The 57,671-nt window shown below is 59.1% G+C and carries 48 protein-coding genes (2 of these 48 only partly in view); 5 read left to right on the top strand and 43 right to left on the bottom strand.

Translation table 11 applies throughout. The features are described 5' to 3' along the window. The 43 genes from rlmN to N3C12_09010 all read right to left on the bottom strand — a co-directional run. Positions 1 to 723, bottom strand: partial view of a 23S rRNA (adenine(2503)-C(2))-methyltransferase RlmN gene (gene rlmN, locus N3C12_09220; protein ID MCX8072617.1) — the 5' portion only. The gene continues 333 nt to the left of window position 1, outside the view; 723 of the gene's 1,056 nt are visible here — the first part of the coding sequence; its start codon is at positions 721 to 723; its stop codon lies off the left edge, out of view. 25 nt (positions 724 to 748) lie between these two features. After that, complete coding sequence (gene ndk / locus N3C12_09215) at positions 749 to 1,165, bottom strand: nucleoside-diphosphate kinase (protein MCX8072616.1); 417 nt, start codon at positions 1,163 to 1,165, stop codon at positions 749 to 751. A 32-nt stretch (positions 1,166 to 1,197) separates the two neighbouring features. Then, on the bottom strand, positions 1,198 to 2,097 hold the full coding sequence (gene sucD, locus N3C12_09210) for a succinate--CoA ligase subunit alpha (protein ID MCX8072615.1): 900 nt from the start codon (positions 2,095 to 2,097) through the stop codon (positions 1,198 to 1,200). A gap of 142 nt (positions 2,098 to 2,239) precedes the next feature. Then, positions 2,240 to 2,593 (bottom strand): DUF190 domain-containing protein, encoded by a 354-nt coding sequence (locus N3C12_09205; GenBank protein ID MCX8072614.1) that lies wholly within the window; start codon positions 2,591 to 2,593, stop codon positions 2,240 to 2,242. A 13-nt stretch (positions 2,594 to 2,606) separates the two neighbouring features. Beyond that, positions 2,607 to 2,981 (bottom strand): fluoride efflux transporter CrcB, encoded by a 375-nt coding sequence (crcB, locus tag N3C12_09200; protein MCX8072613.1) that lies wholly within the window; start codon positions 2,979 to 2,981, stop codon positions 2,607 to 2,609. A gap of 148 nt (positions 2,982 to 3,129) precedes the next feature. Beyond that, entirely contained in the window at positions 3,130 to 4,068 is a 939-nt protein-coding gene (locus N3C12_09195; GenBank protein MCX8072612.1) for an SDR family oxidoreductase, read from the bottom strand. Positions 4,069 to 4,215: 147 nt separating this feature from the next. After that, positions 4,216 to 5,262: a glycosyltransferase family 2 protein gene (locus tag N3C12_09190; protein MCX8072611.1), complete on the bottom strand. Its 1,047-nt coding sequence runs from the start codon at positions 5,260 to 5,262 to the stop codon at positions 4,216 to 4,218. Next, positions 5,259 to 6,338 (bottom strand): glycosyltransferase, encoded by a 1,080-nt coding sequence (locus tag N3C12_09185; protein MCX8072610.1) that lies wholly within the window; start codon positions 6,336 to 6,338, stop codon positions 5,259 to 5,261. Before N3C12_09185 ends, N3C12_09190 begins: the two co-directional genes overlap by 4 nt. Then, positions 6,335 to 6,844 carry an acyltransferase gene (locus N3C12_09180; protein ID MCX8072609.1) on the bottom strand — a complete coding sequence of 170 codons (510 nt, stop codon included), beginning with the start codon at positions 6,842 to 6,844 and terminating at the stop codon, positions 6,335 to 6,337. Before N3C12_09180 ends, N3C12_09185 begins: the two co-directional genes overlap by 4 nt. An 83-nt stretch (positions 6,845 to 6,927) precedes the next feature. Beyond that, positions 6,928 to 7,671, bottom strand: a complete 744-nt coding sequence (locus N3C12_09175) for a class I SAM-dependent methyltransferase (GenBank protein ID MCX8072608.1) — start codon at positions 7,669 to 7,671, stop codon at positions 6,928 to 6,930. A gap of 7 nt (positions 7,672 to 7,678) precedes the next feature. Further along, positions 7,679 to 8,683: a glycosyltransferase family 2 protein gene (locus N3C12_09170; GenBank protein MCX8072607.1), complete on the bottom strand. Its 1,005-nt coding sequence runs from the start codon at positions 8,681 to 8,683 to the stop codon at positions 7,679 to 7,681. Then, complete coding sequence (locus N3C12_09165) at positions 8,680 to 10,389, bottom strand: phospholipid carrier-dependent glycosyltransferase (GenBank protein ID MCX8072606.1); 1,710 nt, start codon at positions 10,387 to 10,389, stop codon at positions 8,680 to 8,682. Before N3C12_09165 ends, N3C12_09170 begins: the two co-directional genes overlap by 4 nt. A gap of 53 nt (positions 10,390 to 10,442) precedes the next feature. Further along, positions 10,443 to 11,792 carry an alkaline phosphatase family protein gene (locus N3C12_09160; GenBank protein ID MCX8072605.1) on the bottom strand — a complete coding sequence of 450 codons (1,350 nt, stop codon included), beginning with the start codon at positions 11,790 to 11,792 and terminating at the stop codon, positions 10,443 to 10,445. Further along, the gene (locus N3C12_09155) at positions 11,789 to 13,000 is read right to left on the bottom strand and encodes a sulfatase-like hydrolase/transferase (protein MCX8072604.1); all 1,212 of its coding nucleotides are present in this window, start codon (positions 12,998 to 13,000) and stop codon (positions 11,789 to 11,791) included. Before N3C12_09155 ends, N3C12_09160 begins: the two co-directional genes overlap by 4 nt. 10 nt (positions 13,001 to 13,010) lie before the next feature. After that, on the bottom strand, positions 13,011 to 14,276 hold the full coding sequence (locus tag N3C12_09150; GenBank protein ID MCX8072603.1) for an MBL fold metallo-hydrolase: 1,266 nt from the start codon (positions 14,274 to 14,276) through the stop codon (positions 13,011 to 13,013). Between the two features lie 12 nt (positions 14,277 to 14,288). Then, complete coding sequence (locus N3C12_09145) at positions 14,289 to 15,455, bottom strand: glycosyltransferase (protein MCX8072602.1); 1,167 nt, start codon at positions 15,453 to 15,455, stop codon at positions 14,289 to 14,291. 24 nt (positions 15,456 to 15,479) lie between these two features. After that, positions 15,480 to 19,703 (bottom strand): right-handed parallel beta-helix repeat-containing protein, encoded by a 4,224-nt coding sequence (locus N3C12_09140; GenBank protein ID MCX8072601.1) that lies wholly within the window; start codon positions 19,701 to 19,703, stop codon positions 15,480 to 15,482. A gap of 135 nt (positions 19,704 to 19,838) precedes the next feature. After that, complete coding sequence (locus tag N3C12_09135; GenBank protein ID MCX8072600.1) at positions 19,839 to 20,018, bottom strand: DUF5989 family protein; 180 nt, start codon at positions 20,016 to 20,018, stop codon at positions 19,839 to 19,841. Between the two features lie 15 nt (positions 20,019 to 20,033). Next, positions 20,034 to 21,209 carry a GDSL-type esterase/lipase family protein gene (locus N3C12_09130; GenBank protein ID MCX8072599.1) on the bottom strand — a complete coding sequence of 392 codons (1,176 nt, stop codon included), beginning with the start codon at positions 21,207 to 21,209 and terminating at the stop codon, positions 20,034 to 20,036. Continuing rightward, positions 21,206 to 22,984, bottom strand: a complete 1,779-nt coding sequence (locus tag N3C12_09125; protein ID MCX8072598.1) for a hypothetical protein — start codon at positions 22,982 to 22,984, stop codon at positions 21,206 to 21,208. Before N3C12_09125 ends, N3C12_09130 begins: the two co-directional genes overlap by 4 nt. Then, entirely contained in the window at positions 22,981 to 24,219 is a 1,239-nt protein-coding gene (locus tag N3C12_09120; protein MCX8072597.1) for a glycosyltransferase family 4 protein, read from the bottom strand. Before N3C12_09120 ends, N3C12_09125 begins: the two co-directional genes overlap by 4 nt. Then, complete coding sequence (locus N3C12_09115; protein ID MCX8072596.1) at positions 24,212 to 25,213, bottom strand: AAA family ATPase; 1,002 nt, start codon at positions 25,211 to 25,213, stop codon at positions 24,212 to 24,214. Before N3C12_09115 ends, N3C12_09120 begins: the two co-directional genes overlap by 8 nt. A gap of 144 nt (positions 25,214 to 25,357) precedes the next feature. Continuing rightward, on the bottom strand, positions 25,358 to 26,743 hold the full coding sequence (locus tag N3C12_09110; GenBank protein MCX8072595.1) for a polysaccharide biosynthesis C-terminal domain-containing protein: 1,386 nt from the start codon (positions 26,741 to 26,743) through the stop codon (positions 25,358 to 25,360). Positions 26,744 to 26,783: 40 nt separating this feature from the next. Continuing rightward, positions 26,784 to 27,560: a class I SAM-dependent methyltransferase gene (locus N3C12_09105; protein ID MCX8072594.1), complete on the bottom strand. Its 777-nt coding sequence runs from the start codon at positions 27,558 to 27,560 to the stop codon at positions 26,784 to 26,786. A gap of 14 nt (positions 27,561 to 27,574) precedes the next feature. Beyond that, the gene (locus N3C12_09100; GenBank protein MCX8072593.1) at positions 27,575 to 28,549 is read right to left on the bottom strand and encodes an NAD-dependent epimerase/dehydratase family protein; all 975 of its coding nucleotides are present in this window, start codon (positions 28,547 to 28,549) and stop codon (positions 27,575 to 27,577) included. Continuing rightward, entirely contained in the window at positions 28,546 to 29,616 is a 1,071-nt protein-coding gene (locus N3C12_09095; protein ID MCX8072592.1) for a Gfo/Idh/MocA family oxidoreductase, read from the bottom strand. The genes N3C12_09100 and N3C12_09095 overlap by 4 nt, the downstream gene beginning before the upstream one ends. Positions 29,617 to 29,692: 76 nt before the next feature. Further along, positions 29,693 to 30,700 (bottom strand): NAD(P)-dependent oxidoreductase, encoded by a 1,008-nt coding sequence (locus tag N3C12_09090; protein ID MCX8072591.1) that lies wholly within the window; start codon positions 30,698 to 30,700, stop codon positions 29,693 to 29,695. 115 nt (positions 30,701 to 30,815) lie between these two features. Further along, positions 30,816 to 30,971, bottom strand: a complete 156-nt coding sequence (locus tag N3C12_09085) for a hypothetical protein (protein ID MCX8072590.1) — start codon at positions 30,969 to 30,971, stop codon at positions 30,816 to 30,818. A 66-nt stretch (positions 30,972 to 31,037) separates the two neighbouring features. Continuing rightward, entirely contained in the window at positions 31,038 to 31,997 is a 960-nt protein-coding gene (locus N3C12_09080; protein ID MCX8072589.1) for a glycosyltransferase family 4 protein, read from the bottom strand. Between the two features lie 474 nt (positions 31,998 to 32,471). Continuing rightward, positions 32,472 to 33,938 (bottom strand): sugar transferase, encoded by a 1,467-nt coding sequence (locus N3C12_09075; GenBank protein ID MCX8072588.1) that lies wholly within the window; start codon positions 33,936 to 33,938, stop codon positions 32,472 to 32,474. Beyond that, entirely contained in the window at positions 33,922 to 35,130 is a 1,209-nt protein-coding gene (locus tag N3C12_09070) for a DegT/DnrJ/EryC1/StrS family aminotransferase (protein ID MCX8072587.1), read from the bottom strand. Before N3C12_09070 ends, N3C12_09075 begins: the two co-directional genes overlap by 17 nt. A 106-nt stretch (positions 35,131 to 35,236) precedes the next feature. Further along, on the bottom strand, positions 35,237 to 36,133 hold the full coding sequence (locus tag N3C12_09065) for a GNAT family N-acetyltransferase (GenBank protein ID MCX8072586.1): 897 nt from the start codon (positions 36,131 to 36,133) through the stop codon (positions 35,237 to 35,239). A 1-nt stretch (position 36,134) separates the two neighbouring features. Beyond that, positions 36,135 to 37,574 (bottom strand): bifunctional O-antigen ligase/aminoglycoside phosphotransferase family protein, encoded by a 1,440-nt coding sequence (locus tag N3C12_09060; protein ID MCX8072585.1) that lies wholly within the window; start codon positions 37,572 to 37,574, stop codon positions 36,135 to 36,137. Between the two features lie 25 nt (positions 37,575 to 37,599). Further along, positions 37,600 to 38,325: a CpsD/CapB family tyrosine-protein kinase gene (locus N3C12_09055; GenBank protein MCX8072584.1), complete on the bottom strand. Its 726-nt coding sequence runs from the start codon at positions 38,323 to 38,325 to the stop codon at positions 37,600 to 37,602. A gap of 21 nt (positions 38,326 to 38,346) precedes the next feature. Beyond that, complete coding sequence (locus tag N3C12_09050) at positions 38,347 to 39,900, bottom strand: Wzz/FepE/Etk N-terminal domain-containing protein (GenBank protein MCX8072583.1); 1,554 nt, start codon at positions 39,898 to 39,900, stop codon at positions 38,347 to 38,349. 21 nt (positions 39,901 to 39,921) lie between these two features. Next, positions 39,922 to 40,644: a polysaccharide biosynthesis/export family protein gene (locus N3C12_09045; GenBank protein ID MCX8072582.1), complete on the bottom strand. Its 723-nt coding sequence runs from the start codon at positions 40,642 to 40,644 to the stop codon at positions 39,922 to 39,924. Beyond that, the gene (locus N3C12_09040; protein ID MCX8072581.1) at positions 40,637 to 41,953 is read right to left on the bottom strand and encodes a glycosyltransferase family 4 protein; all 1,317 of its coding nucleotides are present in this window, start codon (positions 41,951 to 41,953) and stop codon (positions 40,637 to 40,639) included. The genes N3C12_09045 and N3C12_09040 overlap by 8 nt, the downstream gene beginning before the upstream one ends. Then, complete coding sequence (locus tag N3C12_09035; protein ID MCX8072580.1) at positions 41,953 to 43,620, bottom strand: alkaline phosphatase family protein; 1,668 nt, start codon at positions 43,618 to 43,620, stop codon at positions 41,953 to 41,955. Before N3C12_09035 ends, N3C12_09040 begins: the two co-directional genes overlap by 1 nt. A 12-nt stretch (positions 43,621 to 43,632) precedes the next feature. After that, positions 43,633 to 45,450: a sulfatase-like hydrolase/transferase gene (locus N3C12_09030; GenBank protein ID MCX8072579.1), complete on the bottom strand. Its 1,818-nt coding sequence runs from the start codon at positions 45,448 to 45,450 to the stop codon at positions 43,633 to 43,635. Between the two features lie 150 nt (positions 45,451 to 45,600). Then, positions 45,601 to 47,670, bottom strand: coding sequence for an AAA family ATPase (locus N3C12_09025; protein ID MCX8072578.1), 2,070 nt, complete (start codon positions 47,668 to 47,670; stop codon positions 45,601 to 45,603). 98 nt (positions 47,671 to 47,768) lie between these two features. Beyond that, positions 47,769 to 49,145, bottom strand: a complete 1,377-nt coding sequence (locus N3C12_09020; GenBank protein ID MCX8072577.1) for a sigma-54 dependent transcriptional regulator — start codon at positions 49,143 to 49,145, stop codon at positions 47,769 to 47,771. Beyond that, a complete protein-coding gene (locus N3C12_09015; GenBank protein ID MCX8072576.1) occupies positions 49,142 to 49,813 on the bottom strand; it encodes a hypothetical protein in 672 nt (223 codons plus the stop codon). The genes N3C12_09020 and N3C12_09015 overlap by 4 nt, the downstream gene beginning before the upstream one ends. A gap of 31 nt (positions 49,814 to 49,844) precedes the next feature. Next, on the bottom strand, positions 49,845 to 50,954 hold the full coding sequence (locus tag N3C12_09010; GenBank protein MCX8072575.1) for an ABC transporter substrate-binding protein: 1,110 nt from the start codon (positions 50,952 to 50,954) through the stop codon (positions 49,845 to 49,847). A 261-nt stretch (positions 50,955 to 51,215) separates the two neighbouring features. Here N3C12_09010 and N3C12_09005 point away from each other — a divergent pair, with 261 nt between their 5' ends. The 5 genes from N3C12_09005 to cofG form a co-directional block, all read left to right on the top strand. Next, entirely contained in the window at positions 51,216 to 52,994 is a 1,779-nt protein-coding gene (locus N3C12_09005; protein MCX8072574.1) for a sigma 54-interacting transcriptional regulator, read from the top strand. Beyond that, the gene (locus N3C12_09000) at positions 52,963 to 54,354 is read left to right on the top strand and encodes a sigma-54 dependent transcriptional regulator (GenBank protein ID MCX8072573.1); all 1,392 of its coding nucleotides are present in this window, start codon (positions 52,963 to 52,965) and stop codon (positions 54,352 to 54,354) included. The genes N3C12_09005 and N3C12_09000 overlap by 32 nt, the downstream gene beginning before the upstream one ends. 251 nt (positions 54,355 to 54,605) lie before the next feature. Beyond that, positions 54,606 to 55,724: a hybrid sensor histidine kinase/response regulator gene (locus N3C12_08995; protein MCX8072572.1), complete on the top strand. Its 1,119-nt coding sequence runs from the start codon at positions 54,606 to 54,608 to the stop codon at positions 55,722 to 55,724. Continuing rightward, positions 55,691 to 56,449: a hypothetical protein gene (locus N3C12_08990; protein ID MCX8072571.1), complete on the top strand. Its 759-nt coding sequence runs from the start codon at positions 55,691 to 55,693 to the stop codon at positions 56,447 to 56,449. Before N3C12_08995 ends, N3C12_08990 begins: the two co-directional genes overlap by 34 nt. A 32-nt stretch (positions 56,450 to 56,481) precedes the next feature. Beyond that, on the top strand, positions 56,482 to 57,671 hold the 5' portion of the coding sequence (gene cofG / locus N3C12_08985; protein ID MCX8072570.1) for a 7,8-didemethyl-8-hydroxy-5-deazariboflavin synthase CofG. 34 nt of this gene lie beyond the right edge of the window; only the first 1,190 of its 1,224 coding nucleotides appear in the window; its start codon is at positions 56,482 to 56,484; the stop codon falls past the right edge of the window.

Raw genomic sequence — 57,671 nt, 5'->3', positions numbered from 1 at the left:
CAGGGGCAGGCGGCGGCAAACGTCAATCAGCGCTTCTAGTTGGTAGCGACGGTTTACAGGCATGAGCTCCGAGCGAAGCTCATCAGTCGCTGCCGTGAGTGACACTGCAAGCTGCACCGGCGTCTCGCGCACCAAACGCTCCATTTGCGGCAAAAGCCCTACGGTAGACACGGTGATCCGCCGTCCCGAGAGATCGAACCCCCACGGAGCCGTCAGTACTTCGATGGCTTCCACTAGGTTCTGGTAATTCGCGAGCGGCTCGCCCATGCCCATGAAAACGACGTTGGTGAGCCGCTCGTCCAGCCGCAACACTGAACGGGCAGCGAGCACCTGCGCGATAATCTCCGCACTGTCAAGGTTACGGCGCAACCCCAGGCGCGCCGTTGCACAAAACGCGCAGCCCATCCCGCATCCCACCTGGGAAGAAATGCACAACGTGAGGCGAGGAGGATCGGGGATTACCACACACTCGATGGTGGCACCGTCGTCAAAGCGAAGGAGCAGTTTGCGCGTATCGTCTACCGCGCGCAACACCGTCTCCAGCCTGGCTGCCGGCCACCGAAAGTCACGGTCCAGTGCTGCTCTCAAGCTCCTGGGCACATTAGTCAGTTCCTCAAATGAGTGCGCCCCGCTGCGGTACACCCAGGATAAGACTTGCTCAGCGCGGTAGGCTGGCTCTCCACGTTGGTCCAACCATGCGCGGAGCGCGCGCGGCGTCAACACCGCCGGACGGTCCGCGCAAGCCGCATCAGTAAATTTCGGATTCGCTAAAGAAGAACGCAATTTCCCACTTCGCGGTTTCAGGGCTATCGGAGCCGTGAACCGCGTTTTTTTCTACGTCGGTCCCGAAGTCACCCCGGATGGTGCCTTTCGGGGCTTTTTTGGAATCCGTCGGACCCATGATTTCACGGTTACGAGCGATCGCATTTTCGCCCTCTAGCACAGCGACGAAAACCGGGCCCGAGGACATGAACCGCACCAAGTCCTGGTAAAAGGGGCGCTCACGGTGAACCGCGTAGAAGCGCGCTGCAGTGTCCGGCGAAAGCCACAACATCTTCGCCGCAGCGATCCGCAGCCCAGCCGCCTCGAAGCGGCGCACGATCTCACCAATCACCATTTTTTTCACAGCGTCAGGCTTAATGATCGATAACGTTCGCTCTCGCATCGTCGAGTCTCCGGACCTCCGCAGCCAGCGCATCAACGCGCAGCAGATGACGCTTTGCCCTTCTCTTCCAAAGCACGCTTCATGGTGCTGCCAAGTTCGGCCGGGCTTCTTGCGACGAACATGCCGGCGGCCTCGAACGCCCGGAACTTTTCCGCGGCGGTTCCTTTGCCACCGGAGATGATTGCCCCCGCATGCCCCATGCGCTTGCCAGGAGGCGCAGTTGCTCCAGCGACGAACCCCACAACGGGCTTGCTCATATTGTTCCTGACATACTCCGCGGCCTCTTCTTCCGCAGAGCCGCCAATCTCCCCAATCAAGATCACGCCTTCGGTGCCGGGGTCTTGCTCGAACATCTCCAAAATTTCAATGAAGCCGGTCCCCGCGACCGGGTCCCCCCCGATGCCGACGCACGTAGACTGCCCCAGACCGAGCTGGGTGAGCTGGTGAACCGCTTCGTAAGTCAGCGTGCCACTGCGAGAGACCACCCCGATCGTGCCTGGCCGATGAATGTACCCCGGCATGATTCCAATCTTACACTCGCCAGGTGTGATGACTCCGGGGCAATTTGGACCGATCAGCCGCGTTTTCTTGCCTGCGAGATACCGCTTCACCCGGACCATGTCCATCACCGGAATTCCCTCGGTAATGCACACCACGAGCCGCAAACCCGCGTCCGCTGCCTCCATGATTGCATCAGCCGCAAACGGCGGCGGCACGTAAATCACCGATGCATCGGCACCGGTCGCTCGCACCGCTTGTTCGACTGTATCGAAAATCGGAATGCCCTCGAAATCCGAGCCGCCCTTACCGGGAGTGACGCCGGCAACCATCTGCGTCCCGTATTCCCGGCAAGCCCGAGTGTGGAACTGCCCGGTTGCTCCAGTGATTCCCTGAGTCACTACACGCGTATTCTTGTCAACGAGAATACTCACCTTCCTATCCCCTCGTTTGAATCGGCGGCAACGCTAACGGCGGGGCCCACGCAAGTCAACGCGGCGGCCTTTGCAGCGCGGCTAAGGGACCAAGATCAATTCGGGAGTTCTGACTGTTGCCCTTGGACCCTCTTCTTTGCGGCTAACTGTTTGCTGATGGCGTGTAGCGGATGATCTCGGCCTTCTCCAACGTCACCAACGCCCCTCCCCCACTTTGCTCGATCAGCGCTTCGATCGCGGGAAGGGCTTGCCGAATCTTCTCCTCAGCGTCCACGATCTCGATCACAATCGGCAGATCCTCCGACAGTCGCAGTACCCGAGCCGTGTGGATACGGCTGCTGGCCCCGAAGCTCTCGATTCCGCGCCACACCGTAGCCCCCGCAAGCCCAAGTTCGCGCGCTTTGAGCACGATCGCGTCGTAAAGCGGGCGGCCCTCTGCATGATCAGCCTCACCAACAAAAATTCTCAACAGCTTTCCTTCCCCGATAATTTTCATTTTGCGACCGTCGCTAAATTGTACGCCCCAACAGCACGCCAAGCCAAGCGCCAAACAGCGCGGCGGAAAAGTTCGCGACAACGTTCCACCCGGCCAGCCAAAAGCTGCCTTCGCGAATCAAAGTAAAGGTCTCGTAGCCGAATGCAGACATGGTCGTGAACCCGCCGCAAAATCCCACTGCCAAAAAAACGCGCCATTCCACGCCCAACCAACCACGCTCCAACGACAACGCAAGGACCACGCCCACGAGAACACTACCCACAGCATTCACTGTCAAGGTTCCCCACGGGAACAAAGAGGTGAAAGCCCCTTGAACCCACCCGGCAACCAAGTACCGGCAAGCGGAACCTAGAAAGCCTCCGCAGCCAACCAAGAGCACGCGCAGCATTGCTCTACCTCTATCACAACGATCGTCCGTCCACCGCTAGCTGAGTGCCGCCGTGCTCGGTCTTTCCAAACCGACCCGGCAATGAAGGGCCGCTTCAATGAGGCCGCTTCGCGCAAAGGATTCCTTGTGGATCAGGGTTTGAAGACTCTTAGGCGGCTTCCAACTGTTGGCGCAACCAATCGACTGTGCGCCTCATCCCTTCCTCAAAACCTACCTTCGGCCTGTAGTGGAGCAATCGGGCAGCCTTCTCAATCGAAGCCTGGGTATGCCGCACATCGCCCGCCCGCGGCGCAGTGTGCTCGATTTTGACCGTCCGGCCCACTAGCTCCCCCACTAGGCGCGCAATTTCCAAAACCGAGTGCCGTTCATTGCAGGCAACGTTGAATACCTCTCCGGCAATGTTAGGTTGCGTGCAGGCCAGTAGATTCGCCTCGACAACGTTGTCGATGTACGTAAAGTCGCGCGATTGTTCCCCGTCGCCATGAATGATCAACGCTTCGCCCCTCAGTGCGGCGCGGATGAACAGCGGAACAACTGCAGCATACTTAGACTCCGGGCTCTGTCGGGGGCCGAACACGTTGAAATAGCGTAGGCTCACGGTTTCCAGACCATACAACCGCGTGAACGTGCGGCAGTAGTATTCCCCCGCAAGTTTCGACACAGCATACGGCGAAATCGGCGCCGGAGCTTGATTCTCCTCCTTGGGAAGAACAGGGGAATCCCCGTAAACCGAGGAAGACGAAGCATACACCACCCGCTTCACTCCGGCATCCCGTGCTGCAACCAACAGCAGCAACGTTCCGTGGGTATTGACTGCGTCGGTGCTGAGGGGATCATCGACCGAACGAGGGACCGACCGTAGCGCAGCCTGATGGCTCACATACTGGACGCCGCGAACGGCCGCCCGCACGGTATCTGGGTCGCGCAAGTCTCCTTCGATCACCTCGATTCGGTCGGCAACCGACGCCAAATTTTCCCGACTGCCCGTCGAGAAGTTATCCAGGACACGCACCTTTTCCCCCCGCGCCACTAACGCATGCACGAGGTTCGAGCCAATGAAACCAGCACCTCCGGTCACCAAATACATTTTCGCTCCTTCACATTCCCAGTTGTGGTTCGGGCCGCAACAGGCTCGCCGCTCTCCGACGGATTCTACTCGCGCCCACCCAGTTCTTGGGCAACCGCAAAAGCATAACCTGCAGGACTGTTCAATTTTGGAGAAGCTGCGCGGCCATCAACCGGTCGCTGCAGCGCCCACGGGTACCTGTTGTGGACCCAGCTGCGGCGGTGGGTTCTCCGGTTGGAACCAACGGTGCCCAAAGCGCAGCAGTCCCCATAAAAATCCACCACCCCAGCTCCAATGCATGACCACGAACGCCCAAGCCACTCGCGGCGCGAGACCTGTACCGTGCTTACGCGCCACCGCCCCCGCGGCTGCCGCCACTGCTAGCCCGTACGAGCCTAGTACGCTGCCGGTAAAATAGAGACTGGCAGGCCAAACCGTCGCTGCGCAGAGTGACGAAACTACCGCGGCAACCAACGTAGGGGGGACAAAATGCCGCCAGCTCATCTGACTCGGGTGTTTCTGCAGCACGCGAACTTTCCACTTGCCGTATTCGAAAAACTGCCGGGCCAAGGCTCGGTAGCTCTCGCGGTTTTGATACAACGAGCGCATTGCTACGGACAAATAGACTTTGCCGCCGAGCTTTCGGATTCGGTAATTGAGCTCATCGTCTTGGTTGCGCACGAGCTCTTCATCGAAAAGGCCAACCCGTTCAAAGGTCTTTCGCGGCCACATCCCCATATACACCGTATCCACCTCGCGATCGGCCTGGGCAAAATGAAAGTACGCCCCGATGCCGAAGCGAGAATCCATGGCCCGAGCGATGGCCTGTGCCACCGGCCCCCCGCCTGCAGTTCGCATCGGCCCTCCGACGTTGTCTGCTCCAGTTTGCAGCAAGGCCTCTACGCCGCAGCGTAGGTAGTCGGGCTCGAGCACAGTGTGTGCATCGACGCGTGCGATAATTTCACCCCGCGCAGCTCGGATGCCAATGTTCAGCGCGGTGGGAACGATTCGTGCCGCATTGCGAAGCACCCGGATCTTGTTACCGTAGCCGGCCAGAACCTTGGGAGAGTCGTCATCCGAGTCGCCATCGACGACAATGACCTCGAAGCGATCCCGCGGGTAGTCCTGCGCGAAGATCGAATCGAGGCAGCGCGCGATGTGCTTGCCCTCGTTACGCATCGGAATCACGACGGAGACAAACGGCCAGGCAGTCATTGCTCGAGTATCTCGTGGTACAATTTCTCCATCCTTGCAACCATCCGTGGAAGAGCGAACTCCTCGGCACGCTGGCGCGCTGCTTGCGCTGCGCAAAAAAACTTTTCTGCCGAGGTGAGCCAACGTACAGTGTTTTCGACAAAGCCGGCTATGCTATCCACCGGAACCAACGCACCCCCAAGGCTGTCGCCGACAACTTCCCGGCAGCCGCCGACTTCAGTGGCAACCACCGGCAAGCCACTCGCCATCGCCTCCAGTAAAACATTGGGCATCCCTTCCCACCGAGAGGTGAGCCAAAACACGTGGGCCTCACGGAAAACCGACTCTAAGTCACCGCGCTCGCCGAGAAATGTCACGTGCTCTCTTACTCCTAGAGAACCAGCGAGCTGCTCCAACATTTCCCGTAAAGGTCCATCGCCAGCAACGGCGAACGAAACCTGCGGAAGCTTGCTCCGCACCACGGCCGCCGCACGCAAGAAGAGTGCGTGATTTTTTTGCTCCACCAACCTCCCTGCTGTCACCACAACGGGGCGCTCGAGCGATCGCTGGGAAGCGGGGCGAAAGCGCTCGGTGTCGATGCCGTTGCGGACCACCACGATTCGCTCGCGCGGCGCCCAATAATGCAGGCGAATGTAATCAGCCACGTCCTGCGAGTTCACCACAATCTGCCGGCTTATCCTAAAAGCGAGGGCATTCGCCCACCGAGACCTACGGCTCTGTACCTTGCAGTTGCGGGCGGCCGTGACCAGCGGCACCCCAGCCCGACGTGCCGCGAATGCAGCCACAGGATTTGCCAAGTACAGCCAGGCGTGCACCAGGTGAATGCGATCGCGAACCAGCGCTTGCGCCAAGCGCCACGCTCGCAACGCCGCTGGCCCCGAGATTTTCGTGCAGGGCACTTGGTGGTCACGGAGCCAACTGCCCCATGGTTCGTCAGCACTCGAGAGAACATAGACACGTGGTTCAAACTTCGAACGGTCGAGCCTGGCGGCAAGTTGCGCCAGTTGTCCTTCGGCCCCACCACGTGTGAGCTGGCCAATGACCAAGCCGATCCGAAGTGGTGTTCTCGGAGTCACGCAGAATGTCGTGCCAATGCGGCGCTCGCAAGGGCGGCGGGATCCTCGCTGAGATCGTCAGGGCGCATCCCTAAGACCCGTGCAGGCACCCCGCCTACGATGGCATATGGGGGAACATCGCGGGTGACCACAGCCCCTGCGGCAACAATCGCTCCCGTGCCGATCCGCACCCCTTTCAACACACGCACGCCGCAACCGATCCAAACGTCGTCTTCAACGATGATGGGAGCCGCGGTCTTCGGTTGAAATCGAATCGGCACCCGGCGGGTCGCGTATCCATGATCCTCAGCAATCAGGGAGGTGTTGTGCGCGATCAGCACGTTGCGGCCGATGGTCAGCCCGCCATAGCCGTCCAAGAAGCAATTTTCCCCGACCATGCTTCCCTTCCCAATGCTCACGCCCTCGGGAAACCATATGGTTACGTTGTCGCGAAACCACACCCAACCCTCGATCCGGCGCAGAAAGAGTTTCAGCACCAGCCAGCGGAGAACATCGCCGCTGAGCATGGGCAGGTACTTCACGAACCCGTAGACGGTGTGGAATGTGAGGTACCAGAGTGCTGCGCGCCAGCTCACTCTCATGGGTCAGCTTACTTTACCGGCCGCTGGGCCAAGCACAACAGCGAAACCCCAACGGGTAAGTTCATGCGCGCAATCAAGGGCGCTTCGAGCGAGAATAGCTTGGCCAAAAAGTCATTGAGCCGGCCCGGCTTCGTCATCGAAAAATCAGAGACCAACTCACCATTCCTCTCCGGAACGATGCGACGAGCGATCCGCACCGCAGCAACCACCGGGAATAAGAATGTATTCAGGTATGTGAGCCGACGAATTTCTAAACCTGTCACGTCAAACAAGTGCACGAGCTCCTTCGCACGATAACGCCGCTTGTGGTGGTTGATCACGTCCTGCCTGCCCCACATCCAGGGGAATGCCGGAACAGTCACGAGCACGTAGCCGCCGGGACGAACGACCCGGGCCATTTCTGCCACGCAACTTTTGTCGTCGTCGATGTGCTCGATGAGGTCGAACGCAGTCACTAAGTCGACTGAGCCGCTACGCAAGGGCAGTGCTTGCACATCCCCACGCAAAACGGGAAGCGAAGTTCGCTGCCGTGAATACCGTGCGGCTGCTGCACCCCAGTCCAATCCAATGACTCGCCCATACCTCGACAAAAAGGCCAAGTTTGCCCCGGTGCCACACCCCAGGTCGACAAGCAACGCTTCCCGTTGCAGCGGCAAACGACTTAACAGTGCATGAAAGATCGCCCGGCGGCCTTCGAACCACCAATGCACCGCCTCGATTTGGGCGTATTCCTCGTAAAACGCTTGCTCCATCCGTTCCCTACGTGTGCGACGCCTTACGAACCGGTGCGTCGACCTCGACCACATGTGGACTACGTTCGAATCCGACCGTCTCCCGCACCACGTAAAGCGGCCGACGCTTTACCTCATCGAAAATCCGTCCAACGTATTCCCCCAAGATCCCCAGCGAGAGGAGCTGGATTCCCCCCAAAAACAGGATGACGACAACCGTGGAAGTCCAACCGGTTACGAGCCGCTCACCGTAGACAATGCGCAATACTAAAAGATAAAGGATCAAGCCAAACGCCACAGCGCTAATCACAAAGCCGAATTGAGTGGCAAGCCGCAAAGGCACGTAAGAGTACGAGATGAGTCCGTCATAGGCGAGGCGGAAAAGTTTGCTCAGCGAGTACTTGGATTCGCCTGCGAACCGCGCATCGCGATCGTACTCGAGACCAATTTGCCGAAACCCCACCCAGGCGCGGATCCCGCGAACAAATCGGTTTCGTTCCGGCATGGCGTTGAGTTGATCGACCACGCGCCGATCCATGATTGCAAAATCCCCCGAGTCGAGCGGGATATCAATGTAAGACAGCCGCCGCAGCAGGCGGTAAAACAAGCGATAGGCCGCGCGCTTGAACACATTCTCCTTGCGACTGCGACGAACCGCGTAAACAACCTCGTATCCTTCTTTCCATTTCTCGAAGAGGCGCGGAACAAATTCGGGAGGGTCTTGGAGGTCACCATCAATCACCGCAACCGCTGCACCGGCGGCGTAATGGAGCCCAGCAGTTACGGCAGTTTGGTGACCAAAGTTGCGCGAAAACCGGATGATCTTCACCCGCGGGTCCCTTTGGGAAAGCGCACGCGCCGTCTCGAAAGTGTTATCCTGGCTCCCGTCGTCCACGAACACGATTTCGAATGGCACCCCTGTCTGCTCCAAAGCCGCAACTGCCCTTCGGTAAAATACGGGAATCGTTTCCTCCTCGTTCAACACGGGGACAACCAGGGACAGCGTTGGTGTGGCGCCTGGGCTTCCGCTCATGGGGTGCTTCTTCGCGTATACACGCTGATTGTCGGATTCAAGCTTGGAATACGAGTTTGAAGCCAAGTAGGCGTCGCAAATGTTGCCGACAATTCATATCCCAAGGTGCCAGACCGCAGCGCGCGGAAGAATTCAATGCTGGCTGGAGACTCGCGGAAAAACGCCTCGCCCGGCCGCCAGTCGCGCCGATAGGTGCCGGTCAATCCAGCTCGCCCGCCGCTACTCAACACAATCAAGTCTGGCGCACGTTCAGCAAATCTTTCTTTTGTCCGGTCCTCCAGTGGGATTGTCCTCACCTCCCAGCCTTGAGGAAATCTCGGCAGGTAGGTCAGTGGCTGGTAAATCTCGGCCCGAACACCGTGCGCAGGCCATTGCTCCGCAAACCACCGCTCAGCCGCATACCGCGGATCGCGCAAGAGCAACCGCACCGTTTCCACACCAGGAGCCAGCGCCATGGCGCCCCAAACGAACAGCATGGCCCCCGAGATGACCGGGCGGACGTTCAAACGTTCCAAGAGAACTCCTGTGCCGCCAATGGTGAGGCTGGCGAGGTAAGCGGCTGGCAATGCATACCTGACCTGTACCAGTTCCAGCGCCCGCAACGACACGAGATAGTAGGTCACCGCAGTAATACCCACCGCAAGGAAGCTCCGGCCAGCCATACAAGCCCAGAGTAAGCACCCCACTAAACCAAGCAGCGACACCACTGGTCCGAGCGTGTGCCCCACCACCGCAACGGTTTTGCCCGCCTTCGCAGCTTCGCGAGCCCAAGAAAACTCCTGAGGCACTTGAGTCAGGAACTGGTAGGGAGCGTACCGATCCCGCACCTCCGCTGGCAACGTTCCCATCAAAAAGCGCCAACGGTTGAAGTAACCTGAGGGATTCCACAGCACGTTTGCCACGATAGACGTGGTGACCACGAACGCGACCAATGCGGTGATGCCGTGACGCAGCGCGTGCCGCAGCGATACAGAACCGGAGCCATGCTGCGCCGTACCCACCAGGATCCACACCAAGGGAAGAGCAAGCAAGAAGCCGATGCCTTGCTCTTTCGTTAACAGCGCCATCGCTGCAGAAATGCCGCCAACAGCGCTCGCAGTCAGCGAATTGTTCCGAGCCGACCACAGAACGGCAACAAAGCCCAGGGCTAACCAACACAGCAAGGGAATATCGACGTTCGACGTGTGACTGTAGAACACGACCGGGTACAAACCAGCCACGGTTACGGATGCCCAAAGTCCCGCCGTCCCACTCCCCAACAATATCGCCGCGGCGCAAAAAGCCAGGAACACGAGCAGTGTGCCCATGAACGCGCTAACAATCCGCATCACGATCGCCAGTTCGGCTAAGCTTTTCTCGGGGTTTCTAAACCCGAAGGGGTATTGTGCCTGCGGGCGGCCGAGCTCTCCGGTCAGCCACTTGGCCACGAGCAGCGGGCTTTGAGCCGCGAGCAACAGCATCGGATGGCCCACCGGATACTTGAAGTAAAACCACCCAGAGTTCCAAGAGTCACCAAAGAGCACGTGACGCCCCACGGAGAGAGGAGTAAGTGGTTGCAAGGCGTCCGCCGACCACGAGCGATTGTCATTTGGCAAGCCCCAACCGATGCCGATTGTATTCAGCAGCAAGCTCGCAACAACAATGACCACAAGTGCAATACGGACGTGACGGGGTTGTCTGCGCAACCAAGACCAGAGGGTTTCCACGGTGCCTTCCCGGCCAGCTCACTTTCGCCACCGGTTCTGAAAACTTGGAATCTTCATCCCAAGAACTCCGCCGGCTCTCCTAGTAACTGCCGTTCCCACAAGCCACGCAGCGAGACCAGAGGCAGCACTCCTCGAAATCCGTAGCTCGAAGCATGTGGGTCCCACGCGATGAATACACCGTCGTGATGATGGTTCGCACGGTCACGGCCAAAGTCGTTCTGCTCGCTCCACAGGGGATGCACACCGACACCGCCGAAAACGCGCCAACGCAGCCCGTCTACGTATACGAGCAAGTCAGGGGGGAATCCGCGGCAGTCGCGGTAAATCTCTTGAGGCCGGCTAGCCAGAATTGGCACTCGGCCGTCCTCACGCTCGGCGAGATCTGCGCACAGCGCTGCGCGCAAATCTTCACAAACGCGATCAACGTCAGCGTGATCTACGGTTCCATGCGCTTGGCGACCTCGGACATTCAGATAAATGCGGCCGACGTACCCACCCTCAGCCCAGGCTCGCGTGCGATGCCAGTCAACCATCTTCGGGGTCAGCGACCTGGCGCCAATAGTATCGCTGACCAGCCGGAGCCACCCCCGACGGCGCAGCCATTCATTCAGAAACACACCCCCGCGGCACCTCTGAGCCCCGTGATCCGAGACAATCCAAATGCACACGTCGTCAGGAAGCTCGCTCGTCCATACCCCGATTTCCGCGTCGACCTGCTGGTAATACGCATGCACCTCCGCGCCAGGATGGCCGTTGTCCCCTGATGCGCCCCAGAGCCCGTGCTGCACACGATCCGAACCAATGTCCGTCAGGACGAAGAGATCCCAAGGTTCCCGCCTCGCCAGCTCGCGGGCAACGCGGAAGCGGGCGCGGAGAGCACACACGGCCTGCTCCAGGAGCACCGCATCCGGGGTGGAACGGAAGTCGGCAATGTCGCATCGGTAGTCAGGGGCAATCGTGGAGAGCAAGGATTCCGTTTCACTGGGCTCGCAGCGCGGCCGGGTTCCTCCCGGAGTCAGCAGACAGCTCACCACCACTCCGTCCAAGCGCGGGGGGGGGTAGGCGGGTGGAACGCCGAGGAGGATAACACGCCCACCTCGTTCTCCCACCCAGTCCCAGAGCATACCGAGAGGTAGCAAACCTGAGTGGACCAATTCTTGGTCCGCGTACCCGTGACCGTATCGGTGGCGAAATCCATAAAGGCCCAGCTCTCCAGGATCCCGACCGCTCAGCATGCACGCCCAAGCGGGCACGGTGATTGGCGGATCGCAACTGCGTAACACGCCGAACTGCCCAGCACGGGCCAAGCGGTGGAGATTAGGAAATAGTTCCTGTGTACCACCAAGCAGCAAACTCGCAGGAGCCCCATCGAGACCAATGACCAAGACCCTCCGCCGAATCATGATTCCCCTTTTCGGGCTAAGATGTTCTTTGTCTCCGATGGCAATAATTCCAGGGCGGACCCGTCCACTTGCCTTGCCAGCCACGCAAACAGCTGGGCGCGCAGTGACGCAACAGTCTGGGGTTGTTCGAGCGCCATGTCTCGTTGTTCACCTGGAGCCTGCGCCTCGTAAAGCTTCACGGCTTCATCCGACCTCCACACGAAGCGAAACTGGTTCGTACGCAGAAGCCGCCGGCGCTGGCCGCCTACCGGCGATCCCATGCTGCCCCGATACTCTTCCACCACCGCACACGCGGGCCCGGGCGTGGCTCGATTGCCCCGTATGAGCACCCGCCCTCGACTTTCATTCTCTTCCCAAACCCCGCCAGCCCGATAGACCAATGTCGGGCTAACATCGCTGAGCTGGCAAAACTCTTCCACCACGAAGCCGCGCGGAGCTGGCTCTGGGAGTCGGATGAACAGCGGAACTCTGACCAATTCCTCCGCCAGCGGGTCCAAATCCGCCTCCACCGATCCTACAGCACCCCGTAGGGCCGTCACCACGAGAATCGTGGTGTCCCACAAGCCCCTGGTTTGCAAAGCGCGCACGACGTCCCGCACATGCCGCGCGGCGTTCGAACACATCGGCGCGTCGCAGCGGAAAAGGTTCGAAGTTTCCGACTTCTCAGGATGTTTAACCGGGTAAAATAACCAAGCAAAGAACGGCAACGGCTGGCTCGTTCTGTCCAGCCAACGGAAGAATGTGAAGTTTACCCACAGCGACCTTGGCGCACCGCCCACCGCGCGGCGGGCAGCCACGGCCCGCCCAAAGGCTCGAACACGCTCGACAACCCTATCACGCCAACGAGGGGCGATACACTCCTGCAGCCCCTGCACAATGTCCGCCCGCCGTGCGAGTTCCGTCTCTGGGCAAATCCCCACGGTTTTGTAACCGACGTTACTGAGCCGGGTGGGCAAGGTCGGTACGATTAGGAGCCGTGTGGGTGACTCACAAGTCACGCCGTGTGCAGCGGGCCAAAGACCAGTCCACAACGACGCCAAGGATTCCAGCGTTCCGGGCGAGTTGGTGTAGGCCCGGGAAAAGCGGAGCCCATCCAGTGCCAAACTGCGCAACCATTCGTCGTGGGGCCCCTCCTCGGAGACGGAGGGAAACAGTCCACTCGGAGCACACTCGAAACAGAGGAGCACGATATTTGGCTGACCGGTCACGTCCGCCTACTCAGAGTTTGCAAAGCCAAGTCCAGAATTCTTTGTTGTACCGATCCGGGTTTCGAGCCAGGCGCACGCGGAAGGACAGGACAAGGTCGTCCCAAATTCCTCCAAGGGCAACTCCTTGGTACACCAAGGTGGCTGGCCATTTGAGCCGGAGATTCCAGTGATTTGGTACGCCGCGGTAAACCCAGTCCCGCTCGCGGGTAAAGTCCACAACCCAGTCACCCCCGTGCGGACCGTCTACCACCCAGTGAGTGACAATGTTCACGCGCTTCCCGATACCGGGGTCGCTGCGGAGCAAACCCGTAAAGTAGTCATGGAAATGATCGAAGAGATCCCTCGGCGCCTCTGGCTCAGAGGCAAAGCCAGCAGCAATGCGGTCGGCGTGTCTGCGACTTAGCTCCTCGATCATCTCCATGCGGCGAGACCAATCTGGCGCCGGCTTGTGCCGTCGCAACTCCCCATCCGGCAACCACACGTCCCCGGGATTCATTTGCAAGCCCTCCACCTCGGGTGCTTGTTGTTGCAGCCGCTGGATGGCCTCCGCGGGTGTGTTCACGTAATTAGGAGTATTGAGGAAAAGCTGTTCCGGCGCCAGGAGAGCGTAGTTGCCTGCTGCCGGCACCGCCTGCCGCGCTCGCAGCAAGCGAGCCCAGCTCACGAACTCATCCAGGTGTGCTTCCTTCGATGCGCGCCAACGTTCGATTTTGGAACCCAGGGGAAACTCGAAGCAGCCAGGATACTGCGAAGCTCCTGTGAATGTGAGAAAAGCGAGGTCGATCCGTTCCTCGTTGCCCAGCCTCCGCAGCGTGGTGTCGTCCAGATGGCAATCGTTGACGTTCAGGACCGTCGTATCCCTGTCCTTCACCAAGATTGCACTGTCATCCCACGGACGGTCAGGTGCGATCAGCCGCACCGTGAGACCGCTGCCGTTCAGCGAATACGTTTCGCCAAACTCTAACTCCTGGATCTTGTCGAAACCCAGGGCGCGAATCCGCTCGTAGAACCGTCGCTTCTTATAACGGGCGATTAAGATGGTTGCGGATTTATCCAGTTGCGCGAGCGTGGTGGGGTCGAAGTGGTCTGCATGTTCGTGCGAAATGTAGATGTAGTCGAGCCTACCCAAATCTCGCGGCGTAATTTCCAATTCTGGAAAGTGCCACCAAGTATTGTGGTATGCCGGATCACTGAGCCACGGATCCATAAGAATCCGCGTTCCGTTCGACTCCATGAGCATACATGCGTGGCCAACGTAGGTCACCTGAATTGCCATCTTCCTCCTCCGTCACGCCGCCAATGGCTGCTGCCCGCGTACAACTCCGCGGTCGGCTGCGAGTTGCCGGTAAACCTCCTCGATTTCACGCACCATTGCCTGAGCAGAAAAATGTTGTTCCACTCTTGCGCGGCCGCTTTTACCCATCTCCGGCCACCTCGGGCGTTTGCTCAGCATCTCGGTAAGCGCCGCCGCGAGCGCGCGCCAGTCTTTCGGGGGCACCAGGATGCCGCTTTTTCCAGCTTCGACCACCTCGCCAGTACCCCCAACGTCCGTGGCGACCACTGGCTTCTCCATCGCCAATGCCTCGAGAAGCGCGTTGGACATTCCTTCATCGTGCGAGGAAAGGACATACAAGTCCATGGCTGCGTACACTTCCGGCATATCGTCTCGCCGGCCTGCAAGGGTGAGTTTCTCCTCGACTCCCAACTCCGCAACAATCCGGCGGAGCTCGCCGGTGTCGTCCACCTCCCCTACGATCAAGCCATGCAAGCGCGGCTCTTTGCGCGCGACCTCCGCCAGGGCACGGACGAATTCCTCCACGCCCTTACGAATTCGTTGGCGCGTAACGGTACCGATTACAATGCAATGCTCGCGAATTCCCAGGCGCGACTTAAAGCCGCTACCAGGCAGGGGAGCAAAGCGACCCGTGTCGATCCCGCTGGGGACCACGAACATCTTCTCGCGAGGGCAGCCCTCATGCTCGTGGACAAACTCGCGTACAGCCAGGGCATTGACCATAACGCGATCAGCCAGTGCATTGCCGATTTTGGCAGCGATCAAGTGTGCACCGTGTAGCTCATGACAACCGCGGGTACTGCAGACAACGACCGGGACGCGAGCCAGACGTGCGGCAACGCTTCCCACAAAATTGGCTCTCAAAAGGTAGTTATGAACAATGTCAGGTCGTTGCTGCCGTAGAAGCCGTGCTAACGCAACAACACGACGCGCTAAACTTAACCCTTGAAAATCCAGACGCGCGCCGGGTGCAAACACAGGCACGCCTAAACGGCGAACATCTTCGAGCAAAGCACCACGCCCGCTCAAACAAATCAATGTCGGATCAAAGTCCCGTCGGTCCAGGAGCCGGAGGACCTGCCGCAAGTGTGTCTGGGTCCCTCCGACTACCATTTCATTAATCACGTAAGCGATACGAAGCGGTCGATTGGCTGCACGCACCTTCCGAGACCTCGCTGGCACCCCTCAACGCACGACCAGGCGGTGATAACCCAAATCAGGCCGACCCAGGTCAGGGGCGTCGTCGACAGTGGCACTCCTTCCGGTCAACCCAAGAAGCCGCAGGTCGCCCGTGCCAGCGTCGCGCGCCGGGCTCGATGGGAGCAAACGAAAGGCCGTTGGTTCGGGACAGGCGGGAGGTGGTTGCGATAGCTCACGACTGAATTGCGGTGGAGCGGCCACCGCACCGGGACCTTGCACCGGCGCCTTGCTGTAGCCATCGGCGTTCAAGTTGTAACCCCAGGGCACGGTGCGCCCTGAGCCGACGTAAAGCATCGCGCCGGTCCCGCCGTTACCAGCAATCACGTTGTTCGCCAGCCGCACCTGCGTGCGGGGCCGCGTGCGGTCCGTGACCCACACACCTCCGGCAACATTCTGGGCAACGGTGGCGTTCATAACTCGCACGTATCCGGTACCACGCCTCGGCGTCAAGCGGACTCCCCATCCGCCGTTACCAGCGAACAAATTGTTTACCAGATCAACCCCCGTGGCAGCGCTCCACACGCCATCGCCGTCATTTCCGCAAAACACGTTGTGCTGCACCCACACGTCGCGAGCTCCCGCCAACACCCGCACTGCGGCATTGCGCGCATTGACCAGGCGCAGCCCATGGAGAACGGCCGACCCACGAACTGTCACCCCACGTCCGCCCCCAAAGTCCAGAATAACCGGCCCAGGAGCATCCCCCGTCAGCAAGCCCGTTTCATCACCCCACAAGATTGGCGTTGGCCCTTTCTCCTTGCCCGCCCGACGCCCTAAGGCCAAGCCCGAAACCGGATATCGCCCCGGCCCCACAATGACGAATCCGCCACCTCCGGTAAGCTCGAGGGCTCGTTCCACTGTGCGGGTTGCTTTGAGGCGAGAGCTGCCGTCGTTGCGATCATCGCCGGTGCCGCGCACAAATACCGGGCGCCCTAGCTCAACGAGCGGGTGGAAGAGTGGATAGTGGTATCCAGCATCGACCGCGCCCAAGTCTGGAGTGCCAAGTTCCGTCGTCGAGCCCCAGTGATGTGAATCAGGCACCTCCACATCGAGGTCGACCGCTGGGCTAACCTCGATGCTGTCGTCCCCTTGGGACAAGGTGAAGTCATCATCAGCAAAACCCGCCGCGCCTAAGATACCGTCGGGGCCGGCCGGATTTCTGAGCAAGGGGTCGACCACGAGGTCGCTATCCGAGCGCGGGGTATCAGCTGCAAACGGGGTCCTGCCCCACACAACGTTGTATGAGGACCGAAACCCCTCCCGCGAATTCGCACTGACTTTGATCTGAACGCCATTCGCCGCTGCAACCGCTTCGCCGTTCCCCACCACGATGTTCCTCAACAGCATCGTTTCTGTCGCCGCCCCGCCCTCTACTGAGGTGCCAACGAGGATGCCGTCTGCGCCATTACCGTAAATTGTGTTTCCCTCGACAAGAGAACCTCGGCTTGCCTGAATTTGCACGCCGCCGGTCCCATTCGCGTAGACGAGGTTGTTCCTCACCGACACGTTGTTGGCCCCATTTACATCGATCCCGCGGCGGAGATTGGAAAACACGATATTGTCCCGAATCTCGGCACTGTCCGCACCCGCACGCACCTGAATTCCGGCCTGCAACGCCCCGGTAACGTAGAATCCTCGAACCAAGACTGGACCACCATCCTGGATGACAAACCCCGTGTCGAAACCAGTGGCGTCGACCAGGACCGGACCTGGCAAGTCTCCCGTCAGGTAACCCGAAGGATCACCAAGAAACGTCACCCGCCCACTGGAATTCCGAATGCGGATATCGCCCTCACGATAGTAGCCCGGGCCCACAACCACGGTGACGCCTGCCACCGCGCGCTCAAAGGCATTGCGGATCGAAGCCAATGCTGTGGAAGGGCTCCGACCGTCGTTCCCGTCGGAACCAGCCGCGGATCGCACGAATAATGGCATAAACGGCGGATTCACCTTCTGTGACAACGACGAAGCATCGAGGCCGTAGTGAAAACCCGCGTCGGCCCGCCCGGTGTCCGGCAACCCATCTGCGGCCGTGCTTCCGCTGACTCCCAGTACTCCCACGTCATCGGATCCAGCATCTACAGCGGCACTGTTCGCTGGCTGCCCAGTTCGACGATGAGCTAACCGAAAATTGTCGTCGCGAAAGCCGTCCTCTCCTAGAACACCGTCCGGCCCCGCGGGGTCAAGGAAGCCCGGTGACGCGACAATATCAAACGGGTTCCGACGGGTATCGGGAGCGTAGCCATCGGTATTCACGTTGAAACCCGAGACGTAGCCAGGCATCGCCGTGCGTGCGACAGCGATACCAGCCTCGCGGTTCCCCGCGATGATGTTATTCAGTACCAGCCCACCCTCCACCAAGGAGGAATCACCAGGCCCATCGATGCGAATCCCCCTGAGTCCGTTGCCATACAGCGTGTTGAAAACGACTACAGTGCGTGCACTCGGCTCACCGCCCACCCCAACAGCAAGGCCCTCCCCTCGATTCGCATATACTAAGTTGTTGGCGACAAACACCTGGTCTGTAGATCGCAGCACGATGCCAGATTGTCGGTTGCTGAACACACGATTGTTCACCAATGCTCCAGATCGGACCCCGCGAATAAACACCCCATCGGCCTGATGCATGCCTATCGAGGCATCAACGATCTCCACTCGGGTCGCTGGCAAACCCGCCACAGAGATGCCCGGCCCTCCCGAGTCTAACACCTCGGTGCCCGTCACGGAGACAGATCCTTGCGTCCAAACTTTTAGGGCACCACCGCCTAAGTGGTACCACCGCCCACCCGAAACCCGCACTGAGCGATTGCTAAAATCGGTGTCCCCTCCGACAATGAGGCCTGTCCCACCCATACGACCGACCTGCAGTCGGTCAAGTTCAACGCGGCTCACTTCACGGAGGAGCACGCCATGCCCCGAACCATCTCTCACGGTGGTACCCACAACACGCACCGCTGCGGCTCCACGGATAGAGACACCGACCCCATCAGCGGCCGAAATCTCGCCACGATCCAGGCGGATCGCTTGAAGTTGCGTCGCGCCAGCGTTCACGACGATCCCCCCACCTCGGGCTTGGGTGACGGAATTGGCCACCAGGTTAATTCGGTCGCCCCCGTTGATCAGAATTCCGCTCCCCGCCAACTGAGTTGCGGAGTTCGCCACAACTGTCGCCGCGCTGACGCTTTCCAAACGGATGCCGTTGCCACCGCAGTTTTTCAGTGCATTCTCTGCCAGTCGGACTACTCCAGCTGAACGAGCAAGCACACAGTCATCGGACACGCCATCGACCTGGTTTGCTTCGATCGAAAGCACGAGCGGTTCGTGGCCAGCAGCTTCAACGGAGATGCCGGCTCCCGGGTGACTTCCCTCGGCCGTCACAACGTTGCCCCGCAGGCGGGCCTCGCCGCTCGCGACCAAGACAAAGGCTGTCTTTCCAGCCGCGCTCGACCGATTGTTCTCCAAGACGAGGTCCGTAACCGGTTCTAATGATCCAGCGCTGACCGACTCCTCCGCATTACTGATGAACTGGTTGCCTTGCACAACAATCGCGCTCGCTCCGCGCACGACCATCCCAGCGCCAGTGTTGTTCTGGAGCGTACTCCCCGTAATCGTGGCAGCACTTAGCAAACGCAAAAATACTCCCGGGCCGTTGTTGCGTTGGATTTGGCTATTTAAAATCGTCACCGTTGTGGTTGCGCCATCTCCTTCGACGGACAGCCCCCCAGAGCCGTTGTCCGAAACCTCGGAACTCTCAATCTGCACCGATCCTTGTACGCCTCGGAGATCAATGCCGCGCTTTGCACTCCCGCGAACGAGCACCCGTTCCAAGACGAGAGCTGCGCTTGCGCTGCCACCAGGGCGCGGGCGGGCCTGAATCCCGGCATCGCTGCCACCTTCAATCTGGAGGTCCGAAATTCTTACGAAACGATTTCCGAGCAAGAGAAATGCGGTGGTGGCCGGAGGTCGCACAACAATGCGAACTGGTCCTGCCGGATCCCCAGTCTCGACTCCTGTTGGGTCCCCACGGAAGGACACCGGCCGCCCTTGAATGCCGTTCCGCGCGGGGGCAATGTTCCCTTCCTCGTAAGTCCCTGGTCCAATGACAACAACGTCCCCAGGGTTCGAAATTCTGCTGGCCGCGGCCGCAATTGTTCGGAGTGCGGTGGCAGGCGTTCGCCCGTCAGCGTTGTCGTTTCCGCCGATGCGCACGTATATCGTTGCCGCGCACAGAGGACCCGGGACGATACTGACGCAGAGGACCGCCGCCCACAAGGGCTGCGAAACCGAGGGCCTCAGGTGCCACCACACAAATGACTTCGGACCTGGAACAATTTCAGCACGCCATCAGAAAAGCGTGTAAATGAACGGCCCTAAGGCAGAGCTGTGGGCAGTCACCATCAGGCCACCGAAGGCGAGCAGCACAAGCACCATGGGAATCAGCCACCACAGCTTGCGCTCCCACAAGAAGCTCAGCAACTCTCGCGCGATTCCAAGCCGACTTCTAAATCCGGACATCAGTTTCATGTTGACCGGGTTGTTCTACGAGATCGGGAAATTTGCAAGTAGGAACTTGCGAACTTCGTCAGCCGCCACGCGGTGTCCTTCGGGAGTCCAATGCCCGTCGAACCAGAAATGGAGTGGCCCCTGGCCAGCGGCGACCGCCGCTCGGAAGGGTGGTGTCAGTCGCAGGCAGGGGACGCGTTCGGCTTGACACCACTGTTCCACCCACTGCTCCGGCTGCTCGAGATCAAACTGTTTACTCTTCGCCTCTGGGTAAGTTGCCAAGATGCGATCCCAAGAAGCCCCACTCACCTGTTCACGCCCTGCAATCACCACGATGCCAAACTGAGCTCCCATCTTCCCGGCAGTATCCCGCACTTCTCTGAGCAGTCGTTCTGTGCGCCGCCACGCATCCCGCCAAACTTCGTCCGCCGGTACCTCGTAAACGCCATAGTCTACCGGGAGTCCATTCCTCAAGCGAGGTGCCGCGGCTGGGGGAAGGCGCACAAGCCCGAGTCGCTCCAAAGCCCTACCTACTGCTGGCTGTCGGAGAAAAACGAGCTGGCGCAGGAAAGCGTAAGCCTTTGAACGCGCAAGCAGCCTTGGATTTTCCGCGCCTTTAGCCTTGTTGGACCGGACATAACGCAGGTTACCCTCCTCGTCGTAGACCGGAGGCAAAGTTTCCTCGAGGTTGGGAGAATTGTTCTTGATGTCGTTTCCAGGATAAAAGCTCAGAAGCACCAAATTTGGCTGATAGCGAACCCCCTCTTCCTGCAACCAAAGCAGCTCGCTGGCAGTTCCCCAACCGCTGACGCCTGCACTCACTACCTCCACTCGTTTGCTTGCGCTTACCCCATCGAGCAAGCGCTCCAACCGCCGCGTGAACATTTCATCGAGCCGCACGTGCATCGCCTCAACGAACGAATCGCCCACGACCAAAACCCGATACACGCCCGGTGGCTTTGCGTAGCTACGGGGCACGTCCCGCAGGCCCTGTGCGTTGATTTCTACCGGAACAACGAACTCACGCTCCTCCTGCGTCCACCAGCCGCGCTTGCTCGCGACCAAGCGCACGCCCATTTTTGGATCCGGTTCCCAAAAACGGTCGGGGACAAGGTGCAGGAGACGCACCCCGATCTCGACAAAGGCAAGTGCGCCTACCACACCGATCGTGGCCAGGGCTAGCCCGACCAACACTTCTCCTCGTCTACTCACGGCTTGCGGATGATCGTGTGGCCAAGCACGAGCGCGTCCATCCCGCTCCGTGCAAATGTGTGAAAAGCGTTGGCAGGCGACGTCACGATAGGCTCGCCCTTGAGGTTGAACGAAGTGTTCATGACCACGGGCACTCCCGTGGCTTGGCCGAAGCGTTCGATCAACCGGTAGTACAGCGGGCTCTCGTCGCGGTGAACCGCTTGCAGCCGCGCGGAGTAATCCACGTGCGTGATTGCAGGCACCACGTCTCCTTGCCCATCTTTCACTGGAACAACGTAAAGCATGAACCGAGCTGGGTAGTGACGAGGTGCCTCGGGCAGGTCGAAAAATCGCTCGGCTGCCTCGGCGAGCACCGAAGGCGCAAATGGGCGGAAGGGCTCCCGAAATTTGATTTTCACGTTGACAATTTCCTTCATGTCCGCGCGCCGCGGGTCCGCCAGAATGCTGCGCGCTCCGAGGGCACGCGGACCCCACTCGAACCTCCCCTGGAACCAACCCACCACGTGCCCCGCCAAGAGTTCTTCCACCACGGCGTCGAGCAATCGATCTTCGTGGTCGTACGTCCGAAAAGGCATGCCGCACTGGCGAGCAAATGCGTCCATCTCCCCTGGGGAAAACTCCTGTCCCCAGTAAGCGTGTTTGAGCACGAAAGAACGGGGGCGCCCCAACACTTGGTGCTGCGCGTACAACGCGGCGCCCAATGCGCCTCCGCCATCCCCAGCGGCTGGCTGAACGAACGCCTCTTTGATCGGTGTTTCCCGAATGATTCGGCCATTGGCCACACTGTTCAGAGCAACCCCACCAGCAAGGCACAAACGGTCTAGGCCGGTTTGCCGGTGAAGTTCGCGGACCATCGTGAGGACAATGTCTTCCGTGACTTTCTGAATACTGGCGGCGACATCCGCGTAGTACTGATTGCGCTCGGCCATCTCCTTATAGTTCTGCGGCTTAGGCTCGAAGTACGAGGGATATCCCGAGCGCTCCGTGAAAAAATGCCACGAGGGGTCTCGGGGCTCGCCGAACAAGTCGACGAATTTCTGGTTGAACGTTTGGGTTGTCGAGTGGTGGAAGGAGAAATAACTCATGTCCAACCAAAATCCTCCATCCGCATCCACGCGCACAAGTTTATGCACCTTGTCGACGTACTTCGGCTCACCGTATGGGGCCATACCCATGACCTTGTATTCTCCCTCATTCACTTCGAAGCCGAGAAACGCGGTGAAGGCACTGTACAGCAGGCCGACAGAATGGGGGAAATGAATTTCTCGCAGTAACCGGATCGAATTCCCCTTGCCAACACCCATCGTTGCAGTGGCCCACTCGCCGACGCCGTCAACGGTCAGGATCGCTGCTTCTTCGAACGGTGAGCAGAAGAATGCACTTGCCGCATGCGAAAGATGGTGTTCGCTAAACAATACCTTATCGGCCGGCACGGCGAGTTCGCTGCAAATCAGGTTCTTTACCCACAGCTTGTCCAGCAACCAGGTGCTCATTGCATCGCCGAACACCCGCCAGGTCTTCGGCACGGCTTGCAGTGCGGTCATCAAAATCCGCTCAAACTTCACGAACGGCTTTTCGTAAAACACAACGTAGTCCAGGTCGGTCGCCCGCAATCCGGCTTGCTTTAAGCAGAAATCAATGGCTAGCCGCGGAAAATCCGCGTCGTGCTTCTTACGGCTGAAACGCTCCTCCTCGGCAGCGGCGACAAGTTGGCCATCCACCAGCAGCGCAGCCGCAGCATCATGGTAAAAGCAAGAGATGCCCAAGATCCTCATGAATGACGATTCTCCTCTAATACAGCACGGTACAACGCAGCCATTTCGCCCACGTGCCGTTCCAAACTAAAGCGCTGTTCCGCCCATGCCTTGGCCTCTGCTCCCACGCTTCGCCGCGCATCTTCATTGCCTAGCAGCGCGGCGATTGCCTGTGCCAGAGGAAGCGGCTGACCCGGAGGGACCAGAAAACCGGTTTTTCCGTGCTCGATCAATTCCGGCACGCCGCCGGCGGCGGTGGCGATCACCGGCTTTCCGCACATCATGCCCTCCAAAATCACGCGCCCAAACGGTTCTGGGCGAACCGACGTGTGCACGACCACATCGAGAGCGCGGACAAAGTTTGCAACATCCGCCCTGAACCCCGTGACTACAAGCCGCTGGCCCAGACCTAACTCGGCTGCGCGCTGCAAGATGCGCCGAAAGTACTCCTCTCCCGCGCGATGAACCCCACCTATGAGAATCCCGTAGGCGGCCGGCACCTCGCGTAAAAGCTCATGCAACGCCTCCACAAACACGAGCTGCCCCTTCCATTCTTGGATGTTGCCGACCACGCCAACCAGGGGCGCACCGCACGGAATTCCGAACTCTGCCCGGACGTCCTCCGCTGACCGCGTTGGGACGAAATCATGGGGATCCAGCGCATCGTAAATCACAACATGTCGTGGGTGAACGATCCCGTGCCGCGTGCAATGGTCCCGCACCGCTTCCGTCATCGACACGATGGCCGCAATCCTTGGCGCCAGCCAACGCTCCCGCCAACTGTATTTTTCAAACCCCTTCACATGGCACACCGCAGGTACCCCGAGGGCGGCGCAGGCAAGCAGAGCATCGAAGTTCGCACGCAATCCGTTCCCGACATGCACCAGGTGCGGCCGAAACCGCCGCAGCACTCGCGCACATTGCCATGCCGTGGGAAGGTCCTCGATCGCGGTTGCAGCTACACGCCGAGATTCGTGCATCACGCTTCGCAACCAGGGTGCGCGACGCACTGCATGGTACGCGTTCGTGCTCTGCAAGACATGCTCTTTCGGCAACCTTCGCCGCCCTAGCTTGAACAACGAAACTCCCAATGCCTCCAGATTCGGCTCGATCGGCTTCTTTTCGTAGAGGGCAACTCCGAAGTGGTAACGGCTACGATCGAAACCGCGGATCATGTGGTACAACCCAGTCAACGATCCTCCAACAACTCCCCCACTGGAGGCTTCGACAACGAGCACGCGGATCGGATCATTCATGCTTCGCCAATGGAGCACGCTGGCTTTCGAGCAACCCCATGAGGTTCTCGACAACGAACTCGGCTGCTGCTGTGGGTGGAATTTCAACTTCAAAGGCTGCCACTGACTGTGTGAGTTCCTCCACCGCGCGTTCTCGCTGAATCACCAACCCCTTCGGTTCAAGCTGCTCCCAAGCAGCGGTCAACGCATAGTACCGCCGCAAGTCATTCACCAGAAAATTTGCAGCCGTAATCCGTTGCCAGGCACGCGCCGCGTCGATCTTCCGGCATCCCCATGAATGGCCCCGTTGTGGCAAAATCAGCACAGCTGCGTTTGCACTCGGCTGAAATTTGGCCGGAGCGATCTGGTAACCATCCCGATTCAACATGTAGTGATGATCCACCGGTTGCAGGCATTCAACCCGGGTCGCCAACCAGTCGCGAGCGTAGTGGTCCAACAAAATCGGCTCAGGAACCGCGAACACCCGCGTTCCTTCCACGAGCACAAAACTGTCCGACAGCATGTAGTTGCCGGGATGCGCGGCTAGGGCCGTGCTGATCGAGGACTTTCCGACGCCACTCGCACCCGCAAGCACAATCGCACCGCGAGGAGTTGCCACTGCTGCCGCGTGAATTGGGTGACGGCCCATCTGCGTCTCATGGACCCACCATATCGGATAATACACCAAGTAACTCACAAGTGTCGGGAAGCGTCGGCGCTCGAACTCGCGCACGCGCTTGCCCAACCGCCACCGTCGTAACCGGTCCGTGAGCGAGCTGTTTCCCAATCGGAAAAAGAACGTTCCAGTCACAGCCACAAGGTCTCTTTGTTGATGTTGGACCTGCAGAACCAGGTCTCGCAGATCGTCTACGCGGAACCAACACAACTCGCCGGCTCCCACATAGAGGTCGCGATCCACCCTCACCCATGATTCGACGATGTTGCTCCAGTGCGAGCGCGGCCACGGCTGCCCTTCCACCCATCGCAAGGCCGAAACGACCTGTCTCTTTGCCACGTCAGCGCCGTCAGTTCTCCCATCAAGCATCAGTGCCAGGTGCTGTGCGGCATAAGCATGGAGGGGGCTGTAATCCGTTCGGAACGAGAAGGAAACCCCATGCATTGCGCCGCTCAGATCAAAGATGGGCATCGCATTGGCTGTCTATTTAGCGTGCGTACTTGTGCCCTCGGCGGTAACGCTGCTCGGTTGCGTAACAAATCGCCGCGCAACGGGAAGGCGAGCGAGTTTTCGCTCAATCGGCTGGCGCGCGGCTGTCCAGATCGCGGTCACGTCAGACCAACGGGGTACTAATGCCTCTCGCACACTCAAGCCGGACTCGAGACGGAAAAAACCGATCAACAATCCGGCCGCCAAGCAGTACGCAATTGCCGTAGCAACTGCTGCCCCAACAATACCCCAAAGAGGAATTAGAAAAACGTTCAGCCCGAGGTTGACGCCAAGTGCAACAGCACCGGCAAAGATGTTCACGGACTGCCGATTTCGGCTGGTGAAATCACGAGAAAGAATGGTAAAAATGGCCATCGCTACAGCTCCGACCGCAACAAATGGCAGCGGAGCAGCGGCCGGCGCAAAAGCCCGACCGTACCAAAGCGGAATTAGGAAAGGGCCAATGCCCACGAGGGCCAGGCCCGCGAGTGCAGTGAGCAGGAGTGTTCGCCGACACGTCTGGGCAGTTGTGCGATGCACGTCAGCTTTGTCCATAGAAGCCAATTTCGGGTAAATTACCCAGCCCACAGCCTGTGGGATCTCCAGCAACACCTCGGCGAAATGCAGTGCGAGGCTGTAAAAGGCCGTGCGTGCGGGATCAAGAAGATATGCTACCAGGTACACATCGCTGCGGTACAACAGGTGCATCGTCAGGATTTGGGTGTAAGACCTACTCCCAAAGCTCAGTTGCCGAGCGAGCAATGACCTGTCGATTCCCAAGCTAAAGGGCAATAAGCGTCGCACCGTCACAACGAGTGATCCGACCATTAACGTGGTACAGAGTGCGTAAACCGTTAGTGCGGTACTCAACGACAATCGACCCACCATCCAAAGCGTGCCGACACCAACCAAAACACCGGCAGCTCCGCCAAGCGTGCGCCGGTTATACACGCTGAAACGGCCCATTGCCTGCAAGACACCCCAAAAATAACTGTCGATGAGAAGCAGCGGTAACCTCCACATCGCGACCAGCAGGGCCCAAGTGGGTAAGTCGCGCAAAACTGTCCGTTGCAGAGGTTCCCGCAGGAGCCACACCACGGCTCCCCCGAGCAAGCCAAGCCCCAGGGCCAGCGCCAACGAGTTGCTCGCCACTTGCGCCAACGGCGCGCCTTCTCGCCGGGTGCAATACACATTAGCCTGCGCGATACCGAGCTTCGTCAGAGTCAGCAGCGTCGATGGCAAAAGCAGCGCAAGAGCGAGCAAGCCGCGATCGTGTGGGCCGAGGCCGCGGGCCAGGATGATACTCGTGACCAGACCGAAGCCGGCCACGCCCACCCGCGACCCGAACAAAGCCATCATTTCCAGCGACAATCGCCTCATCCAGCGCTACCCTCTTAAGCCTCCCGGAGAGGAGGAACAGCTAGCGGTCTCGGGCCGACGGTGGCGGCAGCCCTTTATTCTGGCAGAAAATCATCCACGTCTGCGGGTAGTTTCCCGGTAGCTTCTCCAGCAGTTCAATAAGTTGCCTCGCCAGCCTAGGGGCGCGAAACCTCAAGCGGTTTAAGCGGCGCTGCAAAGGGAACCACTTTAGGATCCCTTCCAATCTGACCACACGGAAGCCGGCCTCGGTTAGTTCTCTCTCTGCTTCACCGGGCCGATAAAGAACGTCGTAAATTTTGTAATGCTCCAGTCCCCTCTCAAGCCGAGCCGGATAGGAAGTATCGAAGTTCAGAGCATCGACGACGAACCACCCATCCGACGACAAAACACGTTGTACTTCCGCGTAAAGCCGGCGGCGATCTGGGAGCTCAAAATGCCGCACAAAGCGAGCGGAGTAAACCAGTTCGAAACTGGCGTCCCGAAATGGCAAGCGAAAGGCGTCGCAGCGGAGAAACGCCCATGATCCGACACGCGTGCGTTGACGTGCCATGCGCAGCATTGGAGCACTGGCATCCACCGCCACACCGGAGGCCACGTTGAGCATCTCGGCAGTGAGTCGGCCGGGACCGCAGGCCAACTCGAGAACCCGGCTGGGTCGTGTCGCAGCAATGAATCCGTTGAGCAGTGCGACCTGACGACGGTGTAGCAGCCCGTTCAACGGCTGTGCCGTCCGCACATTGAGGTACGTTTCGACGACCCTCTCGTCCCGGTAATACGACTTCAGTTCCTCGGGGCGCCGGAGAGATTCACTAGCCATATTTGCGCACTCGGTCAGGAACTTTTCAAAGACTCGAAGACTTCGCGCAAGTCCTCGCGCCAATTGACCCGCGGAGTCCAGCCCAGCAACTTTTGCGCGCAACTGGAATCGTAATATGCGCGCCGAGTAGCGCGGGCGATTTGATGGTAACTCACAGGGGGGCGGCGGCCAATAAAACTGAGCCCCCTTTCTGCCAAAAGGACGGCGCCACCGATGGCAGAAACGGGCAGGTACACTGGGCGCCACTTGGCCCCGCTCAGTTCCCGGTAGGCCTCCGTCCATAGCTTTTGCGGCACGTGCGCGTCAATCACGTTGAAAGCGTGACCACCTACACCTGGTCCCTTTTCCACAGCGCACACCGCCGCATCAGCCACACTCCGTACGTGGCTCAATGGCAGCGGGTAATCTCGCCGGGCCAGGAGGAAGCACCAGCCATTCCGCAAAAAACTCTGGCGCGCCAAGGGAGGTCTCCGCCCTGGCCCCCACAAGAGTCCCGGGCGCAGGACCATCGCCGGCAGCCCACGTTTTGCCTCCCACAACACGAGCCGGTCGGCCGCAAGTTTGGAACGACTGTAATGGCCACGAGCGTTCGCTTCGCTCTCGTACGGCGACGTCTCCGTAACCGTGTAGTTGTCGTGTGGCACATCGTACACGCTCAGGGAGCTCACGTGGACAAAACAGGCCACGCCGTGGCCCACTGATTTTTCCAGCAAAGCCATGGTCGCCCGAACATTCACACTCGCAAAATCTTCCCAAGAACCCTCTGTCGTCACCCGAGCGGCAGCATGGACGACTGCCTGCACGCCAGACAGGATCCGATCTTGACACGCTGGGTCTGTCACGTCTCCCACCGTTTCCTCTACTCCTGGCGGCCACTTGCTATCCGTCTTCCAGCGGGTGAGCGCTCGCACGAGGCAGCCCCGTTCTACAAAAGCTTGCACCAGAGCCTTACCCAAAAAGCCACCAGCACCGGTAACGAGCACCCTCACGCGACCGCCTCCGGGGGCAAACTCCCCGCCCGCGTTGCCGACAGTGGAGACAGCAGCTCTTCCATCAATCGCACAACTGCTCGGCCATCCTCAGGAGAAACGGGAGGTTTCTGTCCACGTCGGTAGGCCTCATAAAACGCCCGCAAGTGCACACCGATCCCCGGGTAGTATCGCTGCCGACCGGCAAGGAACGCGAGGGTGTTTTTTGCGGTAGCGGCGCACAGTTGGTACGCCTCATCGAGGTTCGGAAGTACCTTTGCCAGCGGCTTGGGCAGTTTCGGTGAGCGCCGCAAAATCAGGGTCATGTTGTTCAAGTTCACAAAAGCGGTTCGCTCGGTGCCATACAACGTCACCGTATTTGCGAATGGGCGAGCACCCGAGGACAGGCACAGGGTGCCCAAAACGGACTCGCCTTCGAGGACAGCACGCAACTCAGTGACAACTCCATCCTCTCGAAACCCGTGAAGTGCCGCTACCCGCTGCGGCTGTCCCAGAAAGCCATGCGCCAAGTACGCCGGATGCGGCAGAACGTCAAAGATCGGCCCGCCCGGAAGGCTCTGTTTCCACTCCTGAATCTCGCCAGCTTCGCCTTCTCCAAAGGCAGCAAACAGCTCAACTGCGACCAACTTGCCTAAGGCTCCATCCCGGATGCATTGGCGCGCCTGCAAGACGACCGGGTCGAACCAACGATTATGGTCCACACTGAGAACCCGGCCGAGCTGATTTGCAGTTGCAATCATCGCGTCCGCTTCGCGGACAGATGTGGCCATGGGCTTTTCAACCAGTACATCCAGCCCCGCACGCATGAGTTCAATGGCCAGCGTCGCGTGGGTGTTCGGCGGGGTCAACACGTGTACGACATCGGGTTCGAGAGCAGCCTGCATCTCGCGAAGGCTTGCACATGTAGGCAGTCCCCAACGCCGTGTGAACGCCTCCCGCGCCTCCGGGCTCGCATCGCAAGCACCCACCAGGTGCACCCCTGGAATCGATCGTAGGTAGCTCGCGTGCACGTGGGCGATCCGCCCGCAACCAACCAAAGCTACACGAACTGGTCCACCAGACTTCATGACAAACCGGGGAACTCAGATGAGATCGGAAGTGAGGTCGATGCGATAAAGAAGTGGGCAGCCGTTTGACCAACAACTACGCTGAGGCTCGCTGTCGCGTGTATTCCTGAAGCTGCTTTACGTTGTAATAGATGGAAGCACTATAATCGCCCACTTCACCGGACTGCAGTACCGCGTGCACCTCGCGGATCGCATCCTCGACTGTCAGGCGAGGAACAAATCCGAGGCGCTCTCGGATCCGCTTAAACGATACGCGGTAACTCCGGCGATCTTCGATATGATCGAACTCCTCAACCTTTGTTCCGGGGAGGTACTCCACGACTTTTTGCGCGATTTGTCCCACAGTAAAATTCAAATGATCGCCACCCACGTTGAAGACTCCTCGATCCACACGGGCGGCTGGAGCTTCTACCGCTTGAACAAACGCCTCAGCGGCGTCCTGGACATGGATGTGCGGGCGCCATTGGTGAGGACCCAGAATGCGAATGGTGCCAGTCACGGTGGCGCGCGCGGTGATCGTATTCACCATCAAGTCAAAGCGCATTCTCGGCGACAACCCGCAAACCGTAGCCAAACGCAAAATCACGACCTCCACATCTCCCGCCTCTCGGAGGAGGATATCCTCGGACATGATACGGGTCCGAGCGTACAATGACACCGGGTGCAGGGGCGAGTCTTCATGCAAGGTGCTACTTCCATTGGCACCATACACACTGCAAGAAGAGGCAAAAACCAAACGCTGCACGGAAGCGTCACGACATGCCTCCAAGAGCACGCGCGTGGATTCATAGTTCGTCATCAACGTCTCTTTTGGGTCTAAATCGCAGGCGGCGTCACCGACAAGGGCCGCAAGCGCCACGACTGCCCGCGCACCTTTGACGGCTTGGACCACGTCGCGAATGTGGCAAATGTCGCCGTAGCGGACCTCGAAGTCACGGTCTCCCTGCAGCTCCGCGATGCCGTGTTCTCCGTACAAAAATTTATCCAACACACGAACTCGGTAGCCACGCTGCAACAGCCTGCGGACCAAGTGGCTGCCAATGTAGCCAGCACCGCCGGTAACCAGTATCGTGTCTCTCTGCATACCCAAGACCCCTCCCTGTTATCCGAGAATTCGGCTCACAGATTCCTGTTCTTTGGACCCGCCTTCCTGCTCGCACCGAGTTGCGACGCAGTTTACAAGCCTGCGCTATCAACCATCAACGCAGCAAATTGTCCAGTCCCCACGTGCGGATGTACCAACCAGTCATCGGCCTCAGGACACGCCCCGGCCGTCGACTCTCCTTTCCTACGTCCCGCTGGATAGCGGCTTTGTCACGCAACAAAATTTCCTCCGCTGCCGGGTCAACCCACATTGCAGGCGCACCTGCTCACTTTCACAAGCCTTGGAAAATTGCAAGAAAAAAACAGCACTACGACGCTCACTTGACTGTCGAGGGCTGCACCAAGACGCGCGCTAGTTCCCGCACATTACGATCACGATCGAAGTCTTCCACGACGCGAGCTCTCGCGTTCCTGGCAAGTTCTGTTCGGAGGGATCTGTTATCGAGAAGCTCCACGATCGCCTCGGCTAAGGCACGCGGATTGCCTGGAGGGACCAGCCGCCCATGGACGCCATCAGTGATCAGCTCACGAATCCCTGGCAAATCCGAAGCCACTACCGGAATCTCCATAGCCATCGCTTCGACCAAGACATTTGGAATCACATCCTGTCGGCCCCACTCCTCGACGACGACGCTAGCCAAAACGAACAAATCCGCCTTGGCGTACTCCTCCGCAACCTGCTCCTGCACCAGCGGACCGGTGAATTGCACTTGTTCCCCTAATTCAAGGTCGCGCACGAGTTTCTCTAAAACTGACCGTTGCGGACCTTCCCCGATGATGACGCACTGCAGCGGGCGTGTAACAAGCTTGCACGCTTGGATGAGAACGTGATGGCCTTTGTAGAGGCGAAGTGCACCGCAGGACACAATGCGAGGAATCGGATTCTGGCGTGGGCGCGCCCGAGGCGAGAAGCGCTGCAAATCGACTCCGTGGTAGTTAACAACAAGTCGCGTTCCCCCTGTTTTCGTCAGGCCCCGAAGGTACTCTGCATTGACTCGAGCGCACGTCACCACCAGTTGCGCGGCTTCCAGCTTCGCCGGCAGCAGAATCGGCATGAGGTAAATATCATAAGCGTGGGCGGTAAAGCTGAAGCGAATCCCAAAAATCCAGTGCATCAGCAGGGCCACCGTTGTCGCATGAGTGGCCCAGTGAGCGTGAACACGCGTGACGCCCTGTTCGCGAAGGTGCTCACCCAAGTAAACTGCTAGTGGAAACAACCACAACGACTTAAGGAGGTAAACGGTAGCGCTCGTGTTCCACAGCGCTTCTAAACGCATCGTCCAGGAAACATAAGCGCTGTCCTTTTTTCCTTGCTGGCGCCTTACCAACAACGCACGATCAGACCACCAATGTCGAAATAGCTTCCATAAGCTACCGACATAACGCCGTGGCCTGCTCCACACGGTGCGGAGGTTGGCCTTCAGGACTGCGCCAGAAAGAGGAGAGGGAACGTATGCAACTTTCCCGACGACTGCTTCCGCCTCTGGCTGTTGCTTGCATTGCGCTGCTCTCCGTAGAGAGTAAAGTCGTAAATCGACGCCCAGCTGCGTCAGGCCGAGCGACTCCCACATCACGAAAGTCTGATGGAGGACAGGAAATGCAGGATAGAGAAAGGCTATCGGCTGACTGGAATCGCCGTTGCCGCCACCACAATCTCGCCCCAATGGGACACCCGGCGCTGTCTCTCGCGTCGACACTTTCGAAACCTGTCTCTGGGCGGTTTGTCAACGCGGAAACCGCATAACCGGCCACTAAGTTGCCCCGGCCCGCTCTAAGTGAGGTGAGGGCGAGCCGTGGGGCAACAGCAGTTGGTTCAGCGCCGGGACAATCCGGACCGGCACATTCGCTCGTGCGCAAACCTCGATTGCCTCGCGCGCAACCTCCTCACTAACATCGGACAGGCAGACGAACACCGAATCTACCTTCTTTGCGGCCAATGCAAGAGGGAGCTCGGCAATGCCCCCCAAGACCTTGACCCCGTGGATGCGCGCGCCCCACCGCTCTGGCGTTTCATCGACAAACCCGACCGGAACATATGCGGCCAGGGGCTCCTCCATCATCGCCCGACACATTTGCTCGCCGCCCAAGCCGGTTCCCACGATTAGCGCTGGCATGCGCCGCTTTGTTCTCTTGAAGGTCGAGCGCAAGTAGCTCCGCAACATCAGCCGCAACCCTCCCCAACCCAGCAACACCAGTGCCCAATCAATGACGAACACGGAGCGAGGGTGGGACTGCATCCCTAAAAAGTAGGTGAGTCCCGCAACGAGCAGCGAACTCGTAGTGACCGCTTTGAACAGCGCAATAAAATCCCACACACCGAAGTAACGGAGCACGCTCTGATAAACGCCGAAATAGACCGCAACGGCTGGACGCAAGACCGTTACCAGCAAAAGCGTTTGCGGAACGTACTCGGCGGGCGGAATGTGCCAATCAAACCGAACGAGCAGCGCCGTGAGGTATGCACCAATGGCGCAGCCCACATCGGCTAACAATAACGCGATCCGCTTGCGGCGTTCCCAAAGATACCGGGCACGCACCGCTCCCCGAACCGTGGCCCAAACCCCACCGAGCAAGAACTTCAGTTCACTCCAAAACGTTGCGTTGCGGACGAAGTCCAGATCACGCTGCAACTTGGCTGGCAGGATATGCTCCACGTAGTAGGCTTCTGTGTCCTTCAACCCGTCAGGGTATTCGTCAGCTTCGTCTCGCCCGTGAATTTGGCTTGGGCCAAAAATGCCCGGTGGGACACTCAGCACCTGCAACTGCTCCCCCCGGTAGAACTGCACGAAATAAGGGTCCTCCGGCCGGGGCCCTACAAAGCTCATCTCGCCTTTGAGTACATTGATCAACTGCGGCAATTCATCGATCTTGGACCACCGCAGAAACTTTCCCAACCTGGTTACACGAGGATCGCGTTTAACGGTTAGCCGAGAGCCCATCTGGTAGGCCCCCTGAACCATGGTACGAAATTTAAAAATACGGAACAACGAGCCGCCTTGGCCAACCCGGCGCTGCCGGAAAAATACCGGGCCAGGAGAATCCAACTTGATGAGCACGGCAACCGCGAGAAAGAGCGGCGAGAGCAAGACGAGGCCAAGAACCGCGAGAGTCACGTCGAGCAAACGCTTCGCCGTACGCCCGATCGGACCCATCCGGCCAAAGCCCCAAGCCGGAACGCGGGGAACTTGCAGATACCCCGCTTCAGCGTCGGTGCGCACAGACGATCCTCCTCAGTTGCTCGCAAACGAACGCAACATCTTCGTCGCTCATCCTGGTAAACAGAGGCAATGACAAAATTTGCTCGGCTACGGCCGAAGCGACCGGAAAGTCTTTCGCTTCGAAGCCAAACGCCGTCCGGTAAAACGCGTGCATGTGGAGCGGAACGAAGTGGACCTGCGTGCCAATCCCAGCAAGTCGCAGCTCCTCCATTAGCCGGTCTCGGTCAATACGCAGCATCTCCGTACGCAAGCGAACGACAAACAAGTGCCACGCGTGCTCGACCTCGGGGCGCACGGCTGGAAGGACAATTTCCTCCAGATCCTGCAGCAGACTTTGGTAAAGTTGCACTAATTCTTTTCGGCGTGCATGCAAACCTTTTAGTCTGCGGAGCTGCACCAGCCCGAGGGCAGCGTTGAGGTCCGTCATGTTGTACTTGAAGCCTGGGTACAGCACGTCGTAACGCCACTGCCCTTCGTTACTGTATCGTCTCCACGCATCACGGCTCATCCCGTGCAGTCGACGCGTGCGCAGGATATCGACCCACTCCTCGCGAGCAGTTGTGAGCATCCCCCCCTCGCCGGTGCAAAGGTTCTTGGTTGCGTAAAAGCTAAACGCGGTCAGGTCTCCGATTGTCCCGACCCTCTTCCCCTTGTACGAAGCAGGGAGGGCGTGGGCTGCGTCCTCAACCACCACCAGATCGCGCGCCCGCGCGATTTCCAAAAGCTCATCCATAGCAGCCGGGTGCCCAGCAAAATGCACGGGAAGGAGCGCTTTGGTCCGCGGAGATAACTTCCGCTCCACGTCAACCGGATCGAGGTTGAGGGTGTCCGGACTCACGTCAGCGAGCACCAGCCGACCACCCGCGTGAATGATTGCGGCACCAGTGGCGGTAAACGTGAGTGTACTGGTGATCACTTCATCGCCGGGCTCCAGCCCAATGCAATTCAGCCCGAGATGAAGAGCCGCCGTGCAGGAACTGACCGCCACAGCCTGTGGCGCGCCGATAAACTCAGCAAAGCGGGCTTCGAACTCCTGGGTTTTGGGACCAATCGTGAGCCATCCCGAGCGAAGGGTGTCGACAACCGCTTGGATCTCCTCTTCGCTGATGTCCGGTCGGTAGAACGGAACTTCACGCCGTGCCCCCGAGGGCTCCGGCGAATGGTGCCTGTACTGTGGACTCGCTGCCGTCATGGCCGCAACGGCCTCCCTCCCAAACTGCTCACCTACACTTCCCGCGGATAATGCTGCCCCTTCCCATCATGGAACCCGACTTCAAATCAAGCCCCTTTCCCAACTCCTATGGGCTCGACTCTTCCGAGAACCGGAGGAGTCCTGCAGCCTTTCGCCAAAAAACCGCGTGTCTCCCTCGTCGAGCTGCCCACTGTCGCACCAAGGCTCGAGCTCGCGGCTGGGAAAGCAACAAGCGAAGAAGCGGGTGGAACACAACCACTTGGCGGATTGGGCGCGGGTAAAAACCCATGCTGAACTTGAATTCATCGAGAGGTTGAACCGGCTCGAGTGATTCCAACCCAAACGTAATCTGCGGCACGCCGCGGTGTACGAGCATCTCCTCAGCAACTCGAAAAACCAGCGCATTATTGGGGTAAGCGCCACGTTCCCCCGTCGTCGATCGACTGAGGAGAAACTCCACGGCATCGTCGAAGGTTACGGTAACGAGAAAGGCAACCAGCTGATCACCTACCCAGGCGCCCCATCCCTCGATGCCCGGAGTTTTGCGACAGGCGTCCCAAAAGCGCCGCCACCGCTCTCGGCTCCACGACCCCCCGCGATTTTGCCGCTCAAGAGTTTCCACGTGGAGAGCCCATCCATGCTCTTCGAGTGTGGCAAAATCCGTTGGACGAACCTCGCACCGCTTTAACCCTCGACGTACTTTGCTCCGGACATTGCTACTCAGTTGCTCGAGCCCGTAGTCATGCCGGTCGAGCACGATCTGGTAACTAAGCCGGCCCCACTCGCAGTTCAGCGGAGCAGCAAAGCGCACGCCAGCGCAGCCAAAGCCACGGAAGAGGCCCTGCAGCTCCTCTCGGGTTACCTCGTACTCACGGTGGTGTGGTGCTGAAAGCAAAAACCAGCGACTGGCCTCGAACCAAAACACGTCCCCGTTCCGACGGACATGGTAGCCTTGGAGCGTAAGGAACCGAGCATAGTCTTCAGCACGCAAGGGTGACTGCATCTCACGTCAACCGCAACCGCTGCATATCGGCTTCCACCAGGCGGCGCAGCACAACACCGATCCCGATTAGCCAGAAAAGTAAGACAAACTGCCAAAGGTCCGCGACCAGTGAGAAAAACGCAAGGGAGATCAGACTGACTTTCGCTGCTTTTGCAATCCACAACAGATCGGTTACGGCTGACGGCGGTGCCATGCTCATCCACTCCTCCGCAAGCCGGAAATTCCGCCACGTGCGCCACAACAGGACTAAAAAAGCGCTCAAGCAGAACACGCCGCCTTCCACGAGCGTGAGCAGGTACGAGCTGTGGGGCGCCGCGGTTGATCGCGCTGGGTCTTTAAGAAACCGGGCAATCTCCCAATTCCCCATGCCCACCCCCAAAAACGGGCTGTCGAGAAACAACTCCCACGCGACCTCCCAAGCGCGTCCCCGCCGCTCCAACGAACCCGCTCCCTCCCCCACTTGCGCTTGCTGGGTGCCTGGAAGGTTTGTGATCCGCTCAAGGCTTCGCTCCGGCACGAACTGGGCAACCAGGACGCCAACTAGCAAGGCGCCTACCACCCAATTCACAACTGCCCGAACACCGACACGCTCATCCCACAAGATACTCACAAAACAAACAACCAGTCCGAGTAACCCACTGCGGGAAGCAGTCATAAAGACTGCAAGCCCCATCACGGCGATTGCGAGGAGCAAGGCCATTTTCAAGCCTGGCAACGTGAGCGATCGCCGCAAGTACCACAGGCCCGCCACCGAGAACACAGCGAGCATTGCCAGGCGGTTGGGATTGTAGGCGGCTGCCACTAATCGCGCTTCGGTTGTGGCGCGGTAGCCGTACAAGCCCCCTCCTTGGATGACGCCCTGCACACCGCTTAAGGCACTCGCCACCATGAACGCGAGGCCGAGCAGGTAAATCATCCGCACGTGATCAGGCGTACGGATGAAGGCAATGAAGAACACAGTGAAGGCCACCCGATTGACGAAAATCCGCATATTTGCCGCACTGAGCTCCTGTTCCCCGAGGAGCTCTAAAGTGTGAGGGTCAGGCCCGTTCAACCAGCCGGAGATGTAATACATTGCGACCACGAAACCCAGCAGTTGGACTTCGGGCACGGTGACGAACCACCAATCGCGCTCTCGGTACACCTTGTATGCGAGCAGTACGAGAAAGACCAACCCCAGCACGTTGTTGATCGTCAGGAAGCCCACCCCCTGCAGGGCACGCGGGTAAGTCATCAGGAATGTCGATAGAAAAACAGCAATTCCGTAGTGGGGCCGAGCCACGACCAGTGCGAGGAAGAACCCCGCCAGGACCAGGAGGACGGTAGCCCCACCCAGGACAACGGAGCCCGCCCCTGCAACCAAGGCAATGCCTAAGACCAAAAGAAACGGTGCCCAGGTTCGTTCGCGCGAGCGGGGAAAAGGAATTCCTATTGTATCCATGCGCGGTCGCTCATGGAGAAAGTTCTCACAGCAAATTCTCCAAGAACGCTGGGATGTAAGAGCGCTGCCGGTTCAGCACCACGCCCAGAATGCGAGCGCCAACACGATCAAGTTGGCGTTTCGCTGCTTCTGCGTCGGTCACAGGGGTACGGTCTGCTTCGAACACCAAGATCACCCCGTCCACTTTGGAAGCGATTACTGCTGCGTCAGCGTAAAGGTTCACCGGAGGGCCGTCGATTACGACGAAGTCAAACTGCGTCTGCAAGCGAGCGAGTAAAGCTTCGATGGCTTCGACCGCAACCGTGGTCGCCGGTTGCATACCCGCTGGGATCACGGACAAGTTCCATTCATCCACACGAGTCACGATCGCTTCCGGCGCGGCCCGCCCCAACGCATAGTCCGACAGACCAAAGCTCGTCGGCACCGGCAGCAGGTTTCTCAAAGACGGGCTCCGCAAGTTCGCTTCCATCAGCAGCACGCGTGCTTCGCGTTCGCGTGCCAGTGCCATCGCAAGACCTAACGCAACCGTTGTCGTCCCCTCGCCATGCTGAGCACTCACCAAGAGAATCGTATGGAGACCGGCGGGTACGGTCATCGACAAAACGCTGGCGCGCAACCGTTGGTAGTCCTCCAATATGGCAGCGGCCGGGTCCTGGAGAACTGGCGGAGGAGCTCCCGGACTGGGCGCGCGTGTTCGCTCCCGTTCCCGCTCCTCTTCCGCCTTTTTCAACGCCTCGTAAATCTTGCTCACACCGCCCTCAGCGTGCGCCAATCAACGAGTTCCAACGTCACGAACAGTTCCCAACAACGGCAAGCCTAGGAACCGTACAACATCGCTTTCCGATCGCAGTGGCCGACTCACATACTCCCTTGCAAACGCTCCGGCAATACCCACCACAAGGCCAGCCAACAGGGCGAGGCTAGCCGAGACACGGCGGGTATCGATTCGCGGGAGTGGCAAAGCAGGGCGCTGGACCACGCTCACGTTAACCAGCTTTTGCTCGTCCATGGCTCGACTAATGCGAGCTTCTTGCTCCCGCTTGACGTACAGCTCATAGGCCTCCCGACGAGTTTTCACTTCGTCCTCTAGGCGTTGGAACTCCACGGCCTTCTGCCGGAGCAAAATCAAACGCCTCGTGGATCGGCTCAATTCGTCCTCCAAGGCCGCCTGCCGGGCCCGCAACTCACTAATTTGGCTCTCCAAATCGAGGAGCGTACGCAAGCGATCCTCTCGCAGGGGATTGGTCCGGTAGAGTTGGTGAGACACGATCGTAGGCCGGTCTCGGAGCTCCGCTTCAAGGGCAGACCGCAGTTCCTCGATTTCCTCCGCATTATCCCGAACGTGACGGTCCTTCTCCGTATATTTCCGCAACAACGCTACCCGGTCGAGCTGTCGATCCACAAGCTGAGAAGTGAGCTGGGTAACAACCGGATTGATTTCCAAAGATTGCGAGCGCTTCACTACCTCCGGCTGCTGGGCAATTTGCTCGCGCAGCACGCGCAGTCGCTCCTCCGTTCCCACAATGCTTGCGTTGATCTCGCGGAGCACACTGGCCGTCTCTGCTACCAACCGCACCGTCGCGGAAATTTCATCTGTTGGCGACACTACACCTTCTTTACTCGTAAATTCGATGAGCGCCCGTTCCGCGCGCCGGAGTTCTTGCTCCAGAGCTCGCCTCTGCTCGTCGTAGAAACGAGGCAACTCTTTGTTGCCGTGAACCTCTGCGTGATAGGCTAAATACTCATCGACCAACTGGTTCACGACACGAGCGGCATACGCCGGATCGGTATGCCGGTAGTCAATCTGAATGACATTCGATGCCTTAATCGGGGTTACAGCGAGAGAAGCTTGAAAGGCGGCAAGTTGGTCAGCCGCTGCAGTTTTCTGCGAAACCCGGGCCACACCCGATTTTCCATCGACTGCGAGCGACTCCAACACCGAGGCCAATAGGTCTCGGCTGGTTACGATGTGGACTTCTGTGTTCACGAGGGACTCGTTCAGTTGAACCGGCTCTAGCTTCGTTACGTCGGTCGGCTGAACCGTAGGATCGGTCCGCGAAGCTGAGATCATCACCTTCGCGCTAGCCAGGTATTTCGGCCGCTGCAGCAGCGTACTAATCAGTCCAGGGAGAGCCACTGCTAGAAACAGCCCCGCGATGAGGCGTTTATGCTTGAACAAAACATGCAGGATGTCACGGACTTGATCGCTGGCGGCGCCCCCAAAACCCCCATTGCCATTCCAGCCGGCGTTGCCGCCAAAGTTTCCCGGACCTCCGAGGGAGGTGTTTCGTACGTTGTTTGGGCGCCGTTGGGGCTCGAATGCCATATCAGGGTTCGCTTTCGGCCTCTAGAACGACGTGCCTGCACCCACGCGCGGCTCGACCGGAAGCAAGCCCCGGATATACAAGCGCACAAACGCGTTCACATCACCGATAAACGTGCGCGGCACGTACAAGACATCACCGGGACGCAGCTCCACATCCTCCGGAGCACCACTCTTCAGGGCTTGTGCCAAGTCTAAGCGCGTGCCTTGGTACTCGTTGTCGCCGGGGGAGAGCCGCAGAACACTGTCGACCCTAGCAGTGTCCAAAAATCCTCCTCGGTCAGCAATTGCTTGTAAGGGCGTCATGCCCTCGCGATACGGGACAATGCCCGGCACCCGCACTTCCCCCATCACGTAAACCCTCAGATCAGCAGTCTGCGCCACCAGAACCGACACCTCAGGCTCCCGTAATCGGTCTTGCGTTCGCTCAACGATGAGACGCGCTAGCTCGTCCGTGGTGAGACCGGCCACGTGAATGTCACCAGCCATTTGCAGCGAAATCCCTCCGTCCGGGCGGACTGGCACCTTCACATCCAGCTCCGGGTGATATAGGAACTTGATTCGGAGTAAGTCACCAGGCTTAATCCTGTAGGGTGGTGTCTGCCCGGGCGGCAGGGGCAGAGGAGCATCCAATGGCGGTAACGCCGCAGTCGGGGCAGCCCGTCGTGCGCATCCGGCGGCAAAAGCCCAAGTGCATACGTTGAAGACTACGATCCCCAGAATCAGCCAACACCGTCGCTCACGCACGGGCCTCGTCCTCCCGGCTAACATCCGCTCGCTTATATGAAGTCCAAGGATGCCTATCAACACCCAAATCGTGTTCTGCAATTCGCAACAACGAGCCAAGACCATTGTTGCAGAACCACCAAGCCGATCGAAATACTCGCTCCATGGACTCAGCCACCTGAGCAGCCGCTGGCAAGCAAGAAACCCACCGCAGCGCAGCTTGGGCCGCATGTTCGAGCGCGTGGGGACTTTGCACCATGCGCATCAGGAGGTCCCTCAGCGCCTCAGCGTTACCGGCCTCAAATATGGTCTCCGGATCCGTCCACTGTACCCCCCTTGCAACGCCCGACGAAATCACCACCGGCTTTCCCAGCGCTGCAACGTTGATGACCTTGATCGGAAAGCCGGACCAAGAACTCCTCGGACAGACCCAAAGATCTGCTCGTTGGAGCCAAAGTCGGACCTCTTCAAAACTCCGGCAGACGACAACTTCAACGTCTGGAGATCCGGCTATTGCTCTCAGCTCTCCCGGGGCAAGCTTCGTCCAATCGTGTTCATGCGTCACCAGGAGCAGACCCACGTTCGGGGTGCATTCCCTGAGCAAGCAAAATGCTCGGGCGAGCAGTTCCAAATCTTGGTATGCATCTAAATTGCCGGCGTAACCGAGAATAAACCTGTCCGATAACAACGTGCGGGTCCTCGCAATCTTCGTGTCCTTGCGGCTGAGTTCCGGGGCCGCAGGCGGTATGACGGCAATGCGATCTGGATCAATGCCACAATCAGCCAACCCCTCCTTCTGCGCTCTCGAGAGTACCACCACGGCGTCCGCCAAGCGGGGGATCCAGCGATCGGCCAAATGGCCTGTCCGGCGGGCAAGCCACCGCATTATAGGAACCCGGAAATATGCTGGGAGTTCATCGCACAGCAAGTTGTGGGCATGGTACACCACGGGGCAACCGCTCAACCACCTAGCGATGCAGGCAACTACCGGACCCTCGTAGTTGTGCACATGCAACACATGAATCCGGTGTTTCTTCACAACCGCGTATACGGTTAGGACCAAAAAGCAATCCCACACCAGCTTACGCAGCAGCCAAGGAAGGCGCTCGATCCATTTCCCCCAAAGCGTGCAGGTGCGGTGCAGTGTAATGCCACGGATCGGCACCAGGTGCTCTCCCAAGGGGTACGAAATCACATGCACCTGATGTCCCCTCGCAGCTAACGCTTCCGCCACCTCGCGAATCAACGCTTGCGACCCGCGCGCCGAGGGAAAGGGGCAAGGCGCGACCACGCCCACGCGCAGCTGACTCGGCAATTCAGCGCCAATCATCACAGGTACCCTAGGTCCTCCAAGCGTTTCGAAATTTCTACCTCTTCTTCCTTTGAGTAAGCCCTCGGACTTCGAATTGCACCGCACACGTTGGACGCTGCGGCCAATGACGACGTGCTTACAATGGACGCAAAAGTTTCTCCATCAAAAAATTGTGGCGTAGAGGACACCCCGCACAGTTGAAGGACAGCAGGCGCAAATTGCACCATGTCCACAGTTCCCGCGTTGCCTACCGTCACGACGGAAGGACCACCCAGAGCGAATATCCCGTTCCGGCAATGGGCCCCGCTCAACCCTTGCAGTTTGCCTCCCCGCCAACTGCTCAAATCGATAGTAGTCACTACTGGACCGGCCCGACCGCCGCTGCTTGCTGGAACGACGGCGTACCCCGCTTCGTCTTCGCACACTTCGAGCAAGAGATCGGGAGCATCAACAACATAAGGACCAGTGTAAACTTCCTCACGAAACCACACCGATCGAACAACCGGTCGACCGCTGTCCTCATGACGCCAAGCCAGCAGCGCATCCCGAATCTCGCTACGCACACGCGTATAATCGCTCTGCGACACCACCCCGAGGGGATCCCGGCCCTTCACGTTCAACCAAAGACTCGGGAAGTAGCCAAGTTCTTCAGAAAAGGCAGCGGATCTCGCGAAGTCAATTCCCCGAAAACGCGCCGCGGTCTCTAGTGCACTCGACCACCTACCGCCGTACCCGTTGAACAGGATGCGCTGGAAACGCGGAGGCATCACAGAGAGGGCGAGGGGCTTCATCCAAGCAGGCACCAAACAGCTGCGAGAGGCGAGGAATCGTAACCAGCCGTGCTCTTGCAGCCACCGGTTCAGGTGGATCCTCCGCAACCCTACTCCACCGAACCCGTGATCAGACACAACCAAAACGTCGGCATCCGGAGCCAGTTTCATAAGTCGCGCCAACGCCTCGTCCAGCGCCTGGTAAACCTCCTCGATCACGTTGCCCATCAACGGGTCTGCGCTTTCCGGCGCGAATGGGCTGTGCGGATCGGAAAAGTGCCAGAAGTGGTGGGCTACGGTATCCGACTCTCCGAAGAGTACGAGGAAACAATCCCAGGCTTCTTGTTTGAGGAAGTGCGCAGCCACCCGCAATTTTTGTTCAATCCCACGCAACAACCGCTGGCGCGCGCGTGCGTACCACTTTGAATTGACGCGGAACTCTTGGAAGTCGGCGAAGGGGAATCCGCCGAGAGAGGCGATCTCCGCTGCGCGTTCCCGCGGATACACGAAACTATCGTCCGCCCAAGTGGTCACGGGCGTGTCAAAACCGCTCAACATAATCCCGTTCACTGCCTCGGGCGGATACGTGGCCGGTAGGCCAAGCACACAAACGCGCCTTCCAACACCACTGAGGATCGACCAGATGGTAGGAGCTCGCCGCCACGTGCTGTTGACAAAACGAACTTGGTATGTCCCGCGCTCCCTGCAAGTGAAATCAAAAATACCGTGACGGCCTGGGTTGACGCCTGTCATGAACGTGGTCCAGCTCGGGAAGGTCACTGGCGGCCAAGGAGCGCGCACCCGACCCCAAACGCCGCGCGCACGGAGAGCCGCGAGGTTGGGGAGCCGCCCCTTGCGGATCATCGGCTCTACGAGGTTTGGTGAGGCACCATCCCAACCAACGATCAACAACATCGGTCGTTTCTTTCACCGGTGATTTCGGACGCCCTTTTGAACGTCGCCCCGAAACTTCTCAAGCTTTGCACTGAGTTCCTGCACGATCTCGGGGTGTCGTCCCCTTAGATCTGCTTGTTCAAACGGATCATCAATTAAATGAAAGAGTGCCACACGCGGCAGCCCCCGCGGATTCCCCTCATTAGCAACAATGAGCTTCCAAGGGCCCCAACGCAGAGCCTCAATCTCGTTGCCCTCCAAGCTCTCGTGTGCATACAGAACCTCCGGCTGCTCGCGGTTCGAAAAGAGGTCACGCCCCGGTAGTTCATGCGGCACTGGCAAACCTGCCTGGGCCAACACCGTCGGCACAATGTCCAAGGTCTGTGCAAGATCCGTTCGCTGCTGTGCTCGGTTTGCGCCAGCGGGAAGCCGGATAATCAGGGGAACTCGGATTTGCTCCTCGTATAATGTCGTTCCGTGCCACCAACCGCCATGTTCGTAAAACTCTTCTCCGTGATCCGCAGTCAGAACAAAGAGGGTTCTTTCATACAGGCCGCGTTGGCGGAACCGCTCAATCAGAGCTCCGAAGTGCTGATCGAAATATGCTACGTCGGAGGCGTAAAGCCGCCGCATCTCCTCCGCTCGTTCGGGAGGGGGGTTCGGCTCCGCCACGCGCGCAATTCCGCGGCCATTGTACGGGATCTCGAAGTACGGGTCGTGAGGGTCCATGTAATGGATGAAGAGGAAGAAGGGCTCGGGGGGCGATTCGGCCAGCCACCGTGAAACATGGTCTGTGACCACCGCTGCATCCTGATAATAGTGGTAGTAATAAATGCGCCGGTGCAGGAACCGTTCGCGTAAGAGGCGAAGGAGCTTGTAAATTGAAAGCCGAGTCGCGGAATCGGAGGCACCGAAGTAAAAGCTCGGCGCTAAGTAGTGGTATTCGCCAAACCCCTGATCGAAGTTGAAGATCGGCGCCACATTGATGTTGGTGACGAACGCGGCGGTCCAATAGCCCGCCGCCCGCAATCGTTCTGCCAAGGTTTCCATGTCTTCGGGGAGCGGGTCGAATTTGTGCACCGCACCATGCACAGCGGGGTACTCGCCGGTCAAAATCGTAGCAATGGATGGCCGAGTCCAAGATGATTGCGCATACGCGTCACGAAACCAAACCCCGTCAGCGGCAAGAGCGTCCATGTGAGGGGTTTTTGCCTGCCCGCCAGCGATGCCCAAAGCATCGGCGCGCAATGTGTCCACAACGAAAAGAACCACGTTGGGAGAGGGCTTAGTCGCTCGCGCCTGCCGCAATGGAGCAGGCTCTTCAACTCGCAATGCCCGCGCGCCAACCGTCAGCAGCGCAAAGGCAACAGCCCACGAAGCGCCGAGCCGTACGGACGTAAACCTTCCGCGCCCCCGAACCGCAACCACAAGGACAGCGATTAAAAGGCTTACAAGTAAGGCACACACAACCAAACCGGGGTAGAGTAAAAGACCAACCCCGCTCCACGGAGCCGGCATTTGCTCCCCGAAATAGCGCTGGGCGAGGTGGTACCGAGCTACCACTAGAGTGATCGGAAATGCGACCGCCCCCGAAGTCAAAGCTTGCAATGCACCTTCCGGCTGTTGCCAACGGGCCCGGACCCACGGCCCCACCACGACGATCGGCAGGGACAGTGTAACCCCTAAAGCCGCGTAGGCCCAAAAACCAAAGGGAAATAAGCCATACTCGGAAAGCCCCCCTCCACTCAGAGCAATGACGCTCGCCTCGAAACACCCTACCAAACTCGCGCCCCACGCCGCCGCAGCAGCCGAGCCGACAACCCTGGACACTACCGCCTCATCTCTCCTCATTGGTCCCTCTATTTGGATGGGTTTCCTCAAGGCGAGCCTTCTCTGCACACCAAGGCCCACTTAGCGCTTGCGCGCACAGGCGACAGCTCCGCTTGCCTGTTTTCTGGGCGTCCCTCGCGAAGAGTCCAAGCGAGGGCAGCAACCGCGACCCTATTGCCCTAATCGGGCTATCTCTGCATCTTCGCGCAGAACTCGTTGCAAGGCCAGCCCAGTACTCAGTGCATCACTCCGGGTCGAGCCTGCCCGCACTGTGACACGAAAGACCCTCTTCTGGGTGCCGAGTTCGGTTGGGCGAATCTCGCTCTCGAAACCGTGCCGCCGGAGGGCCTGCGCCAACGCTTGAGCTCGCTGACCATTGGGAGTCGTAAAGATGAGCAGCACGTAACGGTCTGGAGCTTCACGAACCACAGGGGGCCCCTCGTGCAAGTCCGGAAGGCGGAGCGTCTGCCCGGGCAAGATCCAGTCCACATCACGCACTTGGGGGTTGGCAAGTTTGATCAGGTCAAGAATCGTATAACTCGACTGCCCGTACCTTGCGCGCGCGATCCCCGATAACGAGTCACCAGGCCGGACAACCAAGTTTTTGTATTCTTTAGCGTCGATCTCCGGGACCCCGGTTACCGTTTGACCCACCTCCTTTGACCCATCCTCCACTGGGGCGCTGCCACCGGCCGCTCTCGCCTCGAGAACGCGGACCGCACCGGATGGGCGCTCCATTGCAGCTCGATCTGCAGTGTAGGTTTCTCTAGCGTCCGCTCTTTCGTCCTCTTTGTCGGAAACCTTCGCGCCCACAACAACCGCTACCGAGCCTGCCGCCACTTGCGCAGCCTCCGCGCCTGTACGCTCTAAGCTGCCATCCCGAGGCGCTTCTCCTGGCACCTCCTCGGAGGACGTTGGTACGTCCGCGAGCATCGCCAAGCGCGTGGCCATCTTGGTGGTTGTGCCCGGAACCGTCTGAGGCGCTTCGACCACAGGCGCCACGTCCTTCTCCGAACCCCTGACAGAACCTTCCACTTTAGCGCTTGCCAGCTCTGCCTCCTCCGTGTTTGCTTCTGTGAGCGCCCCAGCGGGTTCACCCCGGTCGTGTTTCTCTACCGGCAACGCCGGCAAACCGGCGCTCACCCCCGGCCCCTGGGGCCCAGGCAATTGAATGTTCGCCTCCGCGCCCGACCCGTCCGCTGGGGCCACAGCGATCTCCCTGACGTGGTTGACCTGCTCCTCCCTCGGAGCCTGGACAGAATAAGCCTCCCACACAGCCCGCCCAGCCGTCCACGCGCCGAATCCAATGGCGACGAGAGCACCACCCGTTGCCAGGGTCTGCCACCAGGATCGTCGCACCTGACGCGCATCTGACTGCTGAGCGACCTCGCCGCCGGCGCTGTGGGAATTGTGGTCTGGCTGCACCGAAGCGCTCTCTGCGGGCAGCAAGTCAGCAGCAGCTTCGTCAATGATATCGGCCGTGATCCGCTTTTTACCCATCGCGTAGCCGATGACCAAGGCATTGTCGCAAATCACGTTCACTAAGCGCGGAATGCCCCGCGAGAAATGATAGATCCGTTCTTCCGCGTCCCGGGTGAACAACTTGGCATCGGGTGCACCAGCAGCCTCCAGGCGAAAACGAATGTATTCCGACACCTCGTCTTTCGACAGCGGCAACAACCGGCAATTCACGCTAATTCGCTGCCGCAACTGCCGCAAAATCGGGTTACTCAGTTTCTGGCCTAACTCTGGCTGGCCTGACAAAACGATTTGAATGATTTTCTCTTTCGCAGTCTCCAAGTTGGATAACAGGCGCAAGTCTTCGAGAACGCTGTATTCCAGATCTTGGGCTTCGTCGATCAATAACGCGACATTTCGCCCGTTGCGGAGCTCCTCCAGCAAAAACATGTTTAGCCGCTGCAGCATGTAGAGTTTCTTGCCACTGTGAACCGGCAGGTCGAACTCGGCGAACATGTACTCGAGAATCTCTTCGAAGCTCACGTTGGTGTTGAACAAGAACACGGTACGCGTATTCTGATCCAACTCGTCCAGCAAACGCTTGAGCAGCGTGGTTTTGCCAGTTCCAGCCTCACCAATCAGGGTGATAAAGCCCTTTCGCTGGGTGATGCCGTAGTGCAGCGAGGCGATGGCCTCTCGGTACCGCGCATTTAAGTACAAGAATTTCGGGTCCGGGGTAACGTTAAATGGGCGCTCCTGTAACTGGTAGAACTCGCAATACATGAAGGGTCGTCCTCCTCACGCGCGAAGCCCTCTCCTGCTTCCGCGTCGAATAGGTCTTTCTGGAACCGTCAACATCGAGAACAGGAGGCATTGGTAACTCATTCCTTCCGAAAAGCAGCCACGCGGATCGCCAGGTCCCGTACTTTACGGTGCAAGGTTGCCTGATCGATCCCCGCATGGCGAGCCGCCTGGGTGACATTTCCGTGAAATCGCTTCAGCAACTGTTCTACATACCAGCGCTCTGCACTGCGCACAAACTCTCGAAGGGGCCGGTCCGCCGAGCAGAAATCCGGCAAATTCGTCTCTCGTGTTCGTGGGGTCGATACGTCCACGCGAGTAATTGTGCGCCCCTCCGCAGTTACAATCGCTCGTTCGAGCACATTCCACAGTTCACGAATATTACCTGGCCAAGGATACGCCATCAGCGCCACCATTGCGTCCTCGGCGATACAGTCGATGCCTTTTTCCACCGCAAGCGGGTGTTGCTGCAAGAACTCTGCGGCTAACAGGGGGATGTCCTCGCGGCGCTCACGGAGAGCTGGCAGTTGAATTGGCACCACGGCGATGCGGTAGTAGAAGTCCTCCCGCATTCTACCACTGGCAACACACTCGGTGAGATCCTCATTGCTCGCCGCCACAACCCGCATATCCACATGAATGCGCTCGTTGCTCCCCAGTCTCTCAATGCTGCGCCCTTCCAACACCCGCAGCAGTTTGCTTTGCATTGCCAGCGGGATGCTCTCAACCTCGTCGAGGAAAAGCGTCCCACCGTGAGCCGCCTCGATCTTACCGGCACGACTGGTGTACGCCCCCGTGAACGCCCCCTTCTCGTAACCGAACAACTCGCTTTCGAGTAGGTTTTCCGGGATTGCCGCACAGTTGATGGCAACGAACGGCCCCTCGCGCCGCTTGCCTTGCTCATGGAGTGCGCGCGCCACGAGCTCCTTCCCGGTTCCCGACTCGCCCGTGATCAGGACAGTCACATCGGCATTCGCCAGCGAAGAAATCAGCCGGAACAGCTCTCGCATCCGGGCATTACGGCTCACCATGTTGGCGAAGCGGTATCGTTCGGCGAGTCGATCTTTTAGGACCTGAATTTCCTCCAAAAGCTGCCGCCGATCGAAGACGCGCCGAATGGCAAGGGAGAGCTCTTCAGGAGAAAAGGGTTTCGTAAGGTAATCCGTGGCGCCTCGACGCATGGCTTCCACCGCCCCGCGAACCGACCCATGGGCGGTGACGATCACAACATCCACGCGCGGCCAACGCTGCCTGAGCTCCGTGAGGAGACTGACACCGTCTCTGCCAGGCATCATGAGATCGAGGAGCACCAAGGAGTACGAGCGCTCCTGCAGCCGCGTCAGCGCCTCGCTACCGTCTTGGGCCACATCCGCGGGGTAACCCTGCTGCTCACACAGGTGCTGCAATTGCCGGCGGATCAGAGGATCGTCGTCGACAATCAGGATCCTCCCATTCATCTATTCGCACCCCCACGCCCCCGGCGAACGGGGAATCGAAAGACCCAAGTTGCCGCTTTTCCCTCTCCATCCACGAACTCAAATTCCCCACCGAACGATGAGACCAATTTGTCAATCACCGCACAATAGAGCTCGCCCGCGGCCGTCAGCCGGCGACAAACAACCTCTGTCCGAACTTCGATAGACAACGAGTTGACCCCTGATTGTCCCGCCAGCTGAACCATCACTGCCGCACCGGCACTCGTACCACACTCGACCACCAGTGCCGGAAAGTAGCTCCGCACTTTCGTGAGCGCGCGCACGTCTACCAGCAATTCCTGCTGAGACTGGTCCGGCTCTTCCGGCCCAACCCGCACCTGGAACTCTTGTGCCAGCAGCTGCACAAAATTGTGCATCACGTCGGCTGCCCGGATGCAATCCAACTGCGTCCCGGATTCTCCGATATAATCCAGAAGGAGCTGCGCCAGCCGGTCAAGATCATCTGTGGTCGAACGCAGTGCCCCCGCAAGTGGACTTTCCGCAAGGTCGAGGCTTTGCTCTAGCGCACGAAGGCGTTGGAACAGGTTGCCAAACCAATGACCCGCAGCGTCGATCACATCGCTGCGCACAACTGTGAGGTACTCTCTCTTCGCCTGCTCCAACGGGGCCGCGGGTCCAAAGTCGTCCATCGCTCACTCCTCGCGCCCGCTAGATCCTCACTCAGTGCAAGCGACAAGGTTCGTACAACTCGACAAAGACAGTCCTCCCGCCTTCGATTTTGCGGATGAGCAGCCAATCACCCTTGTAGCCTTTATGGTCAAAAGGTCCCATACTGATGTGCGTTCGCGGTCCCCCGTTCACAGCCGGGAGCATCCGCACCTTCTCCAAACCCTCTTTAAAGCCGGCGGGCGTCAACAGCGGGGCGCGAGCAAGCCCTTCGGCGATGAGCATCGCTGTATCCCAAGCCAGAGCCGTCACCGTGTGGTCGCACCGCTTGCCGGTCGCTGCTGCGACTCGATCGAGCACCGGCTGCAGCCGAGGGTTTTGCTCACAGAGCTGATCGATTCCGTACCAGCCCTCAAGCGCCGCCATCCATTCCGGCTTCGCGTAGCAAAACTGAAACGCTGTGGTCATGATCCGCGCCGGATTCCAGTTCAACTGGCGGAATATCGGGCCTAGCAGGATCGTTGGGTACCCGTAACCGAGATAAGCGAGGCAGTCTGGCTCCGCCGCGCGCAACTTCCGGATCGCCGACTCGAGGTCCGTCGGTGTCTGGCTCGTGTAGGCTTCAGCGATAATGTCGAGATCATGTCGCTGTGCGAAGTATCGAAAATTCACGGCATACTCGATCCCGCCGGGACTGAGCTCGTGCATCATGGCCACGCGCTTCAGTCCCTGGCGGCAAATCCAATTTGCCATCAATGCGCCTTCTTCTGCCAGGCCGCCGTTACCCAAATTAAAGCAGTACTCGCCGAAGTAACGGTCAGTGCCGGTCCAGGTAATCGCCGGAACACCACAGCGCTCAATTTCCTGCTTGAGGGCCAAAGAGTTGTCCGTAATCAATGGCCCGATGACCCCTAGCACTCCAGACTCCACCAATTCTCCGTAGCCTCGCACCGTATTGCGGGCTTCCAGACGCGGTAGGCCGATGGCCTCTTTGACCACGAGCTCCACCGTCCTTGGAAGTCGCCCCTCGGCATCGGCCAGTTCGAAGGCGACCCGCAGTGTGCTGAGGAAATCTTCCTTGGTGCCCATGTCGATGTCGATCAAGACACCGATCTTTACCGGCGCAAAGGCCAGACCATGCGGAAGCGTCCGAGTTTTTGCCATAGCCGTGGACCCCGAAAAGTTTGCCGTTCCTTGTCCTGTTCAGTCAACATGCCTGAGGGAAGCGACTTTGTGCAACCCGCAAACGGTGCTCGGAGAAAAAGCCGGGTGGGCTCGAATAGATGGCCTTTTCAAGGTCTCCTCTTCGTGGCTCACGGCTGCGCCCTCGGTTCACTGAGTTGACTTTTGTACACCTTTGGGGATACGGGACTCCACTGGTAGCCCTAAAACCATGGCGCAAAGGGCGGGTAAGGAGTTGGTGGAGTGGAGCGCCTGAAGATCGGAGTTGTCGATCAGTCTCCCAGCATCCGGGAAACCGTGGCCATTGTGCTGCGGGAGCACCAGGTGACGCGCTTCACCCCGGAGGCCTTCGCCAATCTTCCGACTCCCTTCCCAGGCGACCTTCTGATTGTGGAGCGCGGAGCCGTGTCTGCTGAAACGCTGGCTCGGTTGGCGCCTGACGTACCGGTGCTGTGGATCCAGAGCGAGGGCGACCGCTCAGCCGAGTCCTCCGCTTTGCCACGCCTCTTCCAACCCTACGTGTTGCGACGTCGAGTACGCGAAATCTGGGCGGCGGCACAAGAAGACCGCAGGGAGCTGCTCCTTCCTTCGTTTCCTCCCCCGCTGCTTCCCCCGGAAGTAGCAGGCATAGTGCGGGGAGCCCTCCGCACACGACTTCCCACCCTGATTCATGGGGAGCCAGGAACCGGGAAACTGAGGCTAGCCCGCGCCATGCATCGGGCAAGCGGCAATGCCACCGTTGAAATTGTCAACGCCTCGAACCTTACGCCGCAGTTCGTACAGGGGCTGAAGAAAGGCGCGTCCGCAAGCGGTGTGACTGTATGCGTCCGTGGGCTCGACACAGGGTGTTCCTCGACCGAAGCCGGACTTGCAGAAATGCTCGACTGGATGCGCACCGCCAACCGCCGCGTGTGGCTCATCTCTTTGAGCAGGACGGGCCCCGATGAGCTGGCCGAACGGACTCACGCAAATCCGACTTTGTTGCACCAACTCGCCGTGTTTTCCATTCCACTACCGCCGCTGCGAGAACGCGCTGCGGAGCTGCCTCACATCATTGCTGCGGAGAGCGCCAGGCTCAGCAGTTTGCTGCACGTGAGCCCCGCGACCTTCACACCCCAAGCTTGGGACCTTTTGAAGCACTACCTTTGGCTGGGCAACCTATCGGAATTAGAGGCAGTGCTTGCGAGAACCATGACGCTCGTCCGCCATCGGCCCATCGGCGCGGAAGAAATCCTCTTCGAGCCACCTGATCGACCGCGATCGCTAGCCTCACCAGGGTTGGGTTCGGCAGACGAGACGCGTAACGCATCCGTCGTGGGCGCCAGTGCTACGACACGGCAACTCGAGGTGTTGCTCAACGAGCTTGCCCATGAGCTCAAGAATCCCCTTGTTACGATCAAGACGATTAGCCAACACCTTGAGCGCCTGCTGAACGACGAAACCGGTCGCGAACAAATTGCACAGCTTGCTGGCGAGGCAGTGAACCGGATGGACCAGCTCCTCGAAAACCTGCTGCGTTTTGCTCGCTTTGGTCCACCCGCGCCTCAGCAAACATCGGTAAATGCAGTGCTGGCGCCAGCGCTGGCGGAACTCGCTCCGGTGCTCTCGGAGAAGCAAATCGTGCTCCACTATGTTCCGGCAGAAGGGAACACGATCTCTGGAGACCCTGCCCAACTCAGCTTTGCATTGGAAAATCTCCTCCGTGCCGTGCTGCGCGATCTCGATGAAGGTGCCACGCTAGCGATTGAACCCAGCAGGAACAGCACCGCAGTCGAGATTCGTTTTCCACAGCCGCACACCGGCGTCGTTGAACGGCTCGGCGGCTACGTGGACCTTCAACCCGTGGCTCGGGCCGGAATCGAACCTTTGGGGTTTTTGATCGCCCGGTCCTTGCTTGAACGTAACGGAGCCAAGCTAGATGAGCGTCGCGAGGGCACCGTTCGTCGCATCCTCGTCGCGTTCACCTCTGCAACCAAGATGGCAGACGCTTATGATGAAGAGACGCATTCTCATCGTGGATGACGAACCCAGTGTTCGCCAATCCTTAACCCTGATCCTCAAGGACCAATACGAAGTCATCTCGGCGGGCACCGGGCAGGCTGCGTTGGATTTGCTTGCGACCAACCCGGTGGACGTTGTCCTTTTGGACATTTTGCTCCCCGGCATGGATGGACTGGAGGTGTTGGAAAAGATCAAACAGCGGGTGCCCTCGCCTCAGGTGATCATGCTGACCGCGACCAAAACAGTAAAAACGGCGGTCACGGCCATGAAGCTTGGGGCGTTCGACTATGTGACCAAACCCTTTGATGTCGAGGAGCTTCTGCTGATCGTGGAGCGCGCCGTTCAATCGGCTGCACTCGTGCAGGAAGTGGAGAGTCTGCGTTCGGAAGTCGGCCGCCGCTACAGTTTTGAAAATATTATCGCGCGATCGCCCAAGATGCAGGAGATTTTGGCCACGGTAGCGCGCGTTGCGCCGTTGAAAACGACGGTGCTCATCACGGGCGAAAGCGGCACAGGGAAAGAACTCATCGCCAAGGCTTTGCATTACCACAGTCCCAGGGCTCATCGCCCGCTGGTCACGATTAACTGCGCTGCCATACCGGAAAACTTGCTCGAGAGCGAGCTATTTGGCCACGAGCGTGGTGCGTTTACCGACGCTCACGCCCGGAAACTCGGGCAGTTTGAGTTTGCTGACCAAGGAACCATTTTTCTCGACGAGATCGGCGAAATGCAACCATCCATTCAGGCCAAAATCCTCCGGGTACTCGAGCAGGGAGAATTTCTCCGCGTCGGGGGAAACCAACCCATCCGCGTGGATGTGCGCGTGATCGCGGCCACCAATCGCGACCTACACGAAGGCATGCGCGAAGGCCGATTCCGACTCGATCTCTACTATCGGCTCAATGTGGTTTCGATTCACATTCCGCCTCTGCGCGAAAGGAGAGAGGATATTGTCCCCCTCATCCGTCATTTCCTCACTTTAAAGTCACGCGAGCTCGGGATCCCCGAGAAGGCCTTTTCTAATGAGGCGCTCGATCTTCTTCTTTCGTATTCATGGCCCGGCAACGTGCGCGAACTTGAGAATGTTGTCGAACGGGCGATGGTTCTCTCGACCCAGCTTGTCATGACGCCTGCGGACCTCCCTGAGTACATTGCCAACCCGAAACAATCACAATTTCATCCCGCGCAACAAAGCGTCCTCAGGGGCGAAACGCGTCTCAGCGAAGCCGTTGATCAGTTCGAACAAGAGCTCATTCGTCGGGCGTTGGAACAAGCCCAGTATAACCAGACTCGAGCCGCAGAGATCCTCGGCACCACTCGGCGGATCCTCAAATATAAAATGGATAAGCTCGGCATCCGCCCTGAGGGGAACCAAGCTTAGGGTTCGACTACCTTGCCCTCAGCCACGAGCATCTCCTCCGACCCCGGAGATAACCGGCTGGCCGCGACGAATTTGTGACTTTTGTACAAAATTGTACGCCGTCACGCCGCTCCACGGGACCTTCGCGGAAACTCCGTTGAGGCTGTAGGGGCTGCTTTTCTGCGGCTTTCCGCTGCGCGCACAGCACCTCCTAACGACAGGCACACAGCACCCGTGATCCTGGCCTGGTTCGTGCTTGACGTCCTCCTGGCATGCACGCATCTGAACAGCCGGTAGAACGTCCGACCCTGCTTGTTGTGGACGACGAAGTCGGCCCCGCTGAGGCGCTGCGGATGATCTTTCATCCTCACTACCGCGTACTCATCGCGCACCGGGGCGAAGAGGCCCTCGATGTTCTGCGTCACGAAACCGTTGACGTGGTCACCTTGGACCTCCGGATGCCGCACATGACAGGAGTGGAAGTACTCCGCGCAATTAAGTCGGAGTTCCCGGACGTGGAAGTGATCATCATTACAGCCTACGCGTCCTTAGATACGGCACTGCAGGGCCTCCGCTGGGGCGCTTTTGACTACATCATCAAGCCTTTTGATGTCCCCCACATTGCCGAGCTCATCGATCGGGCGGTCAAACGCCGACGAACCCGCCTACAGGGACGGAAAACGCCGGAGCGATTCCTAGGTAACGTTTCTCACGAACTGCGCACCCCCCTAAGTGCGATCATCGGATACAGCTCGATCTTGGCCGAGGAGCTGAGCGGGAAAATCGATACAGAGCAACTGACCGCCCTCCACCGAATCCAAGTCAACGCGATCGAGCTCCTCTATCTCATCGAGGGCATTCTCATTTTGAACGCGATCGACGCCGGGGAAATCCCCGTCATCGTCAGCGAGTTCGATGTCGCCGATATTTTGCGAGAGGTGGTCCATCAGTTCGAGCTGGCCGGGCGGGATCGGGGAATTGACTTCAAGTTTAAAGCGCCGGCCGAGGCGCTTGTGATTCATAGCGACGTCCAAAAAATCCAACGCATCGTGCGCGCGTTGTTGGACCACGTTCTCAAGTACAGCACAAACGGCGGAATCACGGTGCAGTTAGAGGCAAGTCCGAGGCCACTGGGCATCCGCATTAGCCTCATGGACGCCGGAACCGCCATCGATCCAGAGGAACTCCAGGAGGCCATCGAGGGCTTCCTGGCGGATGACTTTGCCGGGCGACGCCGCGATCGGGGCCTGGGCATCGGTTTGCGGGTTGCCGTGCAGTTTACGCGTATGCTTGGCGGACGGATTCGGGTCGAATCGCACGCTCCGGGCGGAACGACGGTGACCGTGGAGATCCCGAATTGGCATTTCTCTCCACGCACCCGCATTCATTAGCTGAGGGGGAAGACGTGCATCCTTTTCCAGCAGGCTGGATCAAAGCGTGGGTGTGCTGCCGCCTATGCGGAGAGGCGGAGGTTCTTCGTTCAGCCGATGCTGATTTATTGCCGCCTGAAGAGCGGCAGGAAGCCCTCGTGTCGTTCCTCGAGCAGCACGCCGGCCACCCCGTCACTCAGCTCGTACCGACGGCGCAGCAGCTTACCCTACACTCCGGGCCGTTCTGGGAGCCGCGAACCAGTGCCTGGACCGAGGTGACCGATGGCCGCCGGATCTACCTCCTGGAATGCATTCGCCCCGATGTCTCCCAACCAAGACGGTATCGGCTGCATCCGGGCCGACTTGTGCGCCGCACCACGCAAGTGGATTTCGATAGCAACTTAGCCCTTCAAGCTTGGACCAGACGATTTCCTTCGTCAGGGTGCTTGCAACTCGGGCAGCGCTTGATCGCATTCGCGCAAGAGATCGTTGCCGGTTTAGATGCGAGCAGTGTACCCGGAGCGTTCGACGACCCGGACCATCCGCACGTAACCTTTGCCGCCTGGCCTGCCCCTTTTCGCACTCTGCTCCTTCGCCAGGGCTGGCAGATTTTGCCAAGCGGGTTGCACCCCGAGTGGGAGGATTTTGTCGCGGTCGAGTGCGAGGCGCACGGGACGTGGTCGCTTCGTCTGAGGACAATCGTGGAAATCATCGAAGAGGAACCTAGGATCGCTGCCCCACTATAACCAGCGTTCCGTCTGTGGTAGCCTTGTGGGCCATGTGGCCTCCTGACTCCCCAGCGCTGTGTGGTCGCTCGCTTGATTCGGTAGGACACAGGTGGCGCACCGTTTTTGCCCGTTCGCTGAACGGCCTGGCCCTCGACCGCGACTCGGCAATTGCGTTGCTTCGCAGCAATGATCCAGAGCTGTTTCGGGCGCTCATCGCGGTTGCACATGAGGTTCGCTGTGAGCGTAAGGGACGGGTCGTGACATACTCGCCGAAGGTTTTCCTGCCAATCACCAATTTGTGCCTCGATCGCTGTGGCTATTGCACCTTTCGCGCTGATCCGAATGACCCTCATGCCTGGACGATGCTGCCGGAAGAGGTACGCGCACTTTGCCGACAAGGATCGAAGCTCGGCTGCACCGAGGCGCTGCTTTGTTTGGGAGACAAACCTGAACGTGCTTTTAAAGCGTACCGTTCAACCTTGGCGGTGTTGGGAGCCAACTCGACCATCGACTACGTCGCGCGCTGCAGTGCCATCGCACTGGAAGAAGATCTCCTTCCGCACACCAACGCCGGGCTACTGAACCGCGAGGACATGCTGGAGCTCAGAGCGACCAATCCGAGCCTCGGCTTGATGTTAGAAAATGTTTCCCCCCGTCTGCGGGAACGAGGGGAAGCCCACGCGCAAGCCCCCGACAAGGACCCGATGAAGCGCTTGGCAGTGATTCGGCAAGCTGGGGAGCTCCGCATTCCCTTCACCACCGGAATCTTGCTCGGGATCGGAGAGACGGCCTCTGAAGTTGTGGACAGCTTACTCGCAATCCGGGAGATGCACGAGGAGTTTGCTCACATCCAAGAGATCATCATCCAAAATTTCCGTGCAAAACCCACCACTCGGATGGCGCTAGCTCCGGAACCAAGTATTATCGACACTGCCAAAACCGTCGCCGTCGCCCGGCTATTGGCCCCGACGATGAATATTCAGGCGCCTCCGAATCTAAACCCCTTCGATCACCGCCTGCTACTTCACGCTGGCCTCAACGACTGGGGTGGGATCTCGCCCCTGACGCCCGACTTCGTCAACCCGGAGGCGCCCTGGCCGCACGTCGCTGCGCTCGAGCAACTTTGCCGCGACGAAGGCTTTACCTTGCTGCCGCGCCTTCCGGTGTATCCCGAGTACGCATCCCGGTCGGAGTTCATCGATGAACGGCTCAAGCCGAAAATCGAATTGTTGTCCCAGCG

This window comes from Candidatus Binatia bacterium, from assembly GCA_026415395.1.
In the GTDB taxonomy this organism is placed as follows: Bacteria; Desulfobacterota; Binatia; order HRBIN30; family HRBIN30; genus HRBIN30.
This window is presented reverse-complemented; position numbering and strand designations above follow the sequence as displayed.

What these genes read in the sequence shown, in the direction of transcription:
- ndk (MCX8072616.1), bottom strand. Translation starts at nt 1,165, where the DNA reads ATGCGAGAGCGAACGTTATCGATCATTAAGCCTGACGCTGTGAAAAAA.
- N3C12_09205 (MCX8072614.1), bottom strand. Translation starts at nt 2,593, where the DNA reads ATGAAAATTATCGGGGAAGGAAAGCTGTTGAGAATTTTTGTTGGTGAG.
- crcB (MCX8072613.1), bottom strand. Translation starts at nt 2,981, where the DNA reads ATGCTGCGCGTGCTCTTGGTTGGCTGCGGAGGCTTTCTAGGTTCCGCT.
- N3C12_09195 (MCX8072612.1), bottom strand. Translation starts at nt 4,068, where the DNA reads ATGTATTTGGTGACCGGAGGTGCTGGTTTCATTGGCTCGAACCTCGTG.
- N3C12_09190 (MCX8072611.1), bottom strand. Translation starts at nt 5,262, where the DNA reads ATGACTGCCTGGCCGTTTGTCTCCGTCGTGATTCCGATGCGTAACGAG.
- N3C12_09180 (MCX8072609.1), bottom strand. Translation starts at nt 6,844, where the DNA reads ATGCTCAGCGGCGATGTTCTCCGCTGGCTGGTGCTGAAACTCTTTCTG.
- N3C12_09175 (MCX8072608.1), bottom strand. Translation starts at nt 7,671, where the DNA reads ATGGAGCAAGCGTTTTACGAGGAATACGCCCAAATCGAGGCGGTGCAT.
- N3C12_09170 (MCX8072607.1), bottom strand. Translation starts at nt 8,683, where the DNA reads ATGAGCGGAAGCCCAGGCGCCACACCAACGCTGTCCCTGGTTGTCCCC.
- N3C12_09160 (MCX8072605.1), bottom strand. Translation starts at nt 11,792, where the DNA reads ATGATTCGGCGGAGGGTCTTGGTCATTGGTCTCGATGGGGCTCCTGCG.
- N3C12_09150 (MCX8072603.1), bottom strand. Translation starts at nt 14,276, where the DNA reads ATGGCAATTCAGGTGACCTACGTTGGCCACGCATGTATGCTCATGGAG.
- N3C12_09135 (MCX8072600.1), bottom strand. Translation starts at nt 20,018, where the DNA reads ATGAAACTGATGTCCGGATTTAGAAGTCGGCTTGGAATCGCGCGAGAG.
- N3C12_09125 (MCX8072598.1), bottom strand. Translation starts at nt 22,984, where the DNA reads ATGAGGATCTTGGGCATCTCTTGCTTTTACCATGATGCTGCGGCTGCG.
- N3C12_09120 (MCX8072597.1), bottom strand. Translation starts at nt 24,219, where the DNA reads ATGAATGATCCGATCCGCGTGCTCGTTGTCGAAGCCTCCAGTGGGGGA.
- N3C12_09110 (MCX8072595.1), bottom strand. Translation starts at nt 26,743, where the DNA reads ATGAGGCGATTGTCGCTGGAAATGATGGCTTTGTTCGGGTCGCGGGTG.
- N3C12_09105 (MCX8072594.1), bottom strand. Translation starts at nt 27,560, where the DNA reads ATGGCTAGTGAATCTCTCCGGCGCCCCGAGGAACTGAAGTCGTATTAC.
- N3C12_09095 (MCX8072592.1), bottom strand. Translation starts at nt 29,616, where the DNA reads ATGAAGTCTGGTGGACCAGTTCGTGTAGCTTTGGTTGGTTGCGGGCGG.
- N3C12_09090 (MCX8072591.1), bottom strand. Translation starts at nt 30,700, where the DNA reads ATGCAGAGAGACACGATACTGGTTACCGGCGGTGCTGGCTACATTGGC.
- N3C12_09085 (MCX8072590.1), bottom strand. Translation starts at nt 30,971, where the DNA reads ATGTGGGTTGACCCGGCAGCGGAGGAAATTTTGTTGCGTGACAAAGCC.
- N3C12_09080 (MCX8072589.1), bottom strand. Translation starts at nt 31,997, where the DNA reads ATGCGTTTAGAAGCGCTGTGGAACACGAGCGCTACCGTTTACCTCCTT.
- N3C12_09070 (MCX8072587.1), bottom strand. Translation starts at nt 35,130, where the DNA reads ATGACGGCAGCGAGTCCACAGTACAGGCACCATTCGCCGGAGCCCTCG.
- N3C12_09065 (MCX8072586.1), bottom strand. Translation starts at nt 36,133, where the DNA reads ATGCAGTCACCCTTGCGTGCTGAAGACTATGCTCGGTTCCTTACGCTC.
- N3C12_09060 (MCX8072585.1), bottom strand. Translation starts at nt 37,574, where the DNA reads ATGGATACAATAGGAATTCCTTTTCCCCGCTCGCGCGAACGAACCTGG.
- N3C12_09050 (MCX8072583.1), bottom strand. Translation starts at nt 39,900, where the DNA reads ATGGCATTCGAGCCCCAACGGCGCCCAAACAACGTACGAAACACCTCC.
- N3C12_09040 (MCX8072581.1), bottom strand. Translation starts at nt 41,953, where the DNA reads ATGATTGGCGCTGAATTGCCGAGTCAGCTGCGCGTGGGCGTGGTCGCG.
- N3C12_09035 (MCX8072580.1), bottom strand. Translation starts at nt 43,620, where the DNA reads ATGTTGTTGATCGTTGGTTGGGATGGTGCCTCACCAAACCTCGTAGAG.
- N3C12_09030 (MCX8072579.1), bottom strand. Translation starts at nt 45,450, where the DNA reads ATGAGGAGAGATGAGGCGGTAGTGTCCAGGGTTGTCGGCTCGGCTGCT.
- N3C12_09025 (MCX8072578.1), bottom strand. Translation starts at nt 47,670, where the DNA reads ATGTATTGCGAGTTCTACCAGTTACAGGAGCGCCCATTTAACGTTACC.
- N3C12_09020 (MCX8072577.1), bottom strand. Translation starts at nt 49,145, where the DNA reads ATGAATGGGAGGATCCTGATTGTCGACGACGATCCTCTGATCCGCCGG.
- N3C12_09015 (MCX8072576.1), bottom strand. Translation starts at nt 49,813, where the DNA reads ATGGACGACTTTGGACCCGCGGCCCCGTTGGAGCAGGCGAAGAGAGAG.
- N3C12_09010 (MCX8072575.1), bottom strand. Translation starts at nt 50,954, where the DNA reads ATGGCAAAAACTCGGACGCTTCCGCATGGTCTGGCCTTTGCGCCGGTA.
- N3C12_09000 (MCX8072573.1), top strand. Translation starts at nt 52,963, where the DNA reads ATGATGAAGAGACGCATTCTCATCGTGGATGACGAACCCAGTGTTCGC.
- N3C12_08995 (MCX8072572.1), top strand. Translation starts at nt 54,606, where the DNA reads ATGCACGCATCTGAACAGCCGGTAGAACGTCCGACCCTGCTTGTTGTG.